This window comes from Ruegeria sp. CE8, from assembly GCF_056537465.1.
In genome coordinates, this window is record NZ_JBQFRP010000009.1 from 1 (window position 1) to 57,671 (window position 57,671).

A 57,671-nucleotide genomic window follows, 5' to 3' on the forward strand; every position below is an offset into this window, starting at 1 on the left:
ACTCATTCCCAAGATGCCCCCAGTCTCTCCTGAGCGTCTCAACCGTCTCTCCGGCCCGTCCCACCGTCTCCCCGGTGCGCCCCCAGCGCCTCAGCAGCGCCGGTGAAGGGGTATTTACGGATTAGGTCTGGGACCTGCAACCCCCATTTTGAAAAAACTTCACATTTCCCCGCAGAAACTTGCTGATGTTAATAAAAACAACAGGTTAGCTTTAGAATTCACGCGCCTGAACGACTTTCTCCCTGCATGATCTGGTAAAGAAGTTGGCGTTTCGGCGGAATCGTACCCAATGCTTGGTATACACTCGGGACTCGGTCCAAAGAAAACGCCGCCCGAGTCTCCCCGAGCGGCGCAATTACTGTAATGAACGCGGGATTACTTCAGATCGAAACGATCCGCATTCATCACCTTGTTCCAGGCCGATACAAAGTCACAGACGAATTTGCCTTCGGCGTCGGCCTGACCATAGACCTCGGCCAGCGCCCGCAGCTGCGAGTTCGAACCGAAGACCAGGTCGACACGGGTGCCGGTCCATTTGAGCTCACCACTGGAGCGGTCGCGGCCTTCGTAGATACCTTTGCCTGCAGGCTTCCACTCGGTGCTCATATCCAGAATGTTGGTGAAGAAGTCGTTGCTCAGCACACCAACCCGGTCCGTAAAGACGCCATGCCTGGTATCGCCAAAACTGGCGCCCAGTACCCGCAGGCCACCGACAAGGGCGGTCATCTCAGGTGCCGACAGGGTCAACAACTGCGCCCGGTCAACCAGCAACTCTTCGGGCGAGACGGTGTACTCGGCCTTCTGATAGTTGCGGAAACCATCTGCGATTGGTTCCAGAACCGCCATGCTGTCCACGTCCGTCTGATCCTGAGTCGCGTCGGTACGGCCCGGAGTGAACGGCACCTCGACATCAATACCCGCCGCCTTGGCAGCTTGTTCGACACCCGTTGCACCGGCCAGAACGATCACGTCAGCCAAAGATACTTGCTTGCCGCCAGACTGCGCATCGTTGAACGCCTTCTGAACGCCTTCCAGAGCATCTAAAGTTTTGGACAGTTTCAGAGGCTCGTTCACATCCCAGTCTTTCTGCGGCGCGAGACGGATACGGGCACCATTGGCACCGCCGCGCTTATCAGACCCACGGAAAGTCGAGGCCGAAGCCCATGCGGTCGAGACCAGTTCGGACACCGACAGGCCGGTTGCGGCGATCTTGGCCTTCAGGTCTGCGACATCGGCCTCATCGACCAGATCGTGATCCACTGCCGGAACATTGTCCTGCCAGATGAGCTCCTCAGTTGGGGCTTCCGGTCCGATATAGTTCGAACGCGGACCCATGTCGCGGTGAGTCAGTTTGAACCACGCGCGGGCGAAGGCGTCGGCGAACTCTTCCGGGTTCTCATGGAAGCGTTTCGAGATCGGGCCATAAATCGGGTCCATGCGCATCGCCATGTCGGCGGTTGTCATCATGGTCTTGACCTTTTTGGTCGGATCACCGGCCGCCGGAGCCATGTCTTCTTCTTCGACGCCGATCGGTTCCCAGATATATGCGCCTGCGGGGCTCTTGGTCAGGTTCCACTCATATTTGAACAGCAAGTCGAAATAGCCGTTGTCCCATTTGATCGGATTCGCAGTCCACGCGCCCTCGATGCCCGAGGTCGTGGTGTCGTCACCCACGCCCGAACCGAACTTGTTGATCCAGCCCAAGCCCATCTCTTCGATCGGAGCGGCTTCGGGTTCCGGACCGACCAGATCAGGGTCCCCGGCGCCGTGGGCTTTACCGAAGGTGTGGCCACCGGCAACCAGTGCGACGGTTTCCTCATCGTTCATGGCCATCCGGCCAAAGGTGTCCCGGATATCGCGACCCGAGGCCAAAACGTTGGGCTCACCATCCGGACCTTCCGGGTTCACGTAGATCAGGCCCATCTGAACGGCGGCCAGCGGGTTTTCCAGATCGCGTTCGCCTGAATAGCGGCTGTGCGGGTTGTCGGTGGGGGCCAGCCAGTCGGTTTCAGATCCCCAATAGATGTCTTCTTCGGGCGCCCAGATATCTTCGCGGCCGCCGGCAAAGCCAAAGGTCTTGCCGCCCATAGATTCGATAGCGCAGTTGCCGGCCAGGATCATCAGGTCGGCCCAAGAGATCTGGTTGCCATATTTCTGTTTGATCGGCCACAGCAGACGGCGCGCTTTATCGAGGTTGCCGTTATCCGGCCAGCTGTTCAGCGGCGCGAACCGCTGGTTGCCGGTTGAGGCGCCGCCTCGGCCATCTGCCGTCCGGTAGGTCCCGGCGCTGTGCCAGGCCATACGGATGAACAGACCGCCATAGTGGCCGTAATCGGCGGGCCACCAGTCCTGCGAATCCGTCATCAGCGCATAGAGATCTTCCTTCAGCGCTTTCATATCCAGCTTCTTGAACTCTTCCGCGTAGTCGAAATCCGGCCCCAGCGGGTTCGACGCAGGCGTTTTCTGGTGCAGAATCGACAAGTTGAGCTGGTTTGGCCACCAATCCCGGTTCGACCGGGTTCCTGCGCCATGCATTACCGGGCATCCGCCCGTTTTGGGGTTATCACTTCCGTCCATGTCGATCTCCAATCCTGGCTAAAATCCGGCTCAGTCGCGCGGTGAAAAACTCGGGCGATCAAGAACATATATAGATGACACTTTTACTTCTTTTAGATGCACGACCTGTATTGCGCGCATTCCACCAGAGGCATCGGCGACTCTTGTCTTGTCGCCGCCAGAACTAGCAGATTCAAACCATGCAAATAAGTTTTGTTTATAGATGGTTTCTATAATCAAAACTTATCAAAGAAAGCAAAGGGCAACTTACCCCGGGACAGTCCGGCCTTTAGTCGTCGACCATCAGGGACTTCAGCCCGACCCTGTAGTCTGGATAAAGCAGGTTTACGCCCAACTCATCCTTGATCCGATTATTCCTGACCCGCTTGTTTTCATTATAAAAGCTGCGCGCCATCGGGGTCATATCCGCCTCGTCAAATGACACCTCGGGCGGCAGCGGCAGGCCCTGCAACTCGGCCGCGTAGGCGATGACATCCTGTGGCGGGACTGGTTCGTCATCGCATACGTTGTAAATTGCACCCGGATTGGGCGCGGCCATCGACACCGAAAGAACCTGCGCGATGTCTGCCACATGGATGCGCGAAAAGACCTGACCGGGTTTGATGATCCGCCGCATGCCCACACGTTTCAACTTGGAGAACGGACCGCGTCCGGGGCCATAGATGCCAGCCAGACGGAAGATATGGGTCGGCAGGCCGGGAATGCCCCGCCATTGTTCTTCTGCCCGCACCCGCCATTTGCCGCGCTCGGCCGTTGGGGTCGCAGGTGTCGTTTCATCCACCCACGCGCCCTGATGATCTCCGTAGACGGCGGTGGTCGACAGATAGCCGACCCATTCAAACTGCTTCGCACGTTCCACGATTTCATCTCGCATCGCAGCCAGAACCGGATCCCCCTGCGCGTTTGGCGCCGTCGAGATTAGCAGGTGGGTCACCCCATCCAACTCGGGCGTATGTCCGGGCCAGATTACCGGTTCGGCCCCGGACGCCCTGATCGCTTGCGATTGGGCCGGGTCGCGCGTGGTGCCAAAGATGCGCCATCCATTGGGTTTCAATTGCCGGGACAAGGCCTGCGCCGAATACCCGTGCCCGAACGAAAAGAGAGTACCTGTCATGCGTTCCTAGATGATCCGCAAATTCACGGGATGCAAGCATCTGCACGCAGATACTTGATTCGAATCCCTCAATGCGCCTTTCTTTTGGGCATGAGTGAAAAAACACCAGATCTGCAGACAGCCTATGCGCTGGATTCGCCCGAAGGCCACAAACGTCTCTATGCGGAATGGGCCGGGGACTATGACGAAGATTTTGCCACGCGCGAAGACTATCAGTTGCACATCCACACCGCGCGTGCCTTTGTCAGCGCCGGCGGACAAGGGCCTGTGCTTGACGTCGGCGCGGGAACCGGCCTGTGCGGCGCCGTTCTGGCCGGTTTGGGCGTTGGCCCGATCGACGCCACGGACATCAGCGCCGAGATGCTGGATCAGGCCATGCGCAAGGATATCTACCGCGACGCGATCGAGGCGGATCTGAACGAAGGCATCCCGGTTCCGCGCGAAAGTTATTCTGGGATCGTATCTTCTGGCACGTTCACACATGGTCACCTTGGGCCAGAGGCTTTGACGGCACTTCTGCGCGTCGCCCGGCATGGTGCTCAGTTTGCCCTGTCGATCAACGCCAAACACTACGAGAAACTTGGTTTTGCCGAAGCCCTGCACCGGCTCGCTCAAGACCAGATACGCAATCTGGCCCTGCCCGAGGTGCCCATCTATGGCGACCTCGCCTCCGGCCCCAATAAAAATGACACCGCGCTGATCGCGCTGTTCGAGCGTGTGTAGACTGACTTAGCGCCCTTTCCACACGGGGTCGCGTTTTTCAGCAAAAGCACGCGCGCCTTCCAGATTGTCTTCCGATCCGTACAGAGTATCGACTGTTGGCAGTTGCCGCCCGGTGATACGGTTCATGGCATCCTGAAACTTAGAATCCTCGGCATCGCGCACGATCTCTTTGATCGCGGCATAAACCAATGGCGGGCCGCTGGCCAAAAGGCGCGCCAGTTCCCAAGCGCGGTCCATCAGCTGATCACCCGGCACGATCTCGTTCACTAACCCCCAGTTCTTCGCTTCGTTCGGATCGAACCAGCGTCCGGTCAGCAGCAGTTCCATCGCCACGTGATACGGAATGCGTTTTGGCAGTTTGACACTGGCGGCATCGGCCACGGTGCCCGAGCGGATTTCTGGCAATGCAAAACTGGCGTGATCCGCAGCGATGATCATGTCCGCACTCAAGGCCAGCTCCAACCCGCCACCACAGGCGATCCCGTTGACCGCCGCGATGACCGGCTTGTTCATATCGCGCAGTTCCTGCAGACCGCCGAACCCGCCGACGCCATAATCGCCATCTACGGCGTCTCCGTCAGCGGCGGCCTTCAGGTCCCAGCCGGGGCAAAAGAACTTTTCCCCACCGCCCGTTATGATCGCAACGCGCAGGTCAGGGTCGTCCCGAAAATCGCGAAAAACCTCGCCCATGATGCGGCTTGTTGCCAGATCAATGGCATTGGCCTTGGGGCGGTCCAGGGTGACTTCGAGAATAGCGCCTTCGCGCTTGGTTTTGACCGGGTTCATGAACTTGCCTTTCGGATCAGAGCATCCACCGCCACCGCACCGTTCGGCGCACAGATCAGGGGATTGATTTCAACTTCGCTGACGTGGGCTGCATTGGCAATGACATAGGCCTGAACGGCCTCAACCGTGTTCAGGATCGCTTCCATGTCCGCCGCCGGTTTGCCGCGATACCCCGCCAAAAGCGGGGCGCAGTTCAACCCGCCCAACGCCTTTTGCACCGCGTCACGAGAGGACGGGATCAGCAAAGAAACCGTGTCGCGCAGGATTTCCGTCAACACACCGCCTGCGCCCAAGGTCAAAACGAAACCATGAGCCGGGTCTCGTGTGACACCCACCAACAGTTCCGCCACGCCACCGGTCGCCATTTCTTCGATCAGTACTTCTTCGGTACCGATATCCGCCGCGACATCGGCGACATCGGCGGCGTCAATACCAAGGCGAACCGCCGCATGCTCGGATTTGTGCGCCAGCCCAACCCCCTTGACGGCATATGGGCCCGTCAGATCAGCTATGGATCGAGGCGCCGCTTCGGCGGGCGCAACCGTGCTTCTGGGTACGCGGACTCCAAAACCCTCCAATGCGTGCTTGGCCTCAGCCTCGGTCAAAACCTGATCTGCAACTGAGGCAGAGGGCAGCAAGACCGGGTCCGTCTCTGCTACGACGGGACGTGCCGCAGCTTCGACGGCGGCCAATGCCTCGTGCAGCCCGGCGAATGGAACCACGCCTCCTTCCAACAGGCGTTGCGCGACGTCTTCGGGCATCAGTTCCGGCAGCGTTGCCGTCACTGCAAACCTGCGCCCCGTCCGTTCCACACAACTCAAAGCGGCCTGCGTGGCACATTCCCAATTTGTCGCATCCGTGTGCGGATAGTCGACGATCGCCATGGTCAGCGCCTGTTCCGGGCTCGTCATGGCAGACCAAGCCCGCGTCATCGCCGCAGTGTCGCGCCAAATGTAGGTGTGGTAGTCCAGCGGGTTCGCTAAGGCCACCATCGGCCCCAAAGCTGCGCGCAGATCATCCTTTTGCGTATCCGTCAGCGGTGGGAAATGCACCGCGCGACCTTCCGCCATATCCGCGGCTAGACTGGCCTCTCCACCGGAGCAGCTGATTGATCCAAGACCGTTATGATCAAGCCGACCAGTCACATGCAGTAGCTTGAGGCATTCTAGGAAGCTGGGAATATCTGCCAACCGCGCGATCCCAAGCCGATCCAGAAACGCCTGCGCGCCCGCATCTCCTCCGGCCAACGACGCCGTATGGGAAATCGCCGCCGCCTGCGCATGCGCAGAGCGACCCATTTTCAAGGCAATGATCGGCACGTTCCGATCCCGCGCCTTTTGGGCCAGAGCTTCCCATTTGCGCAGATCGCCGAACCCTTCGATGTGCAGACCAATCGCGGTGATCCGGTCATCATCCAACAAGGCCGAGGCGATGTCGGCCTGATGGGTCTGCGCCTGATTTCCGCTGGTCAGCATAAAGGCCAATGGCAAAGCGCGGCGTTGCATCGTCATATTAATAGCGATGTTCGAGCTTTGGGTCAGGATCGCCACACCGCAATCCACGGGTTGCATGCCATGCTGATCCGGCCAGACAGCGGCACGATCCAACCCGTTGATAAATCCGTAGCAGTTTGGCCCCAGAATCGGCATGTCGCCAGCCGCCCGAATCAACTGGTCCTGCAGATCAGCGCCCTGATCGTCTTCGGCGCGGGCCTCGGTAAAGCCCGAAGCAAAACACACCGCGCCCCCGGCACCCATCGTGGCCAGAACACCAACCGTTTCGATCGTCGCATGGCGGTTGATACCAATGAATGCAACGTCCGGCGCTTCGGGCAGCGCCTCGAGGCTGGCAAAGGCAGGTTCGCCCGCGATTTGGGCCGCCTTTGGATGGACGGGCCAGATATCGCCCTTAAAGCCAAACTTTCGGGCCTGTTCGATGACAGCGACGCACCAGGCACCGCCGCCAATCACAGCAATCGATGTGGGTTTCAGGACGCGTGACAGCGAAGACATCAGGCGGCCTCCCTCGTCACGCACCGAGCGCCCTCAGCAAATCGCGGCTGATAATGTGGCGCTGGATTTCGCTGGTGCCGTCCCAAATGCGCTCAACCCGCGCGTCACGCCAGAAACGCTCCAGCGGGTAGTCATCCATCAGGCCCATACCACCGTGGATCTGAATGGCAGCATCGGTGACACGCCCCAACATCTCGGAGGCATAAAGCTTTGCCGAGGCGATCTCGCGGTTGGCAGGCAGGCCTTTGTCCAGCCTGTCTGCTGCCGCAAGCGTCAACAGGTCTGCCGCGTCTATTTCTGTGATCATGTCCGCGATCTGGAAGGACACGCCCTGATACTTGCCGATCTTCTGGCCGAACTGTTCGCGCGTGGCAGAGTAATCCAGCGCATAGTCGAACGCGCGACGTGCGCGACCCACGGACATGGCAGCAACCGTGATGCGGGTTGCGTAGAGCCAGGTGTTCATCACATCGAAGCCGCCATCGACTTCACCCAGAACCTGGCTGTCCGGCAGGCGGCAGTCGTCGAAATCCAGCACCATGTTCTTATAGCCGCGATGGCTGACAGACTTATACCCGTCGCGGATGGTGAAACCCGGTGTTCCGCGATCAACCAGAAACGCCGTGATCCGCTTTTTCGGGCCTTTCGGCGTCTGATCCTCGCCGGTTGCGATGAAGACAATGATGAAATCCGCATGCTCTGCGCCCGAGATGAAATGCTTGGTGCCATTAACGACCCAGTCGCCTCGGTCGCGGACGGCCGCGCATTTCATGCCACGCACATCCGATCCGGCGCCGGGTTCCGTCATTGCCAACGCATCCATCTTTTCGCCACGCACGGCCGGCATCAGGTAGCGTTCGACCTGATCGCCCTCACACGCCATCAGAATATTCTGAGGACGCCCGAAGAAATGGTTCAGCGCCATGGACCCGCGGCCTAACTCACGTTCGACCAGTGCGAACTCCAGATGATTCAGCCCTGCGCATCCTACGCTTTCGGGAAAGTTGCAGGCGTAAAAGCCCAGCTCAATCGTCTTGCGCTTGATCTCACCCGCGATCTCCTGCGGGACCTCGCCGGTGCGTTCGACCAGTTCCTCATGCGGGTAGATTTCGTTTTCGACAAAGCTGCGAACGGTTGAGACGATCATCTCCTGTTCGTCGGACAATCCATATTGCATCGGGCGTCTCCAAATCCGGTGTTGAGGCATATCCTGACGCGGCTTGATTTTTCGAACATGCGAAAATAGACGTTGATCATGCAAGATTGGACTAAATCGCCCTCTGCACCGCAGCAAATCGGGGTTCTTCTGTTCGACGGATTCTCGAACCATTGCCTGGCCAATACGGTCGAGCCTTTGCGTGCCGCAAACACGTTGGCAGGGCGCAAGTTGTATGACTGGCAGTTCCTTGCGCTGGACACCGGGCCAGTGACATCGTCATCCGGCCTGCAAGTTGCACCACACGGGACCCTGCAGACCGCCAGCGGCGACATGCTGATGGTGATGCCGTCCTATGGGTTTCGAGCGCATGGCGGTTGGCGCACCCTCTCGGGCCTGCGATCTGCGAACCGGCGCTTCAAGGTTCTTGCTGGTCTCGACACCGGTAGCTGGCTGTTGGCTTTGGCCGGGCTTTTGGACGGGCATCACGCCACTATCCACTGGGAGGAGTTGACCGGATTCACCGAAAGGTTCCCAGAGGTCGATGCCCGACGCGAACGCTATGTCATCGACCGAAACCGCATCACCTGTTCCGGCGCCATGGCGGCCTTTGATCTGGTCCTGCATCTGATCGGTCGAGATCAGGGGCAGGCGCTGGCCCTGGAGGTATCTCAACTTTTCATGACCCGTGATTCCGCGCGCTCCCATACCGGTGGCGCAGGCGCGACCAGCGGTTACGTTAACAAAGCGTTGGCCCTGATGCAGGAGAACCTCGAGTCGCCTTTGCCCGTCTCCGAGATCGCTCGCCGTGTCGGACGGTCGCAAAAAGCTTTATCCGTCAGGATGCAAACCGAGCTTGGGGCCGGGCCCGCGCAGGTCTATCGGCGTTTGCGGCTCAATCTGGCGCGCAAGCTGGTTTCCGAAACCGACATGAGCATTGGCGAAATTGCTCTGCGCGCGGGCTATGATGACCCCAGCGCCCTGACCCGCGCGTTCAAAGCTGAATTCGGTGCCACGCCACGCGCCTTGCGGACAGGCTAGGTGTACATCTGCTTCTTGTAGGCGCGTGTGCGTGTCGTCGCCTCGGCCGAGCCGTCATGATAGGTGCCAAACCACTTATCGAACGGGATTTCAGAAGTTCCGTAGTTGCACTCGAAATACCGGTGGTGGAGCTGGTGAAAGAAATCCCCGGCGCGCGCGGCCTCGGTGTCGCCCGCTTTCAGCTTTTCGAACCCGGAATGCGACAGCACGGGGCTGATCTGCTGGAAATATGCATGGAACAGCACGTGCATCGGGTGCGACGGCACGATCAGATGGATGAAGTAGGTCGAGAAATACAGCAGGTTCTCATACCAGTGGTTCGATATCCCCGACCATGGACCAGTGTTTACATTGCGATGATGCACGGCATGAACGTGTTTATAGAGCTTGGGATGATGCTCCAACCTGTGCACCCAATAGAAGTGTAGGCCTGACCACATGGGTATTAACGCCATCCAGACGACGCACCAGACCGGCGCACTGGCCCATGTGACGGTTGGCACATATCCGTTGGCCATCGCCCAGTAGATGATCCACTGATACACGGTGGCCACAGACATCGCACTGCCCAGCGTCCACCAGATATTATCCAGAACCTGACTGCGGAACGTGAACGTACCGTTGTTGCGCGTCAGGTCTCGGCGGTCGAACTTTTTGTACATGCCCTGCCCTTTTCGCATGTACAGCCACCAGTGCAGCCCACCCGCGACCAGAATCTGAGGCACCATGTTCAGCAGCCAAATGCGGAACATCCACCCTGGCGCAAAACTCTGCATCGTGTCGAGCGAAGGGAAGAAGAACGCGTAGGCAATGACGGCTATTGCCAGGCACAGCGTTAGCGACGTGATCTGAAGCCATGCCCCGCCGTACCATTTCAGCACTGCGGTAGGGCGCGGGGGCCAATTGAACAACGGATTCAACTTCACCGGACCCTCGGGGTGATAGTTCCAGCGAGCGGCTTCGGGATCCTGGGCAGTGTCAGACATGGCGAATACCCTATCGAGGTGTCACGTTGAGTAGTCCGAACCCTCCGCATCCAGCAGAGCCTTGATCTCTCGCAGATGCGCTTCGGCCTGATCCGGATAATCTTCAAGTTCTTGCGCCGTCTTCTCGGCGATCTCGTCCGACAGGACGCGCAGGGGCTGGCCGGTTTGCAGCGCGCGAATGTAAGTTTCTGCCGCACGTTCGAAATAATAGAGCCTATTAAAGGCATCTGCTGGATCGCTGCCGATCACGAGCACACCGTGATTGCCCATGATCATGACCTTCTTTTTGGGGTCCGACAGCATGGATGCGCAACGTTCCCCTTCGCTTTCGAAGGCAAGGCCACCAAATTCCTGATCGATGACATACCGGTTGTAGAATGTGGCCGTGTTCTGATCGATCGGGGGCAGCGTGCTATCCGCTAGCGAGGCCAGAACCGTCGCAAAGATCGAATGCACATGCATCACGCAACGTGCATGCGGGCAGTGCCGGTGGATCGATCCGTGCAAGCCCCACGCCGTTGGATCGGGGGCTCCGGGCTGGTTCATGACTTCGGCATCATTGGCATCCAGAAACAGCAGATTTGATGCTTTGACCCGAGCAAAATGCATCTGGTTCGGGTTCATCAGAAACTGAGTGCCATCAGGGTTAACCGCAAGGCTAAAGTGGTTGGCCACGCCCTCATGCATGTTCAAACGTTCGACCCAACGAAACGTTGCGGCAAGATCCACGCGTTCGGCCCAGTGATCGATATTGGCGCGCAGGTTGGTGACACTCATTCCGGGCTCCTTTGCGGATAGCTGAGGACTTTGGGAAATCGTGCCTGCGGCGCGAAGGTTTGACCAACGAAAAAAACGCAACTATCCCATAAGCCGAACTAATGGCAAGGTTATGCACATGCAGAAGACGCTTCCTCCGCTGGGTTGGCTGCGCACGTTCGAGGCTGCGGCCCGCCACCTGTCCTTTACCGGTGCCGCCCGGGACTTGAACATGACTCAAAGTGCGGTCAGTCAGCAGATCAAGTCGCTGGAAGGATACCTTGGCCAGCCGCTGTTTCTGCGGCGCCCGCGGGCGCTGGAACTGACTGAGGCAGGCATCACCTACCTGCCTGTTGTACGCGAGGCATTTCGGACGCTGGTGCGCGGAACGCAGGCCGTTACCGGAGCCCAGCAGAACGCGGTACAGGTTCAAAGCAACATTACCTTCGCGGTTAATTGGCTGGCTCCCAGGCTGCCGGATTTTCGCGCTCAGCATCCGGAAGTGCAACTGAACATATTCACCGAACTTTGGGAGCCTCAGGAAATGGCGGACGGGGCGGCGGTGGAAATCCGCTATTCGCTGCGGCCGTCGGATACGGTCCGGACCGAGTTGCTTAGAACCGAATACTATTATCCAGTCTGCGCGCCGGAATTCGAGGTGACGCTGGGGACTTTGCAAACGCAGCCGCTTTTTGATTGCTCGAACCTGCTGTCAAATTGGCAGGGCTGGGTCGAAGATCAGGGTCTAAATTGGGAAAATCCCGCAATTACCTACTCCACCACATATCTGGTCAGTCTGTCCGTGGCGATGGTAGGAGGTGGTTTGTGTCTGGCCCATGACACCATCGCGCGCAGCCTGATCGAACAAGGTCGGCTGGTCGCTCCTTTCCCTCACCGCTCACCCATGCCCGAAGCATATTACCTGCTGTTGTCACCTCGCGCGGAAGAAAGCCCCGGTGCTGTTGCCTTTGTCGATTGGGTTCGTCGAGAAATGGCCGCTGACTTGCCATTATAGACGGGGATGCTCCCGCCCATCATCCATGCCCGTTCAGGGCATCTCTTCTGGTTGGGCCGGGCGGCGCTGACGCGCTGCGTGACGGTTTGATGATACCTGTTCGCAAGGGGTTGAACCTTTTCGCGCATTCGGGAAAGTTGGGCCATGGAACACACACCCTTCCCAAGTTGGCCCGATGTCGCCCCTCGTCTGATTGCTGTAGCCGCCGGGCGTGAACCTGCGGATATGGTGATCCGCGGCGGTATCTGGGTAAACGTACACAGCCGCGAATGCCTGCCAGATCATGACATTGCCATAGCGAATGGGCGTGTAGCCTTTGTCGGCCCCGATGCGTCGCATTGCGTGGGCCCCGAGACGCAGATCATCGAAGCCGCCGGCCGTTACATGGTCCCCGGTCTGTGCGACGCACATATGCATATCGAATCAGGGATGCTGACACCCGCTGAGTTTGCGCGTGCCGTTATTCCCCATGGCACGACCAGCATGTTCACGGACCCGCATGAAATCGCCAATGTGCTGGGCCTTGATGGCGTGCGCATGATGCATGACGAAGCAATGATGCAGCCGGTGAATATCTTCACCCAGATGCCATCCTGTGCGCCGTCGGCACCAGGGCTGGAAACGACCGGGTACGAAATCACTCCCGAAGACGTGGCCGAAGCCATGAACTGGCCCGGAATCATCGGACTGGGTGAGATGATGAATTTCCCGGGTGTTATCCACGGCGACCCCAAGATGCTGGCCGAGATCGCCGCCACACAACGCGCGGGCAAAACCGTTGGCGGTCACTACGCTTCCCCTGATTTAGGGCCTGATTTTGCGGCCTATGTGGCCGGGGGTCCGGCGGACGACCATGAAGGCACTTGCGAGGCTGACGCCATCGCGCGCGTTCGTCAGGGCATGCGGTCGATGATGCGGCTGGGCTCGGCCTGGTTTGATGTGGAAAGCCAGATCACGGCGGTCACCGAGAAAGGCCTGGACCCGCGCAACTTTATCCTGTGCACTGATGACTGCCACTCGGGCACGTTGGTCAATGACGGGCACATGAACCGTGTGGTCCGCCACGCCATTGCCTGTGGCTGCGATCCGTTGGTCGCGCTGCAGATGGCAACGATCAACACGGCGACCCATTTCGGGTTGGAGCGTGAGATCGGCTCGATCACACCGGGGCGGCGCGCGGATGTCATCCTCAGCTCGGACCTGAAGGAACTGCCCATCGAAACCGTGATCGCGCGCGGTAAGGTCGTGGCCGAGCATGGTGAGATCACCGTGGACTGCCCACACTTCAACTGGCCGGATTCGGCCCGCAATACCGTTCACTTGGGGCACGCGCTGACCGCGACCGATTTCGAAATCGAGGCGCCAACAGGTGCCAACCGGGTGCAGGCCAATGTGATCGGAGTGGTGGAAAACCAGGCCCCGACCAAAGCTCTGAAAGCCGAACTGCCGATCATCGAAGGGTTGGTCGAGGGCGAAGGCGAAGTCTGCCAGATCGCATTGGTCGAACGGCATCGGGCTACGGGCGGCGTGACCAATGCCTTTGTCTCGGGATTCGGGTATCAAGGCAAAATGGCCATGGCCTCGACCGTGGCGCATGACAGCCATCACATGATCGTCGTCGGCACCGATCGCGAACAGATGGCACTGGCCGCCAACCGCTTGGCCGAAATAGGTGGCGGCATCACTATCTTCCGCGATGGGCAAGAACTGGCTCTGGTTGAACTGCCAATCGCGGGCCTGATGTCTGACAGCCCTGCCGCTCAGGTGGCTGCTAAGGCCGAGGCCATGGTTGCGGCGATGGAAGCCTGCGGTTGCACCCTCAACAACGCTTATATGCAGCACTCACTGCTGGCGCTGGTCGTTATTCCGGAATTACGAATCTCAGACCTGGGCCTGGTGGACGTGCGCACCTTTGAGAAAATCGATCTTCTGGAACCACTTGCATGACAATAATAAAAACACCCAACGCACCAAAACCCGAGCAGTTCACCGATCCCAAGGCCGCCGTGGCCCGTTTGGAAGAACTGTACGAACAAGCGACGCGCTTTCTGTGCGACAGCTTTGCCGACGCGATGAAGCAAGGCGCACCAACAGCACGGTACAGAGCCTATTACCCGGAGATTCGCATAAGGACGTCGTCCTATGCCCATGTCGACAGCCGTTTGAGCTTCGGCCATGTCTCGGAACCGGGCATTCACGCAACGACGGTCACCCGGCCGGACTTGTTTCGATCCTACCTGACCCAGCAGATCGCGTTGCTGATCAAGAACCACGATCAGCCGGTGACGATTGGTGCGTCGGAGACACCGATTCCGGTTCATTTCGCGGTGGCCAACAACCCCGACCTGCACGTCCCGCAACAGGGCGCAGCCGGGTTCACGTTGCGCGACGTTTTTGATGTGCCCGACCTGACCACCACCAATGATGACATTGTGAACGGCGTCTATGATTCCGAGGCCGAAGTCGGCCCGCTGGCCCTGTTCACAGCGCAGCGTGTGGACTACTCACTGGCGCGACTGGCGCATTATACAGCGACGGACCCCAGCCATTTCCAGAACCACGTCCTGTTCACGAACTACCAGTTCTACGTATCCGAGTTCGAAAACTACGCCCGTGAACAATTGGCCGACCCGGAAAGCGGCTACACCAGCTTTGTGTCTACCGGCAATGTCGAGATCACCGACCCCAAGGCCGAGCTCGCCCAACCGCTGAAGCTGCCGCAGATGCCGACATATCACCTGAAACGCGCGGATGGGTCGGGGATTACGCTGGTCAATATCGGCGTCGGTCCGTCAAACGCCAAAACGGCAACCGATCACATCGCGGTATTGCGCCCCCATGCCTGGTTGATGGTCGGTCACTGCGCTGGCCTGCGAAACACGCAGGCGCTAGGCGATTTCGTGCTGGCGCATGCTTATCTGCGCGAAGACAAGGTGCTGGATGACGACCTGCCGGTTTGGGTTCCGATCCCGCCATTGGCCGAGGTTCAGGTCGCGCTGGAACGTGCGGTTGCCGAAGTTACCGAACTGGAAGGATATGAGCTTAAGCGGATCATGCGCACGGGGACCGTCGCCTCGGTCGATAACCGCAACTGGGAACTGCGCGACCAATCCGGGCCGGTGCAGAGGCTCAGCCAGTCGCGCGCGATTGCGCTGGATATGGAAAGCGCGACCATCGCTGCAAACGGCTATCGCTTCCGCGTTCCCTACGGCACCTTGCTGTGCGTTTCGGACAAACCCTTGCACGGCGAATTAAAGTTGCCCGGCATGGCGTCTGCCTTTTATACAACTCAGGTAAGTCGCCATCTGGCCATTGGAATTCGGGCGATGGAACATCTGCGCGGCATGCCTTTGGAGCGGTTACACAGCCGGAAATTGCGTTCTTTCGACGAAACGGCCTTTCTCTGACGCAAAAAAGCAACGTTTTCCCCATATTTTTAGGGTTTTTCGCGCTACTATTCGTTGTGTTCGCCCACAATATCCCGTTACAGTTACGCGGTGAGGCCCTATGTATCGGGCACGTTAAGGAGACCAAGAAATGGCAAAGCCTATGACAAAGACTCAGCTGGTTGCTGCTCTCGCTGAGGAAATGGGAACCGACAAGAAAGCTGCAAACGCAGCGTTGGAGGCCATGACCGGCCTGATCACCCGCGAAGTTTCGGCCGGCGGCGCAGTGACCCTGCCCGGCGTTGGCAAAATCTACTGCCGCGAGCGCCCCGAGCGCATGGTACGCAACCCCGCCACCGGCGAGCAGTTCAAGAAAGAAGCCGACAAAGTGGTCAAGATGACCATTGCGAAAGCTCTGAAGGACAGCGTGAACGGCTGATCTCAGCTTTCACTGCGACATGATTGAGGGCCGCCAGTTGGGGGCCCTTTTTCATTTCCACAACCTGAAACCGGTCTTTCGTTTTTCCCTGCTTTAAGCTCTTTGTTCTTCCCGAGAACCCCAAGTCACTGCTCAGGCGTGTATGCCGGATTGTAGATCGAATACACTCTGACATAGGTGAACTTGTTGTTAGGGCTTACATCGTAAAACGCACACATCATAAGGCGGAATTTTGTACCTGCTTTGTATGAAACACCGTTCCAATCAACGTCCTCCCTGCACAAGAAGTCTATCGGTGCTTCTGACGCCACTGTAGTCGCGTTTGCCAGGTAGTGCGTGTGGGCAAGAATAACCTCTTGCATCTTGTCACCAACCCCGCCCCAAAAACTCAGAACTTCTTCTCTGCCGATGTTTTTTCGCGCCTGCGGCACATACTCAAAGGTGGCGTCTTGTTCGTAGTACTTGTCGAAAAAGTCTGACAGAGACATCCCGCCGACAAAAGTTGAGTTAAAGTCACTTATGTATTCTTGGTATCTGGCTTCGCTGAACATGTTCCAACCTCGTCACAAAATACGCTGGTGATAACTGCCGCACTGCCCTCAAAAGCGCGTCGGTTACTGTTAGTGTAGTCCTACGACCACTGAAAATGCACGCCCCACCGTTTTAGTTCTGCCTGCGGGCCAGTTGTACGAAAGTCCCTGCGGTACCATTCTTTCTCGACCGACGGAAAACTGGCGCTACGAACCCGGCCGCAGATAGAAGTCGCGAATACAAAAAAACGGGCGCTAAAGGCGCCCGTTTCTAGTTCTTATCTATGACTGATCAGTGAACCGTCTCGACCTTGTGGAAGTCCAGATCACGATCTTCGGGCATTGAATCGATGCTCAACACCTCTTTGCGCTTGGTGATCAGGATGTAGACCACGCAAGCCAGATAGAGGCCGACGACAACCGCGCCGATCCACTGGATCTGCAGCCACTGGCTCTGGAACAGCAGGGTCAGGATGAACAGCAGTGCGACGTTGCCACCCACATAGATCGCCTTGCCAAAGCGCTCGACCGTCAGGTTCAGGTTGTCGGTGTACAGGCGGATCAGCGAGTCCAGCGAGTTGATCACGAAGGTCACGCCCACGATCACCATCGCGATGTTGGTGATGCCTGCGGTGCTGATGCCGTTCAGGTGATAGTAGTAAAGAACGGTGAACCAGATCCCCAGCGGAATCGACGGGAAGATCAGCAAAGCTGCCAGCAATTGCCATGTTGTCAGACCACCGACAAAGCGCGAGGTGAACTGGCCGATCATGATCGACCACGCGAACCACCAGAACAAATAGAAGGCGTGATAGTCGGTCAACGGCAGGACGAACTTGTGGATATTGGCGAAATAGGCACCGATATTACTGCTGGTTTCTGCGAAACCGGTCATTCCCATACCTGCCGCGGCCCACATGCCGATGATCAGCGCCAGGAACAGGAAGGTCGAGCCCACCGACAGGATACGTACGTATTTCAGGTCGGTAGACGAATAAGCCGCCGCCAGAATGACCACGAACACGATGATATAGAAGGTGGTAACCACGGATTCGCCGTCTCCGACCTCGGGCAGGTAACCCGGCAGGTAGATCAGGAACAGGCTGGCGGTGAAGGCGCAGGTGCCGATGATCACCACGTTGTTGATCAGCTTGACCAGTGGGATCTCAAAGAACTTCACACGCGGTTCGATGACGCAGAAGTAGAACGCTGTCAGGAAGTAGAAGGCCCAGATCAGAAAGCCCCAGAACCCGAACTCGATGGCCAGCGGGTTTGCAAAGGCGTAGGCCGGTTCCTCGGCATAGCCGCCGAATTCGGTCAGCGGGAACATGATAAGCCCCACGTCCAATCCGGAAGTGAACAGGATCGCGATGAACGTGAACAGATGCACGGGCGTCACGCCCACACAGCGCAGATTCCACCACTTCACGACGAAGAAAGCGACCAGGCCCAATGCCAGTAGGACGCCAAAAGACAGAATGTACTCCAGAAACACCAACATACCTCCCTTGGTTAGTCAGAGTGCGGATCGCATAGCGTTAATTGACTAATCAATCAACAATCATGACGCCGTTGAGCCCGACAGACGCGTCCTGTGATGTTTTTGACGCGTGGCGCTTGCACGGCGCAGGAAATTCGGAAACAGTCGCGGCGTTCGGGAAGGGGTCGCCATGGATCTGCGCGCCATAGCCATGGGGCTGACATTTGCCTTTATCTGGTCATCAGCCTTTACCTCGGCGCGGATCATCGTGGCAGATGCGTCACCCCTGTTTTCGCTGGCATTGCGGTTTCTGATCTCGGGGCTTCTGGGGGTCGCGATTGCCCGCGCCATGGGTCAAAGCTGGCGGCTGACCCGCACGCAGTGGTATGCGACCATTCTGTTCGGAATTTGCCAAAATGCCCTTTATTTGGGTCTGAACTTTTACGCGATGCAAACAGTCGAAGCGTCTGTGGCCGCTATTATTGCATCAACAATGCCATTGATCGTCGCGCTTGCCAGTTGGGCGCTGTTTCATGAAAAACTGCGGCCTTTGGGTGTAGTCGGATTGCTGGCCGGATTTGCCGGCGTGGCACTGATCATGAGCAGTCGGATCAATGCCGGTGCGGACCTGTTCGGCGTCATGTTGTGCGGCCTAGGGGCACTGGCGCTCAGCTTTGCGACGCTGGCTGTGCGCGGAGCAACTTCAGGCGGCAATTTCATGATGGTGGTCGGACTTCAGATGCTCGTGGGCGCCGCCGTACTATTTGTCGCCGCCCCCGTCTTCGAGACCATTTACATCCACCCCAACATACCGTGGATGCTGGCATTCGCTTACACGACGCTGTTCCCGGGCCTGCTTGCGACGTTGATCTGGTTCTTATTGCTGAATCGAATTGGTGCGATCCGCGCTGCGACCTTTCATTTTTTGAACCCGGTTTTCGGAGTCGCAATAGCAGCGCTGCTGTTGGGCGAAAAACTCAGCCCCATCGACGCGGTAGGTGTGGGCGTTACAACGCTGGGCATTCTGGCGGTGCAGCTATCCCGGCAAACCGATCAACGCAGCAAAGCTTCAACCTGACGCAAGAGCTTGGGCGAATCCGGTTTGACGTTGGACCCATAGGTTGCAACGACCTCGCCCGTTGGATCAATCAGGATTTTATTGAAGTTCCACTTGGGCACAAAACCCGTTTGCTGGGCCACCGCCCGATAAAACGGATGCGCACCGGCACCTTTGACCGAGGTGATGTCGGTCATGGGCAGGGTCAGGCCATAGTTCATCTCACAGAACTGCTTTACCTCTTGGGCCGAGCCCAGTTCCTGATTGAACGAATCCGAGGGGACGGCCAAAACGACCAATCCCCGATCCGCATAGGTTTCATAAACCTTCTGCAGACCTGCGTACTGCCCTGTAAACCCACATTGGGACGCCGTATTGACCACTAAAACCGGCTGGCCTCGCCAATCTTCGATGGACAATGTGCCCCCATCGATCGAGTCAAACTCTCCGGTCAAAGGCGCAGCTTGCACTGCTCGGGCGACCAACAGCAGGGAAAATAAAAGAAGCAGTCTAAACACGGCGGCACCTCCTTTATTGAGAATTACGTGTTCTTACGGCATTCGGATCACACGCACGAGCGCGCGAGGTGGCTGAAATATGATTTTGATTTCTGCTTTGTTATGACCAAATAGTAGCCCAAGTCTCATCAAAACCGGAGGAGCCATGACCCGCTACACCAAAGACCCCGAGGCCATCGCCGCTCTGTCTTCCGAAGAATACCATGTTACACAGCGCAGCGGTACCGAGCGGCCTGGTACAGGCAAACTACTGGGTAACAAGGAACCGGGGATTTATGTGGATATCGTTTCGGGCGAGCCTCTATTCGCCTCAACCCACAAATACGAATCCGGGTGCGGCTGGCCCAGCTTCACAAAGCCGATCGTGCATGAACATGTCGAAGAGTTTCGCGACGCGTCACTGGGCATGATCCGCACCGAGGTGCGCTCGAAACATGGGGACAGCCATCTGGGGCATGTGTTCCCCGACGGCCCGCGTGAACATGGCGGGCTGCGCTATTGCATCAACTCTGCCGCCTTGCGGTTCATCCATCGCGATGAGATGGAGGCTGAAGGCTATGGCGAATACCTGATCCATGTGGAGGACATCCAATGACCGAACAACGCGCCGTTCTTGCCGGAGGCTGCTTTTGGGGCATGCAGGACCTGATCCGCAAACTGCCCGGCGTTTCCCGCACTCGTGTCGGCTATACCGGAGGCGACGTGCCGAACGCGACCTATCGCAACCATGGCACCCATGCCGAAGGGATCGAGATCTGGTTCGACCCGGCACAGATCACTTTTCGCGATCTGCTCGAGTTTTTCTTTCAGATCCATGACCCCACCACCTTGAACCGACAGGGCAATGACCGCGGCATGAGCTACCGCTCTGCCATCTACTACGTGGACGACGCCCAGAAACAGGTGGCCGAAGATACGATTGCAGATGTGAACGCCAGCGGCATCTGGCCCGGCAAAGTCGTGACCGAGGTCGAACCCGTCGGCGATTTCTGGGAAGCCGAGCCCGAGCATCAGGATTACCTGGAGCGCATTCCCAACGGGTACACCTGCCACTTCCCGCGCCCCGATTGGGTTCTTCTGAAACGGTCCAGCGCGGCTGAGTGAAATAATCGGTAGCCCCGGTTGGGGCTACCCAACCGCCACCCGGGGCCGTCCACTGGCCTCAACCGTGATCAGCGCCTCGACAAACACGTCCTGCGCTTCGACGCGCGCGGTGCGGATGTCGCGGTCGACGACCACACGGATGTCTGCAGCACCTGCCTGCCGCACCGCCCCTTCTGCCTGATCTCGCAGCACGGATTCCAACAGCGCCAACGCTTTGTCGGATTCACTGAAATCCTGTGGACCGTCTTCCAGATGCACCCTAAAGCGCCCCTCGGACGGGGAAGTCACGGTCCCGGACTTGCGCAAGGTCAGCCGACCAACCACTGCCCCAATGGCGTTCGCCACACCGGCATGTTCGGGCAGGATCATCTTGCAATGCAACCGATCCCCTACCGCGGGATAATAGCTCGGGGCTGATGCCCCAAGGCCCACGACATCCACGTTTAGCGCAACGTCCAGCGCCAACAAACCGCGATGTTTCGCCAGCCCTCTTTGTGTCAGAACATGCCGGGCCAGATCAGCAGAAGGGACACCAAATCTCTCAGCCTCTTCCGCAAAAGCAGTCTCTAACAAGGTCAATGAGGTTTGTTCGGTCAACTGATCCACAATCATTTGCGCCAGTTGTTCCGGCGTAGCGGCCAACCTGTCACCGGTTCCCACCCGCCTACGCGCAACCAGCTCCAGCGCTTTGTGGGCCGCATCGGCATCCCATGCGTCCAGACGGCCCAGAACATGGCTGGCATCCGATGGCGTCACGCCCGAAACCTGAACGACACCCCGATCCACCAACCGAGACAGGGCACCGCTCTCCATACGAGTGCGCAGCAAATCACTCAGGGGCAAGACGTTCTCGCCCAACCGCTCCAACAGGGACTCTTCGCGTGATCCCAATCCTTCGGCATTGATACCCGGAACACGGCGGGCAAACCGTGTGTCATGTTCGCCAACGGTTGTGGCGCGCAGTTGCTTATCCAGAACCGCGTGAACGATGTCTGGCGCCTCGGCAGCAATCAGAGAAACCGGCAGCACCCTCCGTGGACCGAGGAACACACCGCCGCCCAGTCCTTCGGTGACCACATGAACCTGGCTGTCGCCGCCCAAACCATGCGTCCGCATGGCCACAGCTTCGACCATGGTGCGGAATCCGCCAACCTGGGCGCCAGCAGGATCAATCGCGGGTTTACCATCCCGGATCAGCGCGACATCAGTTGTCGTGCCACCAATATCGGACACCAGTGCGTTCTCGACCCCTGTCAACCAGCTTGCGCCAACGATCGAGGCCGCCGGCCCGCTGAGGATGGTTTCAATCGGCCGCTCTCGCGCCTGTTCCGCGCTCATCAAAGCGCCATCGCCGCGCACAACCATCATCGGCGCGGTGATACCCAGATCGATCAACCGATCCTGTGCCCGCCCGATCAGACGGTCGATCATCCCGATCAACCGCGCATTCAAAACAGCCGTTACCGCGCGCTTTGGGCCATTCAACTTTGCAGAAAGCTGGTGTGAACAGGTTACCGGAGCACCGGTTTTCTCACCAATGATACGAGCGGCCTCCAACTCATGCGCCGGGTTCCTTGTGGCGAATTGCGCGGCAACCGCAAAGCCGGAGACATCTTTATGGGAAGCCAGGAAAGCTTTGAGCGCTGCGGTGTCCAACGGTGCAGCTTCACCACCGGCATGGCTATGTCCGCCGCCAATCACAAGCGCCGGGTCACCCTTCAGCGCATCCCGCAGCCCGTGTTTCTCCAGATCGCTGTCCTTGAAACCGATATACACCAGTGCAACACGGCCGCCCTGCCCTTCGACCAGCGCATTGGTCGCCAGTGTGGTCGACAAAGACGCCATCGAGATCTGATCCGGCCGTACCTGTGCCTGATCCAACACCGCCGAAATCGCCTTACCGACACCAATTGCCAGATCGGCCCGCGTGGTCAGGGACTTGGCCGAGGCGATCACCTCTTTCTCGTCCCGGATCAGCACCGCATCCGTGTAGGTTCCACCCGTATCCACCCCCAAAGCCAACGCCATCGGGATCTCCTTCCTGTTCGCTAAGCACGGGTGTAGCGGTTTGGACCGACACGTCCAGCCTGTTTGCGGCACTTATGGCAGTCGTTTCACCGCCCAGCGCGCCGCATCCGCCACTGTCGGGTCGGGATCATTGGCCAACGACTGCGCTATGGGCTTCAGATCAGGCCGCTGCGCGTTGCCGATGGCATACAGCACATTCCGCGCGAAACGGTCCCGGCCAATTCGCTTAATCGGAGAGCCCGAGAATTTTGCCCTGAACGCAGCGTCGTCCAGAACGGCCAACTCGGCCAAAGGTGGTGCTTTCAGATCATCGCGGGCGGCATACCGTATATCGCTCGCAGCGACGGCAAACTTGTTCCACGGACACGCGGCCAAACAATCGTCACATCCATAGATCCGGTTTCCCAGCTTCGGGCGCAGCTCTTCGTCTACGGGGCCTTTGTGTTCGATCGTCAGATAGGAAATGCAGCGCCGAGCGTCCAACTGGTACGGCGCAGGAAACGCATCTGTCGGACACGCATCCAGGCAGGCCCGGCACTTCCCGCAGTGATCCGTTTCCGCCATATCGGCGGGCAGATCCAAAGTGGTGAATATAGACCCTATAAAAGCCCAATTCCCCCAATCCCGACTGACCAGGTTGGTGTGTTTCCCTTGCCACCCCAAACCCGCAGCGTGACCCAATGCCTTTTCCGGAACGGGCGCAGTATCGACAAATACCTTCACTTCTCCACCCGCTTCGGCAATCAACCAGCGGGCCAGCCGTTTCAGCCGCTTCTTGACCAGATCGTGGTAATCTTTGTTCTGCGCATAGACGGATATCGCCGCCTTATCCGGGTGTTGCAGAACTTCGGTCGGATCATGTTCGGGCGTATAGCTTTCGGCCAGCATGATGACAGACCGGGCCTCGGGCCATAGCGCGGCCGGATCGCCACGCCAATGGGTTCGTTCGGCCATCCACCCCATTTGCCCGTGGTGTCCGGCCTCCAGAAACGCCTCTAACCGAGGTGGTACGTCGGGCACGTCCCAAGGGCGACACACCCGGCAGGAAACAAATCCTTCGCCAAGCGCTTGTGCCACCAGTTTTTCTTTCATACCCGATCCGTTCGTCATCTGGTCCAAAATACCTTCGGGGGTGAATTGACCCAGGGGGCCATAAGGGGGAGACAGCCCCCTCAACACCCTATCAGAAATCCAGATCAGCGTAATGGGGCGGCGGCCGGAACCCTGGCACCTGATCCGCCAAAATTGACCGGAACGCAGGCCGCGACTTGATCTTTGCGTACCAGTCCTTGACCGCCTGAGAGCGGTTCCAATCCACGTCCGAGATATAATCCAAAGCCGACAAATGCGCGGCAGCTGCAAAATCCGCGAGCGACATCTGATCCCCGGCCAGCCAGCGACGTTGATCCAGCAACCACGCCATGTAGTCCAGGTGATACTTGATCGCCTTTGCCCCGGCTTTGACGTTCTTGCTGTCCGGATAGCCCTGCCCGGTCACTTTCTTGTTCACCCGCTCATACAGAAGTTTCGAGGTTACCTCGTGATGGAACTTGTCATCGAACCACCCTACCAGACGCCGCACCTCGTACCGCGCTTCGGGGGATTTAGGCATCAGCGGAGGCTCGGGCCGTGTTTCCTCGATGTACTCACAAATGGCCGCACTTTCCGCCATGACCTGCCCATCCAGCCGCAGAACCGGTACTTTTCCGGCTGGGTTACGGCGCAGGAAATCGGGGTCTTGTTCCCAGTATCGTTCCTCGACCAGCTCAACTTCGATCTTTTTTTCCGCCAGCGACAGGCGCACCTTGCGGCAATACGGGGACAGGGGAACATGAAACAGACGCGCCATGGGCTTCCAATCGAACCAGTGAATACCCCCCAGCTTTAGCCTTGAGGGGCGTAGGGTTTCAATCCTCGAAACAATCCGCGCGACCATCTGCGCGGATGGTGGCCGCTCCGTCGAGGATAGCAGCCGCCCGGCGGCGGGTGCGCACCGAGGGGTCCGTGACTGATCTGTTACGTGGAGACGGCAGGATTGCCGCCAGCCGCGCCGCCTGAACCGGAGACATATTGGCCGCGCTGACGCCGTAATAGCGTTGTGCTGCGGCCTCGACCCCGAACAGCCCCTGACCGGTTTCGGCTACGTTCAGATAAACCTCGAGGATTCGCTGCTTGCTCCAGAAGATTTCGACCACAGGCGTGATCAATGTCTCGAGCGCTTTTCGTACCCAACTACGCCCCTGCCACAGGAAAACGTTCTTCACCACTTGCTGGGTAATGGTCGAAGCGCCTCGGCTACCGCCATCTTCCAGTGCATCCCGGATGGCTTCGACATCGAAGCCCCAGTGCAGACAGAAATTGGCATCCTCAGCCGCCACAACGGATCGCGCCATGATCGGAGAAATTTCTTCGAACGGCATCCAATCCCGCTCGACCTTGCCCAAACGGCGCCACTCGGACCAGATCGTATGGGTCACCGGCGGATCGATCACCGAATAAAGAAGGACCAAGCCGACGACAAAGACCACTGCGCCCAAAGCGACGCGAGTCGCCCAGAGACGCAGCCGCGGGACAATTGATTTCCTAGTTTTTGACGCCTTGCTATTTTTACTGCTCGACTTGCGCGCTGCTTTTTTTGCCATGCTGTTGCTATACGACGCGGCGACGGGGTTTGGAACGGTTTATATCGCGATGGCCCGCGCCTCGCGCGGGCGCACAACCGGCCGGGCGGTTTCCGGCAAAGTGGGGCGACGGCGACCCAGTTCCGGAAACAGGCGCAGAACTTCGGCCTGAACGTCCTTGTCCGCCTGCGAAATCGCGTGACCCGGATAGTAGCTTTCGCTTTTCGCCCCATTGGCCGTAACGATCTCATGCTGCGAGAGCAGCAGATGAATATACTCGACCTGACCGCCTTCCACGCGGGTGACGGTGTCGCCGTTGACAAGGCAATGGGCTGCGATCAACACCTCGGAATGGCCAAACAGGAAAGGAGCGCGCCAGTCTTCAACCAACATCCGGTGCTGCGGCGAAACCGTCAGAGGGTGTTTCAGCCCCAATACCCCAGCCGCGAACCGGACCGGGGCCAACTTGCCTGTGGCTTCAACCGTGATTTTGCCAATCCAAAGCAAAGGTTGCGGGCCATTGTCGGCGGTCGTAACCAGATCTCCGGGCTTTAAATCCTCAACAAGTCGCGCACCATCAGGCGTATCGATCAACGTTCCGGGTGTGAAGCAGGGCGGGCCAAGATCGCCACCGCCAATATCGACGGAACCAAATCCATTTGGGTCACCAAAGTCATCGCTGACATCCGTGAAAGACGAGCTGACGAACGTTCCATTCTGCAGCACCTGGTTTCCATTGGGCGTAAAGACCCTGCGCCCATCGGCCAGATAGAAAGTGACCCCTGTATAGGTCACCTGAGTCCCATTACTCAGTTCGATCGTCACCATGTCGTTGAAAAAAGTCGATGTGATGTCAGACCCATCGACCGAGTCGCCGTTCAACCGGTTGACCAGGCCGTTGTCATTCTGATCCACGATATCCAAAGACTGTACCGTCAGCGGCGTCCCGACAACTGTGCCGTTGTTACCGGGGTTCGCCGGATCCAGCTCAAAGAACTGATCTGTATAGGTCGTGGGCATGCGCCTGCTCCTGCCTGCTCATCACGCTGGGACGCAGTTTGGCTGCAAATCCCGAATAATTTATGGCATTAGCTAGGCGCGAACTGCAAAAAAACGCAATAAACACACAGAATTCGTCGAAAATAGATAAAACCCGCGTGTTTCAGGTAACACGCGGGTTTCTTTGATCAGAGGGTGCCGGGCCGCTTATTCCGCCGGGACAGCGGCTGCCTCGGTGGTCAGAGGATGGCTGAGCTTGTTCAGCATCTCTTTCGGGCAGACCTGCAGGAAGTTGGCTTTTTCGACATCCCAATGCTGCAGAATGTCGGCGGCTTTGCGGCTATAAGTTTCAGCCTGATGCGTTTCGATCAGCGATTTCAGCTGCTCTTCCCAGTGGTCAACGGTCACCGGGCAGGTCACCAGTGTTTCCATGTTCATCAGCGCTTTGGCCTTGCCTTCGGGGTCGTACAGATAGGCCATGCCGCCCGTCATGCCCGCGCCAAAGTTTGCACCAATATCACCCAGGATTACTGCAACCCCGCCGGTCATGTATTCACACCCGTTCGAGCCGCAGCCTTCGATCACTACGGTTGCGCCCGAGTTACGCACTGCGAACCGCTCACCGGCCCGGCCGGCGGCGAACAGGTGGCCGTCGGTGGCGCCGTAAAGGACGGTGTTGCCGATGATGGTGTTCTCGTCTGCCTTCAGCGGGCTGACCTGCGGTGGACGCACGACGATCATGCCGCCCGAAAGACCCTTGCCCACATAGTCGTTCGCATCACCTGACACTTCCAGCTTCAGACCGGGCGCCGCAAAGGCCCCAAGCGACTGACCGGCCGAGCCTTGCAGCTTCACATGCAGGTGGTCGGGTTGGAACGTGTTCCGCATACCAAAGTTCTGCACGATATGGCTGGAGACACGGGTGCCCACGGTCCGGTGTGTGTTCTGGATCGCGTAAGACAGCTGCATTTTCTCACCGTCTTTCAAGAACCGGGCCGCGTCGCGGACGATCTCGGCATCCAGAGTATCCGGCACCGCGTTCCGATCCTTGTCGCGGTTGTAGACGATGTCATGTGCACCATCGACGGTGATCAGCAGCGGGTTGAGGTCCAGATCGTCCAGATGCGCCGAGCCACGGCTGACCTGCGCCAACAGATCGGCGCGGCCGATGATTTCATCAATCGAGCGCGCACCGAGGCTGGCCAGAAGCTCGCGCACTTCCTGCGCGTAGAAGGTGATCAGGTTCACCACCTTATCCGCATTGCCGGTGAACTTGGCCCGCAGGGATTCGTCCTGCGTACATACACCGACCGGGCAAGTGTTGGACTGACACTGACGCACCATGATACAGCCCATCGCGATCAGGGCAGCGGTGCCGATACCGTATTCCTCGGCGCCCATCATCGCGGCCATGACGATATCACGGCCTGTGCGCAGTCCACCATCGGTCCGCAGAGTGATGCGATCCCGCAGGTTATTCATTGCCAGAACCTGATGCGCTTCGGTCAGGCCCATTTCCCATGGCAGACCAGCGTATTTGATGCTGGTCGCGGGAGACGCGCCTGTGCCGCCGTTGTGGCCCGAGATCAGGATCACATCCGCCTTGGCCTTTGCAACGCCAGCGGCAATCGTGCCAACGCCCGACGAGGCCACCAGTTTCACCGTCACCTTGCAGCGCGGGTTGATCTGCTTGAGGTCATAGATCAGCTGCGCCAGATCCTCGATCGAGTAGATGTCATGGTGCGGCGGCGGCGAGATCAGCGTTACGCCCTTGGTCGAGTGACGCAGACGCGCGATCAGGTCGGTGACCTTCATGCCCGGCAGCTGACCACCCTCACCAGGTTTCGCACCCTGGGCGACTTTGATCTCCAGTTCTTCACACTGGTTCAAGTATTCGGCGGTCACGCCGAACCGGCCCGAGGCCACCTGCTTGATCTTGGCCGACGGGTTGTCGCCATTTGGCTCCGGAACGAAGTGTGCCGGATCTTCACCACCCTCACCTGAGTCGGATTTGGCGCCGATCCGGTTCATTGCCACGTTCAGCGTCTTGTGCGCCTCGGGCGACAGTGCGCCCAGCGACATCCCCGGCGTGACAAAGCGTTTGCGGATCGAAGTGATCGACTCAACTTCTTCAATTGGCACTGGCTTGCCCAGCGGTTTGAAATCCATCAGGTCGCGCAGATGGATCGGCGGGTTCGACTGCATCTTGGCCGAATACTGCTTCCACAGCTCATACGAGGCACGGTTGCAGGCCATCTGCATCATATGCATCGAGGTCGCTTCCCACGCGTGGGTCTCACCCGATTTCCGCGCTTTGTAGAAACCACCAATGGGCAGCACGTCCAAACCGCTATCCCAGCCTTTGGCGTGGATTTCTTCAAGCTTGGTCTGAATACCGGTCACACCGATACCCGAAATCCGGCTGGTCATGCCCGGGAAGTATTCCGCCACCATGGCGCGGCTGAGGCCGACGGCTTCAAAGTTCAGACCACCGCGATAGGACGAGATCACCGAGATACCCATCTTGGCCATGATCTTCAGCAGGCCCTGGTCAATCGCCTCGCGATAGCGCGCGACGTTTTCGGTCAGCGTGCCGTCCAGCAGGCCGCGATCAATGCGGTCGGCCAGCGAGTCTTCGGCCAAATAGGCGTTCACCACGGTCGCACCGCAGCCGATCAACACAGCAAAGTAATGCGGGTCGACACATTCCGCCGACCGCACGTTCAGCGAGCAGAAGGTCCGCAAGCCCTGGCGGGTCAGGTGTGAGTGCACAGCGCTGGTCGCCAGGATCATCGGCATCGCAACCCGGCCTTCGCCCGAGTGCATGTCCGTCAGCACCAGATGCCCTGCGCCCGAGCGCACAGCTTCTTCTGCTTCGGCTCTAACACGAGCCAATGCAGCGCTCAGCGCGCCTTGACCGGGCTCGAAACTGCAGTCGATTTCGGCCAGCGGCGCATCGAAGGTTTCGACAAGCTTGTCCCATTGCGCGTTGCCGACGAAGGGGCTTTCCAGAACGACGATCTCGGTCTGGCTGCTGTCTTCATCCAACACGTTCTTGAGGTTGGCGAACCGCGTTTTCAGCGACATCACGCGGTACTCGCGCAAAGAGTCGATCGGCGGATTTGTTACCTGGCTGAAGTTCTGCCGGAAGAAATGGCTGAGTGGCCGGTACTGCTTGGACAGAACCGCCGAGGGCGTGTCGTCGCCCATCGAGGCCAGAGCCTCTTTGCCGTCTTCCGCCATCGGGGCGAGGATCTGCTCCAGTTCTTCGACCGAATAACCCGCCGCGATCTGTCGCTTGCGCAGCTCTGCACCTGCAAAGATCGGGGCTTCGGTCACACCAGCCAGTGTGTCATCCAGATCGTTGATCTTGCCGACCCACTCACCGAACGGCAGCGCAGCGGCCAGTTTGTTCTTGATCTGGGTGTCGCGAAACAGCTTGCCCTTCTTCATGTCGACGGCCAGCATCTGGCCCGGCCCAAGCGCGCCTTTCTCGGTCACGGTGGCCTCATCGATCGGCACCATTCCGGCCTCGGACCCAGCGATCACAAGGCCGTCGCCGGTCACCACATAGCGCATCGGGCGCAGACCGTTCCGGTCCAGACCTGCGCAAACCCAACGACCATCGGTCATCGCCAGGGCTGCAGGGCCGTCCCACGGTTCCATCACCGAGTTGCAGTAGGAGTACATGTCACGCCATGCCTGTGGCAACTCGACCGCCTGCTTGGACCAGCTTTCCGGGACCAGCATGGTTTTCGCCATGGGCGCTGAGCGTCCGGCGCGCACCAGAACTTCGAAAACCGAGTCTAATGCGGCCGAATCCGATGATCCGCCTGCGATGATCGGCTTGATGTCTTCGGCGTAGTCGCCAAAGGTCCCGCTGGCCATGCGGATCTCATGGCTTTTCATCCAGTTGATGTTGCCCTTCAGCGTGTTGATCTCGCCGTTATGGGCCAGCATGCGGAACGGCTGAGCCAGCCACCACTGCGGGAAGGTGTTGGTCGAATAGCGCTGGTGATAGATCGCAAAGGCCGATTCAAAGCGTTCGTCCATCAGGTCGGGGTAAAACACGGCGACCTGCTCGGCCAGCATCATGCCTTTGTAGATGATCGAGCGGCAGGACAGCGACGCCAGATACAGACCCGAAATTCCCGCAGCTGTGGCAGCCTTTTCGATGCGGCGACGGATGACATACAGTTCACGCTCAAACGTCTCTTCGTCCACGCCCTTGGAGTTCGAGATCAGAATCTGCTCGATCTCTGGGCGGGTAGCGTTTGCCTTTTCGCCCAGGCAAGTCACATCGACCGGCACATGGCGCCAACCATAGATGTAGTAGCCCATGCGCAGAACTTCGGTTTCCACGATGGTCCGGCACCGCTCCTGCGCGCCGAAATCGGTGCGGGGCAGAAAGACCTGACCAACGGCGATGAGTTCATCCAGATTGGGCTCGTGACCTGTGCGACGGATCTGATCATAGAAGAAGGGCACCGGGATCTGTACATGAATGCCCGCGCCGTCGCCGGTCTTGCCGTCAGCGTCCACAGCACCACGGTGCCAGATCGCCTTGAGCGCATCGATGCCTGCATCGACAACCTTGCGGCTTTTCTTTCCGTCAATGGAAACAACAAGTCCCACACCACAGGAGGAATGCTCTTCTTCCTCGGAATAGAGACCGTTTTCCGCCATCCATTGGCGTTTGGCTTCTTCGGCCCGCACCCAATCGGCATCATATTTAGTCATTGGCTGTCTCCTTTTTCGGACGGGGCATACATGGCTTCGACCTCGGCTTTGGTCATCTGGTTCCGTTCGCCTTCGAACGCGTAGCCCCCGGGCTTTTTGTCGATATAGAGTTCAAGTTTCAGGTCGTTTCCGGCTGCGTTTTCAAACAGGCCGGCCGCCATTTGTGTCTGGCCGTGCATTTCGCCCGGCAGGGTGATCCGGTACCAAAGGGCCGAACCGCAAACCTCGCAAAAGGCGCGTTCGGCCCAGTCGGACGAGGTAAAAGTCTTCACCGGCCCCAGGGCGGCATAGCCGGGCTGCGCCGGAAATGTCACCAGCATCGAACTGGTCCAGCGGCGGCATTGGTCGCAATGGCACGCCCCCAGCGCATCCCGCGCAGGGGTTGCGGTCACCGTCACCGCGCCGCACATGCATTGGCCTTGCAATTCGGTCATTTCTGACGCTCCTGTCGCTGGGCTGATGGTTACTCGGCGGCCACGGCGGCCCTGCTGTTGAAACGGTCGATGATCGCATCGGCGCAATCACGTCCGTCGCGAATTGCCCAGACCACCAGTGACGCACCACGCACGATGTCACCAATGGCGTAAACACCGTCCATCTCGGTCTCGCCGGTCTGGAACGCGGCCTTGACGGTGCCCCAGCGGGTCACGGGCAGATCGGGTTGGCCGAATAGCATCGGCAGGTCCTCGGGCTCGAAACCCAGTGCCTTGATGACCAGATCGGCCTCTTCGACGTAATCCGCGCCTTCAATCACTTCCGGTGCCTGACGGCCTGTCGCGTCGGGCTGACCCAAACGCATCTTCTGAACCATTACGCCAGATACGGTGTCGTCTCCGGTAAAGCCCTTGGGCGCGCTCAGCCATTCGAAGATTACGCCTTCTTCCTCGGCGTTCTGCGTTTCGCGCTGCGAACCCGGCATGTTCGCACGGTCGCGCCGATACAGGCATTTGACCGAGGTCGCGCCCTGACGGACCGACGTTCGCACGCAGTCCATTGCGGTATCGCCACCACCAATAACGACAACTTTCTTGCCTTCTGCATTCAGACGACCGTTGTCGAAATCCTCAACGTCGTCGCCAAAGCTCTTGCGGTTCGAGGCGGTCAGGAAATCGATCGCTTTTTCAATCCCGTTCAGACCGCTTCCGGGCATGGTCAAGTCGCGAGACTTGTAGACACCGGTTGCGATGATCACGGCGTCATGCTTGGCACGGATTTCGTCGAACTTGGCGGCGTCGACATCGCAATTCAGCACGAACTCGACTCCGCCATCGGCCAACAGGTCGTTGCGGCGCTGAACGATGTCCTTTTCCAGCTTGAAGCCCGGAATGCCATACATCAGCAGGCCGCCAGCACGGTCATAACGGTCATAGACGGTGACTTGAATACCGGCACGGCGCAGCATGTCGGCGGCAGCCAGACCGCCGGGACCACCGCCGATGATGCCGACGCTTTCACCGCGCTCTGCACCCGGTGCCGTTGGCTTGACCCAGCCTTTGTCCCACGCGGTGTCGGTGATGTACTTTTCGATTGTCCCGATTGTGACCGTGCCGTGGCCCGATTGCTCAATCACACAGTTGCCTTCACACAGACGGTCCTGTGGGCAGATACGGCCACAGATTTCGGGGAACGTGTTGGTGGCCTGGCTGGTCTGATAGGCCTCTTCCAAGCGCCCGGTCGCCGTCAGACGCAACCAATCCGGGATGTTGTTGTGCAATGGGCAATGAGACTGACAATAAGGAACACCACACTGGCTGCACCGACTGGCCTGCTCCTTGGCCTTCTCGGCTGCGAATTCGGCGTAGATTTCATCAAAATCTTCTTTGCGATCTTCTGCAGCACGCTTTTCGGGCATGACACGGTCGATCTGCACAAATTTCAGCATCGGTTGCTTGGCCACGGGTCAAACTCCATGAATTGGCTTGGTCGGGTCTCTTTACGAGATGTGAAATCAGATGAAAAGTCAACTGTACTGACCTAATTTGGAAAAAATCCGCGAAATTCTGAACCGAGTTGGAATTTATTGCGTTTTTTAGTTCCGATTCGGACCTATATGCGCGCTTTTCTTTTCGACGGCACACTTATACCCATTGAACCCAAACAAGACGTAACGATTACGCGGCAGGGCAGATGAGTCTTTTTCAATTGATTCTCGCGGCAATTATTCAGGGTATCACCGAATTTTTGCCGATCTCTTCGTCTGGGCATCTTATCCTTTTGCCCAGCCTGACCGGGCTGGACGATCAGGGGCTGGCCATCGACGTGGCCGTGCATGTGGGCACTTTGGGTGCCGTAATCCTTTATTTCTGGTCCGACGTGAAACAGGCCATTGCCGGCTTGCCCCGAGCACTGACGGGCCGTGTCGACACTCCGCAGGCGCAGCTGGCCATGGGGTTGATCATCGCCACGATCCCAACTGTCATCGCCGGGGCCATTTTATACAAAACCGGCCTGATCGAGTCATTCCGTTCGATGGCCGTTATCGGTTGGACGATGCTGGGGTTTGGTCTTGTGCTGTATTGGATGGATCAGAAAGGCCCCCAAACCAAAGAAGCCGGCGACTGGGGCCTGCGCGACGCGCTGATCATGGGTTTGTGGCAGGTTTTGGCGCTGATACCGGGGACGTCCCGGTCAGGCATCACGATCACGGGCGCCCGGCAATTGGGCTACACGCGTGAGGATGGCGCACGGATTGCAATGCTGATGTCGATCCCGACCATTCTGGCCTCTGGCGTTCTGCTGTCGGTCGACGTGATCCGCGAAGCAGACGCCCAATTGGCCCGAGACGGAGCTATCGCGGCGCTCTTTGCCTTTATCTCGGCTCTGCTGGCATTGACCCTGATGATGCGCCTTCTGCGCAGCGTCAGCTTCACGCCCTATGTCATTTATCGCGTGATCCTTGGTGCCGTCTTGCTGGTGATTGCCTACAGCTGATCAGGTCCGCAGGTTGTTGGCCGAGTTCTGGATGTCATCATACTGACCCGACGGGCGGAATTTCCAAAGGTAATCCGGCAGCACGGATTCCAGCGTCGCAGGTTCGATCCCGAGATCAGCAAACCCTTTGGCCCCATCGGACACCACATTATCGCGACGCAGGTTCTTCAGCTGATCGCGTGTCAGAATGTGGTTCGGGAACAGTTGGAAACTGACGAATTTCAGCATGTCCAGCACGCCCGCCATGATCCGGGCTGCGAAGAAGGGGATTCCGACGATAACACGGCGGCGGTGAATCACGTCCAGCATCTGCTGCATCAACGCGCGGAAGGTTTTCACCTCGGGCCCGCCAAGTTCATACACACCGGGCTCAGCGTGGCCCAGAACGCCCTGAACCGCGGCCTTCGCCACATCGTCCACATAAACGGGCTGGAACTTTGTCTCGGCTCCGACCAAAGGCAGGAACGGGCCCATACGGGTCATCCCGGCAAAACGGTTAAAGAACTGATCCTCGGTTCCGAAAATGACCGACGGTCGCATGATGATTGCGCCCGGCATATTGGCCAGTACACCGGCCTCTCCATGCGCTTTGGTCCGTGAATACATGCTGTTGGATTCAGCGTCCGCGCCAATGGCTGAAATATGCACCATCCGGGAAATGCCCTGCTCGGCAGCTGTGCGCGCGATCCGCTCGGCCCCGTCAGCCTGAACTGCATCGAATGCGTTTTTGCCCAGTTCGTTCAACACGCCCACGCAGTTTACAACCGCGTCGGCCCCGTGCATCGCCACAGCCACCGAGGCATCGTCGCGAATGTTGCACAGGATTGGCTCGACCTGGCCGACAACTCCGTAGGTTTTGACGAACATTGCCTCATTGGGTCGCCGCACCGCGACTCTGACGCGCCATCCCTCGCTCGCCAAGCGCCGAGCAATATATCTGCCGACAAATCCGGATCCGCCAAAAATCGTGACCATTTTGGACATGAGTGGGCTCCTGCTGATAGGTCCTGATCCGATCTACCGCTCTGCGGCTTGTCAAACAAGGCGCAATAACGCCGCGCGCCGGCGAAAAAACCCGTCAATTCAAGCAGAATCCAGATGGGTCAAAAAAACTTTCAAAAAACTTCCCGAATCTGGTTGACCCTCCCCGCCAGTAGGCTTAAACGCCCCTCCACGACACCTGCCCAGGTGGCGGAATTGGTAGACGCGCTAGCTTCAGGTGCTAGTGTCCGTATGGACGTGGAGGTTCGAGTCCTCTCCTGGGCACCAAATCCCTCAAACTCGAATAACTGTACTTGGTGACCGCAATAATTGCGTTCATGTTGACCGGTATTAGTGGGATTCGGGCCGGGCAAGGCCAGCCCGGCCATTGCGTTCAGGTGACCGATTGTTCGGAAACAACTTCGCCGAACCGGGTGAAGAACTTGCCCGACAGCTTTTTGGCAGTGCCAGCGATCAACCGGCTGCCCAATTGGGCGATCTTCCCACCGACGTCGACCTTGGCGGTATAAGCCAGCACGGTTTCATCACCGTCTTCGGTCAGCGTCACGTCTGCGCCGCCCTTGGCGAACCCGGCAGCACCCCCTTTGCCTTCGCCCGTCAGCGAAAACCCGTCGGGCGCATTGGAGTTGTCCAATGTTACTGCACCTGCAAAACGTGCTTTGACCGGCCCGATTTTCAGAACCACCTTGGCCTCTAGTTCTTCGGGCGAGTTTTGGATCAGCTCTTCACAACCCGGAATGCACTCCTGCAGGATATCTGGGTTGTTCAGCGCCTGATACACCACGTCCCGCGGGGCAGCGATGCGAACTTCGTCACTCAGTTCCATTCATATTTCCTTTGTTCAACAACATCTTGGGTAAACCAGAAGCGCGGTTTCCGTCGCCTCTTGCGGAGTTTGTTCGGGACGCGCGGGCCATAGCGACCGCAAGCGCTTAAGCACGTTTCTCATCATGGGACTCCTTTTTGGATTTGTCACTGTTTCGCCAAAGCACAACTTCGGCGAGGATCGACACGGCGATTTCATGCGGGTCGATCGCATGGATATCCAACCCTGCTGGCGATTTGAGCTGCGCAGCCCGCACCGGGTCCAGGCCTTGCGTGATCAGTTTTGCAGTCAGCGTATCCGCTTTGCGGCGACTGGCGACCATCGACACACGGGCAGCGTCCGTTTGAAGAGCAGCAGCCAAAGCAGCGGCATCCCCTTGCCCCTGCGAGGCGACAACGACGAAATCCCGCGCCTCGATCCCCAGGTCACCTATGGTTTCTGGTGTGAACAGTTGGAGATTCTCGTCTGTCTCTGCACCTTCGCTCACACAGACACGGAACCCGGCCAGCGCCGCGTGCGCCGCCAAAGCCGTTGCGATCGGTGATTCTCCAAAAATCACCAGACGCGGGGCGTGCTGATAGGGTTCCACAAGCAGATCGACCGTGCCACCGGACGGGCATCCGCTTTTGAACGTCTGAACGCCGTCAGAGTCGGTCATGTTCACTACCTTTTCCGAAGGTTTGACCCGGATCATCTGCGGTTCGCCACTGGCCAGCGCCTGCTGTGCCGAGGATCGAACCGCGCGTTGAACGCAGCCCCCGCCCAGATGCCCCAGGATTTGTCCGTTTTTTGTAATCGCAGCTTTACCCCCAGCCTTGGCCGAGGTTGCATCTGCTGTGCGCAACACTGTGGCCACGCAGAAGGCTTCGTCGGTTTTGCGCAGCTGTTCAATTGTGTCGAATATGTCGAAACTGGCCATGAGAGTTCCTTTCACAGCTTTCGAAATTGCGGCTCAAGCGCTGCCAACGCTTCAAGCGTGTTGGCGGGCAGGTGCGCATCCAAATGCGGTTCTGCGGCCTGCATTGCGGCGGCGATGGGTTGGTAGTCGCGCCAGCCTTTCAGCGGATTTAACCACACGATCCGTCGCGCCTTACGACGAACGCGCGCCAAAACGTCGCCCAGCGCCTGCGGATCGGAACTGCAATAGCCATCGGACAGAATCAGAACGACGGTCCGCCCGTTCAGAGCACGCGCTCCATATCCACTCAGAAATTGCTCAAGACTGCCCGAAATGTCAGTGCCACCACCAAACCCCTCGGCCATCAGCGATAACCGCCCTGCCGCGCGTAACGAGTCGTGGTCGCGCAGCGCATCCGTGACGCGCATCAGGCGGGTATGAAAAAGATAAGCGTCCGCCTCTGTTCCACTGCCAATCAGGCCTTTGAGGAAGGCCAGAAAAACCCGCGAATAGACCGTCATCGATCCACTGACATCGCATAACACCACAATACGCATCGGGCGCGGCGGACGGGCGCGACGGTACAGGTCCATTGGTTCTCCGCCCCGCGCAAGGCTGGCCCGCTGTATGCGGCGCATATCCAAAGCAGGCCCTCGCAGCGCCTGTTTGCGCCTTCGCGAACGCCGGTCGCGAATAGCGCGCGCGATGGCGGTTGCGGCTTGCTCGGTCTGCCTCAGCGCGTCTTCATCCATCAACTCGCGCAAATCCCGACGCGACAGGTTGGCCGTACGGGTTGCGATAAGCTTCCCGTCTCTCCCCACGGCCTCCCCGTCGCCGGTATCAGGTGCGGCGGTCTGATCCGTTGCGGTATCGGCTTCCTGAACATCCTGGCTTTCCTGCTGCCAGATCATCGGCTTGGCGGATTGAACCCGTACATGAGCCGTTTGGGTGGTTCCCGTACGTTGCTTGCCGGTGTTGAACCAATAGGCTTCGAACAGGTCATCGAACCGCCGCCAATCGTCGGCGTCGCTGGCCAGCAACACGCAAAGCGCCTGCTGGGCCTGTCTGACATCCGTCGCCTCAATCCCCGCCAAAGCAACCAATGCATCCCCGGTTTCAGCCGGCCCGACGCGCATTCCGTTCATACGCAAATGCGCGATGAAGCCGGACATGCGATCCGCCAAACCAGACGCGCGAGAGGGGAATCGGGTGACCTGCATCACGCCACCTTTCCAATCAGGCGATCCATCACTTCGGGCGGGGCAGCGTCATAGTCGGCTGCGGTTTTCAGAAGGCAGACAAGGGTCGCTTGAACCTCTTCACGGGATTGCGCCATGTCGTTGACACCCAACCCCGAAAGGGCCGCCGCCCAATCCAACATCTCGGCGATGCCGGGGGTCTTTTCCAAATCCTCTTTGCGCAATGCCTGCACGACGCCAATAATCTGACGCGCCAGCAACCCTTCAACTTCGGGCATACGGGCTTTCAGGATCGCCATTTCCGTTTCACGTGACGGGTAATCGAGGAAACTGTACAGGCACCGACGCCGCAACGCGTCGGACAGATCTCGTGTCCCATTCGCCGTCAGGATAACGGTGGGGCGCGAACGTGCCTTTAGCGTTCCAAGCTCCGGTATCGTAATTTGAAAGTCCGAAAGAATTTCCAGCAGATACGCCTCAAACTCCTCATCCGACCGGTCGATTTCATCAATCAGCAGAACCGGCGGGGCATCCTGCGAAATAGCCTCTAACAAAGGTCGTTTCATAAGGTACGCGTCCGAAAACAGTTGTGCTTCGGTCGTTCCACCCTGCGCTTCACTCGCTCTGATCGCTAGTAGTTGACGCTGATAGTTCCATTCGTAAATGGCGTGGCTGGCATCCAGTCCTTCATAGCACTGCAACCGGATCAGCCGGGCGTCCTGCCACCCCGCCAAAGCCTTGGCCACTTCGGTTTTTCCCACTCCAGCGGGACCTTCCAGCAGCAATGGTCGCCCGAGATGCTGCGCCAAATGTAACGCCATAGCCAACCGATCATCGGCGACATATCCTTGCGCGGCCAACCCGCACTGTACATCAGTAAAAGTCAATCCAGGATCCAATCTTCATCTGGCCCAAAATATCCCGGGGGTTCGAGGGGGCAGAGCCCCCTCGCTTCGATCGGACCGGTGTCACCGGTTCGAACCTTATCACCCATGCATTCCCAAACCGTTGGCGATCTTCCAGATACGCCAATGGTCATGCGGCATGTGACTCTGAACAAGACCAAACGGGCGGAATGCATCATGTACCGCGTTCGAGAACGCGGGCACGCCACCGACATTCGGGCTTTCACCCACGCCCTTGGCACCGATCGGATGGTGCGGAGATGGCGTCACCGTATGATCGGTCGTAAAGTTCGGCGTCTCCCATGCGGTCGGCAGGAAAAAGTCCATCAACGTACCGGTCTTAACATTGCCCATCTCATCATAGGCAATTTCCTGGCCCATCGCGATAGCCAGCGCTTCGGTCACACCACCATGAACCTGCCCCTCGATGATCATCGGGTTGATCCGGGTGCCGCAATCATCCAGCGCATAGAACTGCCGAACGTCCCATTCGCCGGTATCCACGTCGATCTCCATGACGCAGATATAAGCCCCGAACGGATAGGTCATGTTTGGCGGGTCATAGTAGCTGACAGCCTCCAGACCGGGTTCCAGGCCTGGGATTGCCTGATTGTAGGCAGCGAAGGCGATTTCCTTCATGGTCTTGAACCGCTCTGGCGCGCCTTTGACTGAGAACCGGTCCACGTCCCATTCAACGTCGTCGTCATGCACCTCCAGCAAGTAGGCTGCGATCATCTGCGCCTTGGCGCGGATTTTGCGGGCGGCCATCGCCGTTGCCGCACCGGCCACAGGTGTCGACCGAGACCCATAGGTCCCAAGCCCATAAGGCGCGGTGTCGGTGTCACCTTCCTCCAGCGTGATATCGTCGGCAGGCAAGCCGATCTCACTGGCGATGATCTGGGCAAAGGTCGTGGCATGGCCCTGACCCTGAGAGATCGTCCCCAGCCGCGCGATGGCGGAGCCGGTCGGGTGGATGCGGATTTCGCAGGAGTCGAACATACCCAGACCGAGGATATCGCAGTTCTTGACCGGTCCGGCCCCGACAATTTCGGTGAAATGCGTCAAGCCGATGCCCAGCAGTTTGCGGGTCTTTCCGGCTTTGAAGTCCTCGATCCGCTGCGCCTGTTCCGCCCGCAGACCTTCATAATCCACGGCCTTCAACGCCTTATCCCACGCAGTGTGATAATCACCCGAGTCATACTCCCAACCCAGCGCGGACTGGTACGGGAACTGATCGGCCTTGATGAAGTTAATACGACGCAACTCGGCCGCGTCCATGTTCAGCTTGATGGCCAGAACCTCGATCATCCGTTCGATGAAATAGGCAGCTTCGGTTACCCGGAACGAGCAACGATAGGCCACACCGCCCGGTGCCTTGTTGGTGTAGACACCATCCACAGCAAGATAAGCAGTCGGGATGTCATAGGACCCGGTGCAGATGTTCATGAACCCGGCCGGGAATTTGGTCGGGTCGGCGCAGGCGTCAAATCCACCATGATCCGCTGTCGTATGACACCAAAGACCGGTTATCTTCCCATCTTTGGTCGCGGCGATCTTGCCCTGCATCCAGTAGTCACGCGCAAAGGCGGTGGACATCAGGTTTTCCATCCGGTTCTCGACCCATTTCACCGGCTGGCCGGTGACAATCGAGGCGACGACCGAGCAGACATAGCCGGCATAGGCACCAACCTTGTTACCGAAGCCACCGCCGATATCAGGGCTGATCACCCGGATATTGTGCTCGGCAAGGCCAGAGATCAGGGACACAACGGTCCGGATCGCGTGCGGGGCCTGGAAGGTGCCATAGAGCGTCAGCTTGCCGGTCACCTTATCCATTGAAGCGACACAGCCGCATGTCTCCAACGGGCATGGGTGGGTCCGATGGTAATAAACCATCTCTTCGGCCACGACATCGGCTTCACCCAGAACCGCTTCGGTCGCATCTTTGTCGCCCTGTTCCCAGGTGAAAATGTGGTTGTGATGCTTGCGCGGCCCGTGGGCGCCTTCGGTCTGACCCGCAAGGTCTTCACGCAGGACAACGTCCGATTTCAGAGCCTCGAAAGGGTCGGTCAGAACGGGCAGTTCTTCGTAATCAACTTCGACCAGTTCAGCCGCATCCGCCGCGATGTACCTATTTTCAGCAACGACATAGGCGACTTCCTGGCCCTGAAACAGAACCTTGCCATCGGCCAGCACCATTTGCTTGTCACCCGCGAGCGTCGGCATCCAATGCAGACCCAGCGGCGCCAGATCCTCGGCTGTCAACACGGCAACAACACCTGGCACGGCCAGCGCGGCCTCTTTCTTCACACCGACAACGCGAGCGTGCGCATAGGGCGAGCGGACGAAAGCGCCGAACAGCATGCCATCCAGCTTGATGTCATCGACATAGTTACCCTTGCCTTGGGTAAAGCGCACATCCTCAACGCGTTTGCGCGAGCTGCCCATCCCTTTGAGGTTGGCGGCGCGTTCTTCGGGGGTCATGGTTTGATCGTTCATTCCGCGGCCTCCTTCTGAGCCTTCAGCATGTCAGCCGAGGCCGAGATCGCCTTGACGATGTTTTGATACCCGGTGCAGCGGCACAGGTTGCCGGCCATACCAAAGCGGATTTCTTCCTCGGTCGGGTTTGGGTTTTCCTGCAGTAAGCGGTGCGCGCGGGTGATCATCCCCGGTGTGCAGAAACCGCACTGCAGCCCATGATGTTCGCGGAACATTTCCTGCAGAACGCCAAGGCTGCCATCGTCATTGGTCAGCCCTTCGACAGTGGTGATATCGGCACCGTTCACCTGCGCTACGAAGGTGGTGCAGGATTTGACGGATTTACCGTCAATGTCCACCGTGCAAGCCCCGCAATGGCTGGTTTCGCAGCCGATATGCGGGCCGGTGATTTTCAGATCTTCCCGCAGGAAATGGATCAACAGTGTGCGCGGCTCAGCCAGTCCTTAGACCTGTTTGCCATTCACGGTGAGTTTTACGTGCATTTTCGACATTGTTTCCTCCCCTCAACCCGCGCGGCTTTGCGCACGGTCGATGGCGCGGCGCAGCATCACGGCGGCCACGTGTTTCTTGAACTCGACAGGCCCGCGATTGTCGGCGACTGGGTCGATGGCGCTCAGCATCGCGGTGACGCAGCCGCTGATGTCCCCGTCAGCCAGCGCGTTGCTTGCGCTTTCGGACCAGATCGGCGTATCCGCCAGATTGGTCATCGCAACCGAAGCCCGACCGTTGCCAACCATCACAGCCGCCGCCGCGGTCGCGTAGTCGCCGATCTTGCGTTTCTGCTTTTCATAGGCCTGACCCACGCCCGCGCCCGGCACGGGGATCGAAATCCGGGTCAGGATTTCCTCATCCTCACGCGCGGTGAAATACGCGGCCTCATAGAAGTCCCGTGCGTCGACACTGCGGGCGCCATCAGGACCAGACAGTTCAAACGTGGCGTTAAGGCATTGCATCAAGCCCGGCATGTCATTGCCCGGGTCGCCATTGGCTACGTTGCCGCCAACAGTACCCATATAACGTACCTGCGGGTCCGCGATCTGCAGCGCAGCTTCACGAATCAACGGTATGGCCTCTGCCAAACCGTAATGCGTGATCAGCTCGTGCTGTGTCACCATCGCGCCAAGTGTCACGGTGTCCGCGCCGACCTCAATGCCCTTGAGTTCTTCGATGGCCTGCAGATCAACCAGATGGCCCATCTCAGCCATGCGCAGTTTCATCATGGGGATCAGGCTGTGCCCGCCCGCGATCACGCGCGCTTCATCTCCGTGCTCTTGTAGAATGCCGATGGCCGAGGCGATGTCGCCTGGCCGGTGATACTCAAAACCGGCTGGTATCATGTTTTTCCTCCCTGGGTCCGAGCGGTATGCCTTGGGGGACCTATGGGTAAGGAAAGAACGCTGAAGTCAGCCATTCCAGTCAGCGGAAACGGGGGGCGCGGCTTGTTTCACGAAATGCGAATGAGCTGCACGAGCTGCGATTACAAGCCCAGCGCCTCGCGAATGTCCGTCAGACGGGATCGGCTGACCGGAACCTTGGTCAACGCGTCGACCCCGTCAAAATAGCAGGTGCCGTTGTCCTTGTGGCGCTCAAAACTCGAGACATGTTTTGGGTTCACCAGATAGCTGCGATGCGCCCGTAAGAACCCATCAGGTTGGAGCCTTGTTTCGGCCTCAGTGATAGACCATGGGCAAAACAGCTTCTCGGCACCCATGTACAGAACAGTGTAATGCCCTTCTGCCCGGATCGCGGCAATCCGCGCGGGCTCGGCAAAGAACGTCTGACCTTCCCGCTCGAACGGAACGCCTGCGCGAAGCGCAGTGGGCTCAGGCGCAGGGCTGGGTTCAGCCGTGGTTGGAGCTGCCGGCGACGGCGCGGGTTCGATGAAGGTGATGCCGGTCAAAAGGAATGCACCGCAGATCAGAAATACGGCCACCGTCACGCCCATCGCCAGCACCTGATTGTTCAACGCGGGCCCAGCTCGGCCCGCAGCGTCGCTTGCGACAAAGTCGGTCAGACCGGTGGCGACGAAATGCATGGTGAAAACCGCCAGCCCGAAACACACCGTCCCCAGCAAAATGTTGCGTTGCGTACGATTGTCATAGGCCACCCAGATCGCCAGCACCGACAGAATAACCGACGCCAGCGTCGAAATCGCCACGTCCCATGCCGTGTACACGGGGCGACACAACTCCATCCCGGCCATGCCGACATAATGCATAACAACGATGCCGAGACCCACGATCACCCCAGCGACAAAAATTGTCCCCATCGTGCGCGGGCGAAAATGCAGGATCAGCAGCGCCAGACCGACCATCAGGATCGCAACCAACGCAGAAATCAGGGTGATCAGCGCATCGTAGTAAAACAAGATCGGCAGTTGCAGCCCAAGCATGGCCACAAAATGCATTGACCAGATTCCGCCGCCCAGAATGATCGCGGCCAGCGCGACGACTAGTTTGCGCTTCTGATCGTCCAGCTTGGACGCCCCATGCGTCAGGTAAAGCCCGGTGAATCCAGCCATCATCGCCACGGCCAGCGACGCCGCAACAAGCAAGGCGTTATGCGAATAGTCCAGCATTTGGGTTTGCGCGCCCTCCCCGACGCGAAAGCGACGTTAGCAAACGGAATTGATTGGGACAATTGTATGTTGGACAGGAAAACCGATTGCCGCCAGAATGACGGGCCTTGTCTGATCTGTGCCTTGTACTTCCGCAGCCGCCATCAGAACGGCTTTACTGAATGACCGCATCTTCCCAGGCGGACAGGAACTTTGTTCTTTTCAAACCGTCCAGAAACGTCAGCAACGCGGGATCGAGGCTAATCGTTTCTCGCCCATTTGCTCCGGTACTTGGCTGCAAGAGGGGAAGAGGGCTGCTCCCTTCGGCCACGGCAGGTCGTTCGGCCACAAGATAACGCAACAACATTTCCGCCGCGCGTGGTTCAGCCGTCGCTTTCGAGACCATGGCCGTACGCATCATAACGGTTTGAAAATCTGACGGCAGCACGACCTCAAGGGCATCCTTTCCTTCGGCGCGCACAGCCGCGTAACTCCCAAGAACATTGTAGGCAACAAGTATGGTTCCGTCCGCAAGGTCATTGATCATTTCGCCCGAACAGCAATAAAGGCGCACGTCCAAGCCCCCCATGACCTCCATCAGCCGCCAATAGGTCTCGGACGCGCGCGCGTCTTGCGTTGCAAACAGATATCCCAGACCGGACTGGCGGACATCGTAAGTGCCGACCTTGCCCCGAAACTCCTCGGGTCGTTCTCGCAAAGCTTCAATCAGTCCCTGCCGGGTTTGTGGTATCGGCTGCCCCTCAAAAGCGGCGCGGTTGATCACAATGGTTGCCGGTTCCGAGGTGAAGGCAAACAAGCTGTGGTGCCACTGCGCCCAGCTTGGCGCCGGGACGTCCTCGATCGGCAGGGCAAACCCGTCATTTGCCAATTTCAACTGCAAGTCCATGGCGCTGGAGATGATCACATCGAACGCCTCGGGCGTGGCCCGAACCCGCCGGTTGATGTCCGCGGTGCCAGAGACGAGATATTCGATACTGATTAGGGGGTTTTCGGCCACGAACCCTTCGATCACGGGGGCAAACAAAACCGTATCGGTGCTGGAGATGACACGTAGGCGCGGACCCTCGGCGCCTTCGTTAAAGATCAGGCGATCTTCCCAATCATCGGCCCACCCGGCAAAGGGAAGAAGTAATACGACTAGAGCGATAAGATAACGCATGCGCCCCCCTTCGAGCGGTTCTTGAGGATCAATGACCCTCCGTGCGCGGTCGCCACGTCCTGCGCGATCGTCAGCCCCAGACCGGACCCGATGGTCCCTGCCGCGTTCTGACCACGTTCGAACCGGCGCGTCAGCGTGTCGATTTCGTCAGGCGGAAAGCCGGGACCTGCATCGCGCACCTGAATCTGCGGGTCCGGATGCGCGATGATCGTGATTTCGACAGTGCTGTCGGACGGCGCATATTTCATCGCGTTATCGATCATGTTCCGCACGGCATTCTGGATCAGGATCGGGTCGCCCGAATAGGGAACCGACGGCTCACCGGTCAGGGACAGTGTCAACTCTTTCATTTCGGCAATCGGGTTCAGGCGTTGAACCAGTTCACGGATCAGGATGACCAGATCGATCTCCTCGCGCTCCAGATGGTCCGCCCGGAAGGTAATCATGGCATGATCCAGCAACTGCCCCGCCGCGCGCGAGCTTTCGTCGATGGCCCGCACCATGGCCTTCAGCGCCTCGCGGTTGTCTTCGCGTTCGACGCGGTGAAGGGTGGCCTCGGCATAAGATCTGACAGTCGCCAGCGGTGTCCGCACCCGGTGCGCGGCCTCGGCAATAAAGTCCTCGGACTGGCTCAGCGACTGATCGAGGCGACCCATCAGCGAATTCAGCGACATTACCAGCGGCGCCATCTCTTTCGGCACGGGTTTCCTAAATGGACTCAGATCCTGCGGACCTCTGCGCGTGACCGAGGTCGTCAGTTTGTTCAACTGACCGATCGTTGTGGACGTCACCCAGAACGACAAGGCCGCAGTCAGCAGAAAGAAACCGATCCCAAGATAGGCTGCGTTGCGTGAAATCTGATCCAGAGTATCCGACAGCGCGTCCTGAGTTTGCCCCAACGCAACCTCAATCTCGGTTTGGCGTCCCAACCCGACCAACGTCCGGCTGGCGCTGACTTGCCGGATACGTTCGCCGCGCACCTCGCCGGTCCGGAATGTCCATCGGTCCTCGACGGGACCTTCCGCAAGGCTCAGGTCTTCGTATCCGGACAGGAACTCGCCGTCCTGAAAAATGGCATAGAACACCCGATCGTCCGACGGAGTGGTCAGCATGGAAAACGCGGCATAGGGAATGTCCACCTCAAGCTGGCCGTCCCTGAGCGCGGCGGCATCAAGGATGGACGTCACCGAGGCCCCCAATATGTCATCCTGACCCTGCTGAGCCACCTTTGCGGCATAGCTGCGCACCGTAAAGAACAGAAGAATGGCCAGAATCGCCGCCCCTCCGATCAGGGTCAAAACCAGGCGATTTCGCAGCGATCCGGAAACGGTTGGGCTAGTCGTCATGATCCAACCTGTAACCCAACCCGCGCAGAGTGGTGATTTTCATACCTGACTTCTCAAGATGTTTGCGCAGTCGACCGACATAGACCTCAATCGCGTTGTCCGAGACATTGTCGTCATATGAAAACAACCTGTCCGCCAGTTTCTGCTTTGAAAACACCTGCCCCGGCGCGTTGATGAACAGTTCGATCATTCTCAGTTCGCGATTGCGGAGAGATACGGTATCGCCATCAACCGTCAAATGGCCCGCCACCGGATCAAAAACAATTCCGCCAATCTCGATCGTCGACTTCGCGCTTCCGGACCTGCGACGCAAAACGGCGCGGCAGCGCGCCTCAAGCTCGGCATGATCGAAAGGTTTCGTCACGTAGTCATCCGCCCCCAGATCAAGCGAGCCGATTCGATCCGAAACCTGACTGCGCGCCGTCAGAACGATCACCGGCGTGTCCAAACGGCTTGCGCGGTGCTGTCTGAGGAACTCGCGCCCATCCCCATCGGGCAGCATGATGTCCAACAGAATCAGATCGTATTCCTCGATCGAAACGAAGGCGCGCGCATCTTCTAAATTCGCTGCATGATCAATGACATGACCGTCCAGTCGCATACGAGAACTGATCGCATTCGCGAGGTCGAGATTGTCTTCGACAAGCAGAAATTTCATGGGCGGCTAACAGTTTCTTTTCACATGACAGGTTGATGTCAGGTTGGCGTGTTTAGGTGCAGGATAATCTGTGCCGCTGAGCGGCCGGTTGTCAAATGGGAGGACATAATGACAACATTTAACCTGGGCCGTCGGGCCCTGATCGCAGCTGTTGCCGCAATTGGTCTCGTTGGACCTGCTGCATCCGAGGAAGTCGTCGACAGCATCCACTTTCTGATCCCCGGCGGCGCCGGCGGTGGCTGGGACGGAACCGCACGCGGAACCGGCGAGGCGCTGACCAATGCCGGCCTTGTTGGGACGGCGTCATACGAGAACATGTCGGGCGGTGGTGGCGGCAAGGCCATCGGCTATCTGATCGAAAACGCCGACAGCAACCACGGCACGCTGATGGTCAACTCGACCCCTATCGTGATCCGCTCGCTGACCGGCGTGTTCCCGCATAACTTCCGCGACCTGACGCTGGTATCGGGCACAATCGGCGACTACGCGGCGATTGTTGTGGGCAAGGACAGCCCGATCAACTCGATGGCCGATCTGCTGGCCGCCTACGACGCTGATCCCGGTGCAACCGCAATCGGCGGCGGTTCGGTTCCGGGCGGCATGGACCATCTGGTTGCAGCGATGGTTATGGAAGCCGCCGGCAAGGATGCGTTGGGCGTAAAGTACATACCCTATGACGCGGGTGGCAAAGCTATGGCGGCCCTGCTGTCGGGTGAAATCGCGGCGCTGTCGACCGGTTTCTCGGAAGCTGTCGATCTGGCCAACGCGGGTGAGGTCAAAATCATCGGTGTTACCTCCGAAGAACGCGTGGACGCTGCGCCTGACGCCCAAACCATGAAGGAACAAGGTATCGACACCACCTTCGTGAACTGGCGCGGGTTCTTTGCGGCCCCCGGCCTGCCCGAAGACAAGTTGGCCGCCTATCAGCAAGCCATCGCCAAGATGTACGACACGCCCGAGTGGGAAGAAGTTCGCGCCCGTAACGGTTGGGTCAACATCCACAACTCGGGTGACGACTTCGAAGCGTTTCTGGAAAGTCAGGAACAGCAGATCAGCGATCTGATGAAGAAGCTGGGCTTCCTCTAAAGCAATCTGCGGCAGAGCGTTTGGTCGCTCTGCCGTCCCCAATAAACAAAAAAAGGGAGGGGACGCTATGGCGCTGGATCGCTGGATCGCGCTTGTTTTACTGGGTGTTTGCCTGACATACGGGTACGCCGCCTGGTTCACGATGGATGGAAGTCTTCCTCCTTTCATGCAGAGAAACCCCATCTGGCCCAGCACGTTTCCCAAAGTGCTGTCGGTTCTGGGCGTGGTTGCCTGTGTGATCATCCTGCTTGGCCTTGAGAAAAGCGAAGTCAAAGAGGCCGACATCGATTACCGCCGGTTGGGTGAGTACCACCTTGGTCAGGCAATCTCGCTGTTGGTGCTGATGGTTGTCTACGCCCTGTGCTTGCGCCCTGTCGGCTTCTTGATCTCAACCTCTGCTTTCCTGATCCTCGGATCCTTCATCTTGGGCGAACGCAAGTGGCACATCATGCTGCCTGTCGCGTTCATTGCAACCGGATCGGTCTGGTATCTGGTTCAGGGAGTTCTTGGAATTTACATGCGTCCCCTGCCGGGCGTGTTCGGAGGCTGACATGCTAGAAGGACTTCTGATCGGCCTGCAAACGGCATTCTCAATTCAAAACCTGCTGATGGTCATCGCGGGCTGTCTGATCGGCACGTTCATCGGCATGCTTCCGGGTTTGGGCCCGATGTCTATCATCGCGATCATGATCCCGGTCGCGATTTCGATGGGCGATCCATCTGCCGCGTTGATCCTTTTGGCCGGTGTCTACTATGGGGCGATCTTTGGGGGGTCGACCTCCTCCATTCTGCTCAACGCGCCGGGGGTCGCGGGTACCGTGGCCTCGAGCTTTGACGGCTATCCGATGGCCCGGCAAGGCAAGGCAGGCAAGGCGCTGACCATCGCCGCGATCGCCAGTTTCGCAGGCGGTACGCTGGGCGCGGTATTGCTGATGGTCTTTGCACCGGCTTTGTCATCCGTCGCGCTGTTGTTCCACTCCGCCGAATACTTCGCACTTATGGTGGTCGGTCTTTCGGCCATTGCCGCTTTTGCGGGTTCGGGACAGGTGGCCAAGGCCATCATCATGACGACCTTGGGTCTGATTATGGCCACCGTCGGTGAAGGCGCACTGTTCAACCTGCCGCGTTTCACGATGGGGATCATGGACCTGCAATCCGGGTTTGGCTTCATCACCCTGGCCATGGCGATGTTCGCCCTGCCCGAGGCGTTGTTTCTGGTGCTCAAACCGAAGGATTTGAAAGGCGACGACGGCGAAATCAAGGATCTGCGCATAACCAAAGACGAGGCCAGGGCAATCGCTCCGGTCATCGGTCGCCAATCCGTACAGGGCTTCTTTATTGGCGTCCTGCCCGGCGCAGGTGCGACCATCGCAAGCTTCCTTGGCTACGCGGTCGAACGGAACATCGCCCCCAAGGAAGAGCAGGAAGAGTTCGGCAAGGGTTCGATCAAAGGTCTGGCCGCGCCCGAGTCGGCAAATAACGCAGCCTGTACCGGATCGTTTGTTCCCTTGCTGACGCTGGGTATTCCAGGGTCCGGGACAACAGCGATCCTGTTGGGCGCTTTGATTGCGTTAAACGTGACACCCGGTCCCCGGCTTATGGTGGACGAACCTCAGATCTTCTGGGCGGTGATCATGTCGATGTTCATCGGCAACCTCGTGCTGCTGATCCTGAACCTACCGCTGATTCCCTATATCGCCAAGGTGCTGGCCGTTCCGCGTAACTACCTGATCCCGTTCATTTTGTTCTTCACTCTGATGGGGGCCTATATCGGGCAGAACAACGCGACGGAATTGCTGATCCTTGTGGGCTTTGGTGTCTGCGCGACAGCATTGAAATTCGCGGATTACCCGCTGGCCCCCCTACTGATCGGCTTCATCCTCGGTGGCATGATGGAGGATAACTTTGCGCGGTCGATGCAGCTTTATGACGGCATCGCCTTTATCTGGGAACGTCCGATGACCCTGGGGCTGCTGGTGATCGCTGCCTTGCTTGTGCTGCTGCCCAGCTACCGTGCACGTCGTGCACGGGCCCGGGCCGCAGGTGTGGCGGATGGCGACTGAACCGCTCTGGGGTGTTCGGGTCCTTGATCTGACAAACGTGCTTGCGGGCCCGTATTGTTGTTACCAACTGGCGCTGATGGGGGCCGAGGTGATCAAGGTCGAACGCCCCGGCAGCGGTGATCTGGCCCGCGTTTTGGGGGCTGATCCCGACCGGAACAAAGCCGGTATGGGCGTCAGCTTTCTGGCGCAGAACGCACAGAAGAAATCGGTCACGCTGGATATGAAATCCAGCCGGGGAAAAGCTCTGCTCAAACAACTAGTGAAGACGGCCGATGTGCTGGTCGAAAACTTCCGGCCCGGCGTCATGGACCGGCTGGGTCTGGGGTATGAGGTTCTGCGCGCTGAAAACCCCGCATTAATCTACTGCGCAATCAGCGGGTTTGGACAAAACGGACCACGCCGGGATGACCCGGCCTATGACCAGATTGTGCAAGGGATCAGTGGTGTCATGTCGATCACCGGCGCACCGGATACAGCGCCTTATCGTGTCGGCTATCCGCTGGCCGACACAGTTGGTGGGCTCACAGCCGCCTTCGCGGTGAGTGCCGCGTTGAACGCAAAACCCCGCGGCGCCTTTCTGGATATCGCCATGTCCGAGGCCGTCATTTCGACTATGGGTTGGGTCGTGTCCAACTACCTTGTAGGCGGCGTGACGCCCGGCGCACATGGCAACGAGAACACGACCTCAGCCCCCTCCGGCACGTTCGCCACATTCGACAGCCCGATCAACATCGCCGCCAATCGGGATGAGCAATGGCAGGCCCTTGCCCGGCACCTTGGACGAGAGGACTTGCTGGATAACCCGGATTACGCAACGCGTGAGGATCGCAAACGAAACCGTCATGCGCTGAGGCGCGAGTTGGAGAAATCCTTGAAACTACGCCCGTCAAGCGAGTGGGTCGCCGAACTGAACGGCCTAGGTGTGCCAACCGGGCAGGTCCAGACAGTCCCCGAGGCTTTGGCGGACGAACAACTGGCCGGGCGCGGGTTGATTGGTACGTTGCAGGTACATGGCGAGGACATGCAGCTGGCCGGCAGCCCTGTGGTCATGGACGGACAACGAAACATGCCGCAGACCGCGCCGCCCAAACTGGGGGCGGATAACGCTGCAATCTGGTCGGAACTTGGCCTATCCGCGCCCGAGATCGCGGAGTTGGCAAAGGAAGGCGTGATATGAGCGACGTTTCCGACTGGTGGCGAACATCCATCATCGACATGGAACCCGGCCGCATCGCTTTACGCGGCGAACCGATCGAGGACCTGATCGGCAAACTGAGCTTTGCCGAAATGATCTGGTTTCTGGTTCGCGGCGACCACCCTTCATCTGCGCAAGGAAGACTGTTCGAAGCGGCACTCGTTGCAGCCGTGGACCATGGGCCGCAAGCGCCCTCAATCGCGACAGCGCGAATGGCGGTGACCTGCGGGCTTCCTCTGAACAACGCAATGGCCAGCGCGGTGAACATGCTGGGCGACATCCACGGTGGTGCGGGTGAGCAGGCGGTTGAACTGTATCATTTCGTCGGCACCCACGCGGGCGGTTTGGGCACAGCACTGGACGACTGGATCGCCGAACGCGGAAAGATCCTGCCAGGCTTTGGCCATCGGTTTCACACGCCAACCGATCCACGCGCGCCAAGGTTGATGGCGCTAGTGTCCGAGGCTGTTGAGAACGGTGCGTGCGATGGGCGCTTCAGGCAAATCGCGTTGGATATCGAAGCCGAACTTGCGCGGCGCAAGGGCAAGCCCGTCCCGATGAATATCGACGGGGCCACTGCCGTGATATACGCAGAGCTTGGGTTCGAACCGCCCCTTGCGCGTGGTCTTTTCTGCCTGTCCCGGTCAGTTGGAATACTGGCACATGCGTGGGAGCAAACGCAGCAAGGCGGACGCAACAAAGGGCCTACTCCGCCCAAATACCGCTGGACCTACGTCAAGACCACGTCCCAGGAGTAAGATTTGGCCGCGCCCGACCTCTGTCGCAATCACCTAGGTATTCGCGACAGTCGGGTCGGCCGGGAATAAACGGTTCAGGCCTGTTTTTCGACCGCAGGCTCGACATCGGGCCGGACGGGTTCAACCTCGGCTTCGATGACCTCAGAATCATCTGCCTCTTCGACCTCGGCCGCTTCCGGCTCGGCTTCAGGTTCAGCCTTATCTTCCAACGCGCCAACAATCAGAGGCAGCATGTGGACACCCGTTGCGGTGGCAATCTCGGGCGTTTGCGGCGTTTGCCAGCTGAGCGTGTCAAAGCTGCCGCAGTTCTGACAAACCGGAGCCCACTCGGGCTGAATGTCATGACAATTGTCGCAGACCCATTGCGGCCCACGTGGTGCGTTCAGTGCCTTGGCCAACCAACCCTGAACCACGGCATCCGAGGCCCCTTCGCCCCGTTCGATGGCCGCCATAAGAGTGTAACCACGCGCATCCGCCTGCTTTTCGACCACATCGCCCAGCGCGCGGCGCGCTTCGGGAAAATCTTCGGCCACGATGTTCAGTTCGGCCAGAATCAGGCGTGTTTCCATGTTTTCCGGGTGAATACGCGTCAGCGCGGTAAAACGTTTGATCCGCTCATGGGGTGTTTCATCCGGCACAATCTCGGCAAAAACATGTGCCAGATCGGGATGCGGCTGCACCTCCCACGCTTTTTTCAAGATCTTGGTGGCGTAGCGCGGTTTGCCCTTTTCGATGTAAGCACGCGCGGCCATTGCGGCCGCCGGCACCAGGTCAGGGGACAGGCGGTTCGCCTCAATCGCGCGTTCGCGTTGTTCGATTGTGGCATCTTCATCCAGAATGCCCTTGGCTTCTGACAGCGCCAGCACAGCATCACGGCGCTTGAACACGTCGCGCGGAAGATGACCGGATTTCAGCTTGGCGGTCAGGGTCGAGCGTGCCCCTGCCCAATCATGCGCTTTGGTCTGAAGGCCCAGCAAAATATCCTGTGTTTCCTCATGGCGCGGTTTCATCGCCAGCGCTTTCTCGGCCAGTTTGCGCGCTGTCTCGTCGTCACCTTCAGCCAGCTTCTGTTTCATGATGCCACGCACCCCGACAAAGCGGGTCGCGTTGTTTGTCACCAGCTTCTTGTAGGTGTCCGCCGCCTTTTTGGTGTCGCCGTTCATTTCGGCGGCCTGCGCGACGAGCAGGTTGGTCAATTCGGGCTTGTTCAGCAGTCTTTCAGCTTTGGTCGCTTTGTTCATAGCAACGCGCCCTTCGCCCGATGCCAGCGCCATCAACCCATCGGCCAGCGCCTGATACCCGCGCTTTTCGCGGCTGCGGTCGAAATAGCGTGACAGTGCGGTTTCGTCACCGTTGAGGAAATGAAGCGTGGCAATTAGCAGCGTGAGCAGTTTGAAAAATACCCAGATGGCAAACACCAGAATGCCCAGCGCGATGACCGACTGCAAAGGCCCAAGCGTATATTCAGTGCCACCGGCCGTGATCTGCACACCACCGCTGGTTTCCATAAGTAGCCCGGCGCCGATGGCCAGAAGGCCAATAATCGCAACAAAAACAAGAATCTTAAGCAGTGACCACAGCATGGCAGGTCCTTTAGTTCGAGTTCACGCTAGGCTGAAGCGCATTGGCAGCATCTACCGCGGAAACCCGCGTCTGTGCTGCCTGCTCCCAATCAGCCATGGCCGCCTGCGCCGCTTCGGGCAGGGATTTAAGTTCGGTCAGAGCGGTTGCAACATCGCCACTGGACAGGGCGGCCTCAGCGCGCGACAGGATCGCATCCGTGTCATCACCTTCCTGTGGCGTAACCGACCGCGCCCCGGTCTGGCGTTGCAGGAAAGCGACCAATCCTGTGGTTTTGGTTGCGTCCCGCGCATCGGCCAGCGCCGCCCGTGCGGCAGGCGAGAATGATGCCCGTAGAGCTGACAGCGTCGCAACGCCTTCACTCGCCGGGGCGGACAGCGCTTGTGGCACATCAACACCACCGGCCGTCAGTTCCGCAACCAGATCAGCATAGGGCTGACCGGCGTCCAACTGACCGTGCAATTGCGACAGGATCGAAGCATTATGCGCAGCCAACGCCTCGGCCGAGGCTTTTGCTTCGAGCGCTTGTGCATCCGACACCATCTTTTCCACTTCGGCCCGCTGCGCCGCCAGTGAATCCTGCAGTTTCTTCAGTTCGGCCTCAAAGGCTGCCGACACCTCTGGGGACGCGCCCTGCGTTAGCGCGCCGCTTTCAAGATCGCTCAGACGGTTCGCCAGCGGGTCAATCTTGCTTGCCAGACCATCAAGACTGGATTTCAAATTAGTTAGCTCGGCGCCCAGCGGAGTGACCTGATCGGTTAGCGCAGCGATTTTGCTGTCCACATCAGACGTGTCGGACAGGGATTTCGTCAGCGCTTCGATCTGGCTGGATTGGTCATTGAGTTTGGCTTCAAGCGTGGCAAGTGCGTCCGTATCGCTCGACCCGAACAGGCCTGCGCTGCCAGCGGCAAACCCAATCCCCGCTGCAAGTACACCGCCAAGCAGGGCCGGTACGAACCCACTGCGCTTTTCTTCCTTTGGCAACTCATCGCGATGCGCGTCTTCTTCGCGCGCAACCGATTCTTCCTGGGCTGACTCCATCGCCGCGGCTTCGGCTTCGGCTTCGGCTTCGGCTTCGGCTTCGGCTTCGGCTTCGGCTTCGGCTTCGGCTTCGGCTTCGGCTTCGGCTTCGGCTTCGGCTTCGGCTTCGGCTTCGGCTTCGGAAAGGGCCTCGTCTACCGGTACATCCGCGTCAACAGGCGTCTCTTCAGGTTGCGAGGTCAATTCAACCGTTTCGTCCGACTTGGGGTCTTCCACCGGCTTTTGATCGGTTTTTTTCTTACGAGCCACCGCGACGTTCCCCTTATCGAATCCAATTTCACATGAATAACAGGCCACTCTAAGTTAATCGGTGGCCTCTCCACCCTCAACCCGCATCGCATGTTTCACAAGCTTTTTAACGGCTTTCCGCATTTTCTTGGGCGTGGGTTCTTTGGCAATCTTCAGACGCTCATACGTCAAGGAATTAAGGGGCTCAGCCGTCGCTTCGCTGATGGCAACCAACCACAAGGGGGCCGGTCCGGCCCAAATCTCGGCAAATTGTCGCGCTGTACGGGGCGAAAAAAGCGGCGCGATTACGGGCCTGTCACCGGCGGCCGCGGCGGCAGCTTCGGATGTCAGCGGTAACAGGCGCTGTTGATAAACGACCTCTTCGTGAACCGTCAGACCCGATTCGGTCAGACGCCCCGCGACATTGCCCCGCGTGTGTTCTCCGCGCAGATGCAACAGGGGACTTTCGGGCCGGTGTTTCAGCAGATAGGCCACCAGTTCCTCGGCAGTGTTGCCGGCCATCGCAGCACCCCAACCGGCCCCTTTTGCGGTTCCGGTAGTCGCGGGGCCTACGCAAAAGGCGGGCAAATCGCGCCTCACGCCAAGTGAGGCCGCAGCGTTGACCGAATTGGCCGAGGTAAAGATCAAACCCCGAACACCTTTGGTGTTGATCTCAACCCGCAGGGGTCGAATCTCGAGAATCGGAGAATAGATCACTTCGACCCGAGACCTGACGCGGGTCGGCAATTGCGCAACAAACCTCTCAGAGGCGGCGCGAGGGCGGGTCATCAACAAATACAATGGCGGGGCCTTCGGCCTTGGGATTGTTTGCGTCCGCGCAGGGTGATACCCCGCTTGGGTGTCATGATGCAACGGATCAGGCCTATGGTGCAAACACTTACCGTACTTGGATTGGAAAGCAGCTGTGATGACACGGCCGCCGCTGTCGTGCGTCAATCCGATGGCGCAGGTGCCGAGGTGTTGTCGTCGGTCGTTCACGGCCAGACCGAGCTGCACAGCGCGTTTGGAGGCGTCGTGCCCGAAATCGCTGCACGCGCGCATGCAGAAAAACTGGATATCTGTGTGGTTCAAGCGCTGGAGGCTGCTGGTCTGACGCTGGCCGATATGGACGCGATCGCCGTGACCGCCGGGCCAGGCCTGATCGGCGGCGTGATATCCGGCGTCATGTGTGCCAAAGGGCTGAGCGCCGCGACCGGTCTGCCCCTGATCGGCGTGAACCATCTGGCTGGTCATGCACTGACACCGCGCCTGACCGACGGTATCGCGTTTCCCTACCTGATGCTTTTGGTATCGGGCGGGCACTGCCAATACCTGATCGCGCACGGGCCCGAGCAATTCACCCGCCTGGGCGGAACAATCGACGATGCCCCCGGCGAAGCGTTCGATAAAACCGCCCGCCTTTTGGGTCTGCCGCAACCCGGCGGTCCTTCGGTAGAGGCCGAAGCGCGATCTGGTGATCCCAAGCGATTCCGGTTCCCACGACCTCTGCTGGATCGGCCGGGATGTGATCTGTCCTTCTCGGGGCTGAAAACTGCTTTGATGCGGATGCGGGACCAGATCGTTGCTGAAAAGGGCGGCCTGACCCGTCAGGACCGCGCCGATCTGTGCGCCGGGTTCCAGCAAGCCATCGTGGACACGCTGGCTGAGAAAACCCGCCGTGCGATTGATACGTATCTCAAGGAAAACCCCGCAGACCCGGTCATTGCCGTCGCCGGTGGAGTCGCTGCAAATTCGGCAATTCGGGCTGCGTTAGAGACTGTTTGCGCCGAAAAAGGCGCACGCTTTACTGCGCCGCCGCTCAGCCTGTGTACGGACAATGCCGCCATGATCGCTTATGCCGGGATGGAACGTTTTCGCACCGGTGCGCGCGATGGGCTGGACTTGACCGCCCGCCCGCGCTGGCCCCTGGACAAGACCAGCCCCTCCATGTTGGGCGGCGGCAAGAAAGGGGCCAAGGCATGAGCGTTTCGGTTCTGGGATCCGGCGCATTCGGCACCAGCCTGGCCATTTCTCTGGGCGGGAACAGGCCTGTGACGCTGTGGTCTCGGAACGCGGATCAGGCCCGGCACATGCAGGACAGCCGCGAGAACACCCAGCGCCTGCCGGGTGTGGCTTTGCCCGCGGAAATCACGGTGACGTCGGACATCCGGCGGGCCGCCGAAAGCGACATCCTGTTGGTCGCGGTGCCCATGCAGAAATTGCGCGGCGCCCTACAAGAACACGCTTCGGTTCTGGCCGGAAAGACTTTGGTGGCCTGCTGTAAGGGCATTGAGCTGTCATCCGGCTTGGGACCCATCTCGGTCATCCAACAGACAATCCCAGACGCGCGCCCAGCGCTGCTGACCGGACCCAGCTTTGCGGACGACATCGCGCGGGGGTTGCCAACTGCGTTGACCTTGGCCTGTGCCGATGAAGCGCTGAGTCCAATCCTTCAGCACGACCTGACCACTGCCAACCTGCGCCTCTATCGCACAACAGATATTGTTGGGGCGGAACTCGGCGGCGCGCTGAAGAATGTCATGGCCATTGGGTGCGGTGCTGCCATTGGGGCAGGCTTGGGGGATAGTGCCCGCGCCGCTCTGATGACGCGCGGGTTTGCCGAGATGCAGCGGTTTGCATTGATGCGAGG

At 58.8% G+C, this 57,671-nt stretch carries 50 protein-coding genes and 1 tRNA gene (1 of these 51 running past the window's edge); 18 read left to right on the forward strand and 33 right to left on the reverse strand.

Annotated features, from left to right (window positions below):
- Positions 1–375 precede the first annotated feature (375 nt).
- Entirely contained in the window at positions 376–2,577 is a 2,202-nt protein-coding gene (gene katG / locus ACR0AA_RS14775) for a catalase/peroxidase HPI (RefSeq protein WP_480666087.1), read from the reverse strand.
- Between the two features lie 268 nt (positions 2,578–2,845).
- Positions 2,846–3,691, reverse strand: coding sequence for an SDR family oxidoreductase (locus tag ACR0AA_RS14780; RefSeq protein WP_480666086.1), 846 nt, complete (start codon positions 3,689–3,691; stop codon positions 2,846–2,848).
- Positions 3,692–3,781: 90 nt separating this feature from the next.
- On the opposite strand from ACR0AA_RS14780, the gene ACR0AA_RS14785 reads away from it, so the two are divergent.
- Positions 3,782–4,414: a class I SAM-dependent DNA methyltransferase gene (locus tag ACR0AA_RS14785; RefSeq protein ID WP_480666085.1), complete on the forward strand. Its 633-nt coding sequence runs from the start codon at positions 3,782–3,784 to the stop codon at positions 4,412–4,414.
- 6 nt (positions 4,415–4,420) lie between these two features.
- On the opposite strand, the gene ACR0AA_RS14790 is transcribed toward ACR0AA_RS14785, so the two are convergent.
- From ACR0AA_RS14790 to ACR0AA_RS14800, 3 genes are read right to left on the reverse strand one after another with little or no spacing between them, the layout of a single operon-like run.
- Positions 4,421–5,200, reverse strand: coding sequence for a carnitinyl-CoA dehydratase (locus ACR0AA_RS14790; RefSeq protein ID WP_480666084.1), 780 nt, complete (start codon positions 5,198–5,200; stop codon positions 4,421–4,423).
- A complete protein-coding gene (locus tag ACR0AA_RS14795) occupies positions 5,197–7,212 on the reverse strand; it encodes an acetate--CoA ligase family protein (protein WP_480756338.1) in 2,016 nt (671 codons plus the stop codon). Before ACR0AA_RS14795 ends, ACR0AA_RS14790 begins: the two co-directional genes overlap by 4 nt.
- A gap of 16 nt (positions 7,213–7,228) precedes the next feature.
- Positions 7,229–8,389 (reverse strand): acyl-CoA dehydrogenase family protein, encoded by a 1,161-nt coding sequence (locus ACR0AA_RS14800; protein WP_480756339.1) that lies wholly within the window; start codon positions 8,387–8,389, stop codon positions 7,229–7,231.
- 78 nt (positions 8,390–8,467) lie between these two features.
- Between ACR0AA_RS14800 and ACR0AA_RS14805 the strand changes: the two genes are divergently transcribed.
- Complete coding sequence (locus ACR0AA_RS14805; RefSeq protein ID WP_480666081.1) at positions 8,468–9,409, forward strand: GlxA family transcriptional regulator; 942 nt, start codon at positions 8,468–8,470, stop codon at positions 9,407–9,409.
- Here the strand turns inward: ACR0AA_RS14805 and ACR0AA_RS14810 are convergent.
- Both ACR0AA_RS14810 and ACR0AA_RS14815 read right to left on the reverse strand, forming a co-directional pair.
- A complete protein-coding gene (locus ACR0AA_RS14810) occupies positions 9,406–10,395 on the reverse strand; it encodes a sterol desaturase family protein (protein ID WP_480756340.1) in 990 nt (329 codons plus the stop codon). The two genes, ACR0AA_RS14805 and ACR0AA_RS14810, sit on opposite strands and share 4 nt — an antisense overlap.
- A gap of 21 nt (positions 10,396–10,416) precedes the next feature.
- A complete protein-coding gene (locus ACR0AA_RS14815) occupies positions 10,417–11,172 on the reverse strand; it encodes a class II aldolase and adducin N-terminal domain-containing protein (protein ID WP_480666079.1) in 756 nt (251 codons plus the stop codon).
- Positions 11,173–11,290: 118 nt separating this feature from the next.
- On the opposite strand from ACR0AA_RS14815, the gene ACR0AA_RS14820 reads away from it, so the two are divergent.
- The 4 genes from ACR0AA_RS14820 (at position 11,291) to ACR0AA_RS14835 (ending at position 15,991) form a co-directional block, all read left to right on the forward strand.
- Positions 11,291–12,166: a LysR family transcriptional regulator gene (locus ACR0AA_RS14820; RefSeq protein ID WP_480666078.1), complete on the forward strand. Its 876-nt coding sequence runs from the start codon at positions 11,291–11,293 to the stop codon at positions 12,164–12,166.
- A 144-nt stretch (positions 12,167–12,310) separates the two neighbouring features.
- Positions 12,311–14,113: an adenine deaminase gene (gene ade / locus ACR0AA_RS14825; RefSeq protein ID WP_480666077.1), complete on the forward strand. Its 1,803-nt coding sequence runs from the start codon at positions 12,311–12,313 to the stop codon at positions 14,111–14,113.
- Positions 14,110–15,573, forward strand: a complete 1,464-nt coding sequence (locus ACR0AA_RS14830) for an AMP nucleosidase (protein WP_480666076.1) — start codon at positions 14,110–14,112, stop codon at positions 15,571–15,573. Before ade ends, ACR0AA_RS14830 begins: the two co-directional genes overlap by 4 nt.
- A 130-nt stretch (positions 15,574–15,703) precedes the next feature.
- Positions 15,704–15,991 carry an HU family DNA-binding protein gene (locus ACR0AA_RS14835; protein WP_039533371.1) on the forward strand — a complete coding sequence of 96 codons (288 nt, stop codon included), beginning with the start codon at positions 15,704–15,706 and terminating at the stop codon, positions 15,989–15,991.
- 125 nt (positions 15,992–16,116) lie between these two features.
- Here the strand turns inward: ACR0AA_RS14835 and ACR0AA_RS14840 are convergent, their stop codons facing one another.
- Together ACR0AA_RS14840 and ACR0AA_RS14845 are read right to left on the reverse strand one after the other, a co-directional pair.
- Complete coding sequence (locus ACR0AA_RS14840) at positions 16,117–16,542, reverse strand: nuclear transport factor 2-like protein (protein WP_480666075.1); 426 nt, start codon at positions 16,540–16,542, stop codon at positions 16,117–16,119.
- 271 nt (positions 16,543–16,813) lie between these two features.
- On the reverse strand, positions 16,814–18,010 hold the full coding sequence (locus ACR0AA_RS14845) for a BCCT family transporter (RefSeq protein WP_480666088.1): 1,197 nt from the start codon (positions 18,008–18,010) through the stop codon (positions 16,814–16,816).
- A 181-nt stretch (positions 18,011–18,191) separates the two neighbouring features.
- Here ACR0AA_RS14845 and ACR0AA_RS14850 point away from each other — a divergent pair, with 181 nt between their 5' ends.
- Complete coding sequence (locus ACR0AA_RS14850; protein WP_480756341.1) at positions 18,192–19,079, forward strand: DMT family transporter; 888 nt, start codon at positions 18,192–18,194, stop codon at positions 19,077–19,079.
- Here ACR0AA_RS14850 and ACR0AA_RS14855 read toward each other — a convergent pair.
- Complete coding sequence (locus tag ACR0AA_RS14855) at positions 19,055–19,576, reverse strand: glutathione peroxidase (protein ID WP_480756342.1); 522 nt, start codon at positions 19,574–19,576, stop codon at positions 19,055–19,057. The two genes, ACR0AA_RS14850 and ACR0AA_RS14855, sit on opposite strands and share 25 nt — an antisense overlap.
- Before the next feature lie 145 nt (positions 19,577–19,721).
- Between ACR0AA_RS14855 and msrB the strand changes: the two genes are divergently transcribed.
- On the forward strand, positions 19,722–20,171 hold the full coding sequence (gene msrB, locus ACR0AA_RS14860) for a peptide-methionine (R)-S-oxide reductase MsrB (protein ID WP_480756343.1): 450 nt from the start codon (positions 19,722–19,724) through the stop codon (positions 20,169–20,171).
- On the forward strand, positions 20,168–20,680 hold the full coding sequence (msrA, locus tag ACR0AA_RS14865; protein WP_480756344.1) for a peptide-methionine (S)-S-oxide reductase MsrA: 513 nt from the start codon (positions 20,168–20,170) through the stop codon (positions 20,678–20,680). The genes msrB and msrA overlap by 4 nt, the downstream gene beginning before the upstream one ends.
- Before the next feature lie 24 nt (positions 20,681–20,704).
- Here the strand turns inward: msrA and ACR0AA_RS14870 are convergent, their stop codons facing one another.
- The 8 genes from ACR0AA_RS14870 to ACR0AA_RS14905 all read right to left on the reverse strand — a co-directional run bounded on the left by ACR0AA_RS14870 (position 20,705) and on the right by ACR0AA_RS14905 (position 32,965).
- A complete protein-coding gene (locus tag ACR0AA_RS14870) occupies positions 20,705–22,708 on the reverse strand; it encodes a hydantoinase/oxoprolinase family protein (RefSeq protein ID WP_480756345.1) in 2,004 nt (667 codons plus the stop codon).
- 72 nt (positions 22,709–22,780) lie between these two features.
- Positions 22,781–23,818, reverse strand: coding sequence for a tRNA epoxyqueuosine(34) reductase QueG (queG, locus tag ACR0AA_RS14875; protein WP_480666069.1), 1,038 nt, complete (start codon positions 23,816–23,818; stop codon positions 22,781–22,783).
- A 73-nt stretch (positions 23,819–23,891) separates the two neighbouring features.
- The gene (gene fzlA, locus ACR0AA_RS14880) at positions 23,892–24,557 is read right to left on the reverse strand and encodes an FtsZ-binding protein FzlA (protein WP_480666068.1); all 666 of its coding nucleotides are present in this window, start codon (positions 24,555–24,557) and stop codon (positions 23,892–23,894) included.
- Between the two features lie 58 nt (positions 24,558–24,615).
- The gene (gene mtgA, locus ACR0AA_RS14885; RefSeq protein ID WP_480756346.1) at positions 24,616–25,350 is read right to left on the reverse strand and encodes a monofunctional biosynthetic peptidoglycan transglycosylase; all 735 of its coding nucleotides are present in this window, start codon (positions 25,348–25,350) and stop codon (positions 24,616–24,618) included.
- Between the two features lie 39 nt (positions 25,351–25,389).
- The gene (locus tag ACR0AA_RS14890; protein WP_480756347.1) at positions 25,390–26,349 is read right to left on the reverse strand and encodes a Hint domain-containing protein; all 960 of its coding nucleotides are present in this window, start codon (positions 26,347–26,349) and stop codon (positions 25,390–25,392) included.
- A gap of 186 nt (positions 26,350–26,535) precedes the next feature.
- Positions 26,536–31,068 carry a glutamate synthase large subunit gene (gene gltB / locus ACR0AA_RS14895; protein ID WP_480666065.1) on the reverse strand — a complete coding sequence of 1,511 codons (4,533 nt, stop codon included), beginning with the start codon at positions 31,066–31,068 and terminating at the stop codon, positions 26,536–26,538.
- Positions 31,065–31,502: a GFA family protein gene (locus ACR0AA_RS14900; RefSeq protein ID WP_480666064.1), complete on the reverse strand. Its 438-nt coding sequence runs from the start codon at positions 31,500–31,502 to the stop codon at positions 31,065–31,067. Before ACR0AA_RS14900 ends, gltB begins: the two co-directional genes overlap by 4 nt.
- Before the next feature lie 29 nt (positions 31,503–31,531).
- On the reverse strand, positions 31,532–32,965 hold the full coding sequence (locus tag ACR0AA_RS14905) for an NAD(P)-dependent oxidoreductase (RefSeq protein WP_480756348.1): 1,434 nt from the start codon (positions 32,963–32,965) through the stop codon (positions 31,532–31,534).
- A gap of 230 nt (positions 32,966–33,195) precedes the next feature.
- Between ACR0AA_RS14905 and ACR0AA_RS14910 the strand changes: the two genes are divergently transcribed.
- Positions 33,196–33,999, forward strand: coding sequence for an undecaprenyl-diphosphate phosphatase (locus ACR0AA_RS14910; protein ID WP_480666062.1), 804 nt, complete (start codon positions 33,196–33,198; stop codon positions 33,997–33,999).
- Here the strand turns inward: ACR0AA_RS14910 and ACR0AA_RS14915 are convergent, their stop codons facing one another.
- The gene (locus ACR0AA_RS14915) at positions 34,000–34,983 is read right to left on the reverse strand and encodes a complex I NDUFA9 subunit family protein (RefSeq protein WP_480666061.1); all 984 of its coding nucleotides are present in this window, start codon (positions 34,981–34,983) and stop codon (positions 34,000–34,002) included.
- 198 nt (positions 34,984–35,181) lie between these two features.
- Here ACR0AA_RS14915 and ACR0AA_RS14920 point away from each other — a divergent pair.
- A tRNA-Leu gene (locus tag ACR0AA_RS14920) sits at positions 35,182–35,268 on the forward strand.
- A gap of 106 nt (positions 35,269–35,374) precedes the next feature.
- On the opposite strand, the gene ACR0AA_RS14925 is transcribed toward ACR0AA_RS14920, so the two are convergent.
- The 11 genes from ACR0AA_RS14925 to ACR0AA_RS14975 form a co-directional block, all read right to left on the reverse strand.
- Positions 35,375–35,827 (reverse strand): SRPBCC family protein, encoded by a 453-nt coding sequence (locus ACR0AA_RS14925; protein WP_480666060.1) that lies wholly within the window; start codon positions 35,825–35,827, stop codon positions 35,375–35,377.
- Positions 35,828–35,933: 106 nt separating this feature from the next.
- On the reverse strand, positions 35,934–36,746 hold the full coding sequence (locus tag ACR0AA_RS14930; protein ID WP_480666059.1) for an XdhC family protein: 813 nt from the start codon (positions 36,744–36,746) through the stop codon (positions 35,934–35,936).
- 11 nt (positions 36,747–36,757) lie between these two features.
- Positions 36,758–37,945, reverse strand: a complete 1,188-nt coding sequence (locus ACR0AA_RS14935) for a vWA domain-containing protein (RefSeq protein WP_480756349.1) — start codon at positions 37,943–37,945, stop codon at positions 36,758–36,760.
- Complete coding sequence (locus tag ACR0AA_RS14940; protein ID WP_480666057.1) at positions 37,945–38,811, reverse strand: AAA family ATPase; 867 nt, start codon at positions 38,809–38,811, stop codon at positions 37,945–37,947. Before ACR0AA_RS14940 ends, ACR0AA_RS14935 begins: the two co-directional genes overlap by 1 nt.
- Before the next feature lie 99 nt (positions 38,812–38,910).
- On the reverse strand, positions 38,911–41,328 hold the full coding sequence (locus ACR0AA_RS14945; RefSeq protein ID WP_480666056.1) for an aerobic carbon-monoxide dehydrogenase large subunit: 2,418 nt from the start codon (positions 41,326–41,328) through the stop codon (positions 38,911–38,913).
- Complete coding sequence (locus ACR0AA_RS14950) at positions 41,325–41,768, reverse strand: (2Fe-2S)-binding protein (protein WP_480756408.1); 444 nt, start codon at positions 41,766–41,768, stop codon at positions 41,325–41,327. Before ACR0AA_RS14950 ends, ACR0AA_RS14945 begins: the two co-directional genes overlap by 4 nt.
- Before the next feature lie 63 nt (positions 41,769–41,831).
- On the reverse strand, positions 41,832–42,665 hold the full coding sequence (locus tag ACR0AA_RS14955; protein ID WP_480666054.1) for an FAD binding domain-containing protein: 834 nt from the start codon (positions 42,663–42,665) through the stop codon (positions 41,832–41,834).
- Positions 42,666–42,805: 140 nt separating this feature from the next.
- Complete coding sequence (locus ACR0AA_RS14960; protein WP_480666053.1) at positions 42,806–43,906, reverse strand: MHYT domain-containing protein; 1,101 nt, start codon at positions 43,904–43,906, stop codon at positions 42,806–42,808.
- Between the two features lie 154 nt (positions 43,907–44,060).
- Complete coding sequence (locus ACR0AA_RS14965) at positions 44,061–45,065, reverse strand: ABC transporter substrate-binding protein (protein WP_480666052.1); 1,005 nt, start codon at positions 45,063–45,065, stop codon at positions 44,061–44,063.
- Complete coding sequence (locus tag ACR0AA_RS14970; RefSeq protein WP_480666051.1) at positions 45,044–46,411, reverse strand: sensor histidine kinase; 1,368 nt, start codon at positions 46,409–46,411, stop codon at positions 45,044–45,046. The genes ACR0AA_RS14965 and ACR0AA_RS14970 overlap by 22 nt, the downstream gene beginning before the upstream one ends.
- Entirely contained in the window at positions 46,401–47,069 is a 669-nt protein-coding gene (locus ACR0AA_RS14975; RefSeq protein ID WP_480666050.1) for a response regulator transcription factor, read from the reverse strand. Before ACR0AA_RS14975 ends, ACR0AA_RS14970 begins: the two co-directional genes overlap by 11 nt.
- Positions 47,070–47,177: 108 nt before the next feature.
- Here ACR0AA_RS14975 and ACR0AA_RS14980 point away from each other — a divergent pair, with 108 nt between their 5' ends.
- The 5 genes from ACR0AA_RS14980 to ACR0AA_RS15000 all read left to right on the forward strand — a co-directional run bounded on the left by ACR0AA_RS14980 (position 47,178) and on the right by ACR0AA_RS15000 (position 52,171).
- Positions 47,178–48,155 (forward strand): tripartite tricarboxylate transporter substrate binding protein, encoded by a 978-nt coding sequence (locus ACR0AA_RS14980; protein ID WP_480666049.1) that lies wholly within the window; start codon positions 47,178–47,180, stop codon positions 48,153–48,155.
- A 67-nt stretch (positions 48,156–48,222) separates the two neighbouring features.
- Positions 48,223–48,705, forward strand: a complete 483-nt coding sequence (locus tag ACR0AA_RS14985) for a tripartite tricarboxylate transporter TctB family protein (RefSeq protein ID WP_480666048.1) — start codon at positions 48,223–48,225, stop codon at positions 48,703–48,705.
- A gap of 1 nt (position 48,706) precedes the next feature.
- Complete coding sequence (locus tag ACR0AA_RS14990) at positions 48,707–50,218, forward strand: tripartite tricarboxylate transporter permease (protein WP_480666047.1); 1,512 nt, start codon at positions 48,707–48,709, stop codon at positions 50,216–50,218.
- A complete protein-coding gene (locus ACR0AA_RS14995; RefSeq protein ID WP_480666046.1) occupies positions 50,208–51,395 on the forward strand; it encodes a CaiB/BaiF CoA transferase family protein in 1,188 nt (395 codons plus the stop codon). The genes ACR0AA_RS14990 and ACR0AA_RS14995 overlap by 11 nt, the downstream gene beginning before the upstream one ends.
- The gene (locus ACR0AA_RS15000; protein WP_480666045.1) at positions 51,392–52,171 is read left to right on the forward strand and encodes a citryl-CoA lyase; all 780 of its coding nucleotides are present in this window, start codon (positions 51,392–51,394) and stop codon (positions 52,169–52,171) included. The genes ACR0AA_RS14995 and ACR0AA_RS15000 overlap by 4 nt, the downstream gene beginning before the upstream one ends.
- 74 nt (positions 52,172–52,245) lie before the next feature.
- Here ACR0AA_RS15000 and ACR0AA_RS15005 read toward each other — a convergent pair whose 3' ends face one another.
- From ACR0AA_RS15005 to ACR0AA_RS15015, 3 genes are read right to left on the reverse strand one after another with little or no spacing between them, the layout of a single operon-like run.
- The gene (locus ACR0AA_RS15005; RefSeq protein ID WP_480666044.1) at positions 52,246–53,754 is read right to left on the reverse strand and encodes a heme biosynthesis HemY N-terminal domain-containing protein; all 1,509 of its coding nucleotides are present in this window, start codon (positions 53,752–53,754) and stop codon (positions 52,246–52,248) included.
- A gap of 10 nt (positions 53,755–53,764) precedes the next feature.
- Positions 53,765–55,042: a COG4223 family protein gene (locus ACR0AA_RS15010; RefSeq protein ID WP_480756350.1), complete on the reverse strand. Its 1,278-nt coding sequence runs from the start codon at positions 55,040–55,042 to the stop codon at positions 53,765–53,767.
- A 54-nt stretch (positions 55,043–55,096) separates the two neighbouring features.
- Positions 55,097–55,810 carry a uroporphyrinogen-III synthase gene (locus tag ACR0AA_RS15015; RefSeq protein WP_480665376.1) on the reverse strand — a complete coding sequence of 238 codons (714 nt, stop codon included), beginning with the start codon at positions 55,808–55,810 and terminating at the stop codon, positions 55,097–55,099.
- 96 nt (positions 55,811–55,906) lie between these two features.
- Here ACR0AA_RS15015 and tsaD point away from each other — a divergent pair, with 96 nt between their 5' ends.
- Together tsaD and ACR0AA_RS15025 are read left to right on the forward strand one after the other, a co-directional pair.
- Entirely contained in the window at positions 55,907–57,004 is a 1,098-nt protein-coding gene (gene tsaD, locus ACR0AA_RS15020) for a tRNA (adenosine(37)-N6)-threonylcarbamoyltransferase complex transferase subunit TsaD (protein ID WP_480665375.1), read from the forward strand.
- Positions 57,001–57,671, forward strand: partial view of an NAD(P)H-dependent glycerol-3-phosphate dehydrogenase gene (locus ACR0AA_RS15025; protein ID WP_480665374.1) — the 5' portion only. It continues 292 nt past the right edge of the window; the window shows 671 of its 963 coding nt (coding positions 1–671); its start codon is at positions 57,001–57,003; its stop codon lies beyond the right edge, outside the window. Before tsaD ends, ACR0AA_RS15025 begins: the two co-directional genes overlap by 4 nt.

Excerpts from the sequence above, each read along its gene's own strand:
- ACR0AA_RS14980 (WP_480666049.1), top strand. The coding sequence starts at position 47,178 with ATGACAACATTTAACCTGGGCCGTCGGGCCCTGATCGCAGCTGTTGCC.
- ACR0AA_RS14995 (WP_480666046.1), top strand. The coding sequence starts at position 50,208 with ATGGCGACTGAACCGCTCTGGGGTGTTCGGGTCCTTGATCTGACAAAC.
- ACR0AA_RS14890 (WP_480756347.1), bottom strand. The coding sequence starts at position 26,349 with ATGCCCACGACCTATACAGATCAGTTCTTTGAGCTGGATCCGGCGAAC.
- ACR0AA_RS14830 (WP_480666076.1), top strand. The coding sequence starts at position 14,110 with ATGACAATAATAAAAACACCCAACGCACCAAAACCCGAGCAGTTCACC.
- ACR0AA_RS14945 (WP_480666056.1), bottom strand. The coding sequence starts at position 41,328 with ATGAACGATCAAACCATGACCCCCGAAGAACGCGCCGCCAACCTCAAA.
- gltB (WP_480666065.1), bottom strand. The coding sequence starts at position 31,068 with ATGACTAAATATGATGCCGATTGGGTGCGGGCCGAAGAAGCCAAACGC.
- ACR0AA_RS15005 (WP_480666044.1), bottom strand. The coding sequence starts at position 53,754 with ATGCTGTGGTCACTGCTTAAGATTCTTGTTTTTGTTGCGATTATTGGC.
- ACR0AA_RS14965 (WP_480666052.1), bottom strand. The coding sequence starts at position 45,065 with ATGCGTTATCTTATCGCTCTAGTCGTATTACTTCTTCCCTTTGCCGGG.
- mtgA (WP_480756346.1), bottom strand. The coding sequence starts at position 25,350 with ATGGCAAAAAAAGCAGCGCGCAAGTCGAGCAGTAAAAATAGCAAGGCG.
- ACR0AA_RS14970 (WP_480666051.1), bottom strand. The coding sequence starts at position 46,411 with ATGACGACTAGCCCAACCGTTTCCGGATCGCTGCGAAATCGCCTGGTT.
- ACR0AA_RS14985 (WP_480666048.1), top strand. The coding sequence starts at position 48,223 with ATGGCGCTGGATCGCTGGATCGCGCTTGTTTTACTGGGTGTTTGCCTG.
- ACR0AA_RS14990 (WP_480666047.1), top strand. The coding sequence starts at position 48,707 with ATGCTAGAAGGACTTCTGATCGGCCTGCAAACGGCATTCTCAATTCAA.
- queG (WP_480666069.1), bottom strand. The coding sequence starts at position 23,818 with ATGACGAACGGATCGGGTATGAAAGAAAAACTGGTGGCACAAGCGCTT.
- ACR0AA_RS14955 (WP_480666054.1), bottom strand. The coding sequence starts at position 42,665 with ATGATACCAGCCGGTTTTGAGTATCACCGGCCAGGCGACATCGCCTCG.
- ACR0AA_RS14805 (WP_480666081.1), top strand. The coding sequence starts at position 8,468 with ATGCAAGATTGGACTAAATCGCCCTCTGCACCGCAGCAAATCGGGGTT.
- msrB (WP_480756343.1), top strand. The coding sequence starts at position 19,722 with ATGACCCGCTACACCAAAGACCCCGAGGCCATCGCCGCTCTGTCTTCC.
- ACR0AA_RS14790 (WP_480666084.1), bottom strand. The coding sequence starts at position 5,200 with ATGAACCCGGTCAAAACCAAGCGCGAAGGCGCTATTCTCGAAGTCACC.
- tsaD (WP_480665375.1), top strand. The coding sequence starts at position 55,907 with ATGGTGCAAACACTTACCGTACTTGGATTGGAAAGCAGCTGTGATGAC.
- ACR0AA_RS14930 (WP_480666059.1), bottom strand. The coding sequence starts at position 36,746 with ATGGCCAGTTTCGACATATTCGACACAATTGAACAGCTGCGCAAAACC.
- ACR0AA_RS14910 (WP_480666062.1), top strand. The coding sequence starts at position 33,196 with ATGAGTCTTTTTCAATTGATTCTCGCGGCAATTATTCAGGGTATCACC.
- ACR0AA_RS14800 (WP_480756339.1), bottom strand. The coding sequence starts at position 8,389 with ATGCAATATGGATTGTCCGACGAACAGGAGATGATCGTCTCAACCGTT.
- ACR0AA_RS14915 (WP_480666061.1), bottom strand. The coding sequence starts at position 34,983 with ATGTCCAAAATGGTCACGATTTTTGGCGGATCCGGATTTGTCGGCAGA.
- ACR0AA_RS14785 (WP_480666085.1), top strand. The coding sequence starts at position 3,782 with ATGAGTGAAAAAACACCAGATCTGCAGACAGCCTATGCGCTGGATTCG.
- ACR0AA_RS14835 (WP_039533371.1), top strand. The coding sequence starts at position 15,704 with ATGGCAAAGCCTATGACAAAGACTCAGCTGGTTGCTGCTCTCGCTGAG.
- ACR0AA_RS15000 (WP_480666045.1), top strand. The coding sequence starts at position 51,392 with ATGAGCGACGTTTCCGACTGGTGGCGAACATCCATCATCGACATGGAA.
- ACR0AA_RS14870 (WP_480756345.1), bottom strand. The coding sequence starts at position 22,708 with ATGGCGTTGGCTTTGGGGGTGGATACGGGTGGAACCTACACGGATGCG.
- ade (WP_480666077.1), top strand. The coding sequence starts at position 12,311 with ATGGAACACACACCCTTCCCAAGTTGGCCCGATGTCGCCCCTCGTCTG.
- ACR0AA_RS14820 (WP_480666078.1), top strand. The coding sequence starts at position 11,291 with ATGCAGAAGACGCTTCCTCCGCTGGGTTGGCTGCGCACGTTCGAGGCT.
- ACR0AA_RS14810 (WP_480756340.1), bottom strand. The coding sequence starts at position 10,395 with ATGTCTGACACTGCCCAGGATCCCGAAGCCGCTCGCTGGAACTATCAC.
- ACR0AA_RS14935 (WP_480756349.1), bottom strand. The coding sequence starts at position 37,945 with ATGCAGGTCACCCGATTCCCCTCTCGCGCGTCTGGTTTGGCGGATCGC.
- katG (WP_480666087.1), bottom strand. The coding sequence starts at position 2,577 with ATGGACGGAAGTGATAACCCCAAAACGGGCGGATGCCCGGTAATGCAT.
- msrA (WP_480756344.1), top strand. The coding sequence starts at position 20,168 with ATGACCGAACAACGCGCCGTTCTTGCCGGAGGCTGCTTTTGGGGCATG.
- ACR0AA_RS14960 (WP_480666053.1), bottom strand. The coding sequence starts at position 43,906 with ATGCTGGACTATTCGCATAACGCCTTGCTTGTTGCGGCGTCGCTGGCC.
- ACR0AA_RS14795 (WP_480756338.1), bottom strand. The coding sequence starts at position 7,212 with ATGTCTTCGCTGTCACGCGTCCTGAAACCCACATCGATTGCTGTGATT.
- ACR0AA_RS14975 (WP_480666050.1), bottom strand. The coding sequence starts at position 47,069 with ATGAAATTTCTGCTTGTCGAAGACAATCTCGACCTCGCGAATGCGATC.
- ACR0AA_RS14840 (WP_480666075.1), bottom strand. The coding sequence starts at position 16,542 with ATGTTCAGCGAAGCCAGATACCAAGAATACATAAGTGACTTTAACTCA.
- ACR0AA_RS14900 (WP_480666064.1), bottom strand. The coding sequence starts at position 31,502 with ATGACCGAATTGCAAGGCCAATGCATGTGCGGCGCGGTGACGGTGACC.
- ACR0AA_RS14850 (WP_480756341.1), top strand. The coding sequence starts at position 18,192 with ATGGATCTGCGCGCCATAGCCATGGGGCTGACATTTGCCTTTATCTGG.
- ACR0AA_RS15015 (WP_480665376.1), bottom strand. The coding sequence starts at position 55,810 with ATGACCCGCCCTCGCGCCGCCTCTGAGAGGTTTGTTGCGCAATTGCCG.
- ACR0AA_RS14925 (WP_480666060.1), bottom strand. The coding sequence starts at position 35,827 with ATGGAACTGAGTGACGAAGTTCGCATCGCTGCCCCGCGGGACGTGGTG.
- fzlA (WP_480666068.1), bottom strand. The coding sequence starts at position 24,557 with ATGGCGCGTCTGTTTCATGTTCCCCTGTCCCCGTATTGCCGCAAGGTG.
- ACR0AA_RS14815 (WP_480666079.1), bottom strand. The coding sequence starts at position 11,172 with ATGAGTGTCACCAACCTGCGCGCCAATATCGATCACTGGGCCGAACGC.
- ACR0AA_RS14780 (WP_480666086.1), bottom strand. The coding sequence starts at position 3,691 with ATGACAGGTACTCTCTTTTCGTTCGGGCACGGGTATTCGGCGCAGGCC.